Annotated in this window: 45 protein-coding genes and 4 pseudogenes (1 of these 49 running past the window's edge); 16 read left to right on the top strand and 33 right to left on the bottom strand. The window is 36.0% G+C overall.

Features of this window, described 5'->3' with window-relative positions; genetic code table 11:
• Positions 1-1616, top strand: partial view of a tetratricopeptide repeat protein gene (locus A9996_RS11095; RefSeq protein ID WP_146608958.1) — the 3' portion only. It extends 748 nt beyond the left edge of the window; 1616 of the gene's 2364 nt are visible here — the last part of the coding sequence; its start codon lies off the left edge, out of view; the stop codon is at positions 1614-1616.
• 158 nt (positions 1617-1774) lie between these two features.
• Here the strand turns inward: A9996_RS11095 and A9996_RS11090 are convergent, their stop codons facing one another.
• The gene (locus A9996_RS11090) at positions 1775-2026 is read right to left on the bottom strand and encodes a hypothetical protein (RefSeq protein ID WP_066434693.1); all 252 of its coding nucleotides are present in this window, start codon (positions 2024-2026) and stop codon (positions 1775-1777) included.
• A gap of 425 nt (positions 2027-2451) precedes the next feature.
• On the opposite strand from A9996_RS11090, the gene A9996_RS11085 reads away from it, so the two are divergent.
• On the top strand, positions 2452-4266 hold the full coding sequence (locus A9996_RS11085; protein WP_066434690.1) for an FAD/NAD(P)-binding protein: 1815 nt from the start codon (positions 2452-2454) through the stop codon (positions 4264-4266).
• Positions 4267-4399: 133 nt separating this feature from the next.
• Complete coding sequence (locus A9996_RS11080) at positions 4400-5809, top strand: DASH family cryptochrome (RefSeq protein WP_066434687.1); 1410 nt, start codon at positions 4400-4402, stop codon at positions 5807-5809.
• Positions 5810-5928: 119 nt separating this feature from the next.
• Here A9996_RS11080 and A9996_RS11075 read toward each other — a convergent pair whose 3' ends face one another.
• From A9996_RS11075 to A9996_RS11050, 6 genes are all read right to left on the bottom strand, one after another.
• Positions 5929-7263: a RagB/SusD family nutrient uptake outer membrane protein gene (locus A9996_RS11075; protein ID WP_083993923.1), complete on the bottom strand. Its 1335-nt coding sequence runs from the start codon at positions 7261-7263 to the stop codon at positions 5929-5931.
• An 11-nt stretch (positions 7264-7274) separates the two neighbouring features.
• Positions 7275-10316: a SusC/RagA family TonB-linked outer membrane protein gene (locus A9996_RS11070; protein ID WP_066434683.1), complete on the bottom strand. Its 3042-nt coding sequence runs from the start codon at positions 10314-10316 to the stop codon at positions 7275-7277.
• A gap of 102 nt (positions 10317-10418) precedes the next feature.
• The gene (locus tag A9996_RS11065; protein WP_157487212.1) at positions 10419-10565 is read right to left on the bottom strand and encodes a hypothetical protein; all 147 of its coding nucleotides are present in this window, start codon (positions 10563-10565) and stop codon (positions 10419-10421) included.
• Positions 10566-10621: 56 nt separating this feature from the next.
• The gene (locus tag A9996_RS11060) at positions 10622-12115 is read right to left on the bottom strand and encodes an aldehyde dehydrogenase family protein (protein WP_066434679.1); all 1494 of its coding nucleotides are present in this window, start codon (positions 12113-12115) and stop codon (positions 10622-10624) included.
• Between the two features lie 13 nt (positions 12116-12128).
• Entirely contained in the window at positions 12129-13376 is a 1248-nt protein-coding gene (locus A9996_RS11055; RefSeq protein WP_066434677.1) for a Zn-dependent hydrolase, read from the bottom strand.
• An 11-nt stretch (positions 13377-13387) separates the two neighbouring features.
• Positions 13388-13891, bottom strand: coding sequence for an Lrp/AsnC family transcriptional regulator (locus tag A9996_RS11050; RefSeq protein ID WP_066434674.1), 504 nt, complete (start codon positions 13889-13891; stop codon positions 13388-13390).
• Positions 13892-14071: 180 nt separating this feature from the next.
• On the opposite strand from A9996_RS11050, the gene A9996_RS20255 reads away from it, so the two are divergent.
• Genes A9996_RS20255 through A9996_RS11030 form a run of 5 tightly spaced genes read left to right on the top strand, consistent with a single transcriptional unit; the run spans position 14072 to position 19545 of the window.
• On the top strand, positions 14072-14662 hold the full coding sequence (locus A9996_RS20255; protein ID WP_211272653.1) for an aminotransferase class III-fold pyridoxal phosphate-dependent enzyme: 591 nt from the start codon (positions 14072-14074) through the stop codon (positions 14660-14662).
• A complete protein-coding gene (locus A9996_RS20250; RefSeq protein WP_211272652.1) occupies positions 14616-15473 on the top strand; it encodes an aminotransferase class III-fold pyridoxal phosphate-dependent enzyme in 858 nt (285 codons plus the stop codon). The genes A9996_RS20255 and A9996_RS20250 overlap by 47 nt, the downstream gene beginning before the upstream one ends.
• Positions 15470-16861 (top strand): agmatine deiminase family protein, encoded by a 1392-nt coding sequence (locus tag A9996_RS11040; RefSeq protein WP_066434671.1) that lies wholly within the window; start codon positions 15470-15472, stop codon positions 16859-16861. The genes A9996_RS20250 and A9996_RS11040 overlap by 4 nt, the downstream gene beginning before the upstream one ends.
• Before the next feature lie 9 nt (positions 16862-16870).
• On the top strand, positions 16871-18181 hold the full coding sequence (locus A9996_RS11035) for a serine hydrolase domain-containing protein (RefSeq protein ID WP_083993922.1): 1311 nt from the start codon (positions 16871-16873) through the stop codon (positions 18179-18181).
• A 5-nt stretch (positions 18182-18186) separates the two neighbouring features.
• Positions 18187-19545, top strand: a complete 1359-nt coding sequence (locus A9996_RS11030; protein ID WP_066434667.1) for a Na+/H+ antiporter NhaC family protein — start codon at positions 18187-18189, stop codon at positions 19543-19545.
• A gap of 449 nt (positions 19546-19994) precedes the next feature.
• Here A9996_RS11030 and A9996_RS11025 read toward each other — a convergent pair whose 3' ends face one another.
• The 6 genes from A9996_RS11025 to A9996_RS11000 form a co-directional block, all read right to left on the bottom strand.
• On the bottom strand, positions 19995-20942 hold the full coding sequence (locus A9996_RS11025; protein ID WP_066434664.1) for a HipA domain-containing protein: 948 nt from the start codon (positions 20940-20942) through the stop codon (positions 19995-19997).
• Positions 20926-21258, bottom strand: coding sequence for a HipA N-terminal domain-containing protein (locus tag A9996_RS11020; protein WP_083993925.1), 333 nt, complete (start codon positions 21256-21258; stop codon positions 20926-20928). Before A9996_RS11020 ends, A9996_RS11025 begins: the two co-directional genes overlap by 17 nt.
• Positions 21245-21466 carry a type II toxin-antitoxin system Y4mF family antitoxin gene (locus tag A9996_RS11015; RefSeq protein ID WP_066434662.1) on the bottom strand — a complete coding sequence of 74 codons (222 nt, stop codon included), beginning with the start codon at positions 21464-21466 and terminating at the stop codon, positions 21245-21247. Before A9996_RS11015 ends, A9996_RS11020 begins: the two co-directional genes overlap by 14 nt.
• Before the next feature lie 138 nt (positions 21467-21604).
• Positions 21605-22573: a site-specific integrase gene (locus A9996_RS11010; RefSeq protein ID WP_248912342.1), complete on the bottom strand. Its 969-nt coding sequence runs from the start codon at positions 22571-22573 to the stop codon at positions 21605-21607.
• 196 nt (positions 22574-22769) lie between these two features.
• Positions 22770-22961, bottom strand: coding sequence for an Arm DNA-binding domain-containing protein (locus A9996_RS20580; RefSeq protein ID WP_066434658.1), 192 nt, complete (start codon positions 22959-22961; stop codon positions 22770-22772).
• Positions 22962-23483: 522 nt separating this feature from the next.
• A complete protein-coding gene (locus tag A9996_RS11000; protein ID WP_066434655.1) occupies positions 23484-23849 on the bottom strand; it encodes a TetR/AcrR family transcriptional regulator in 366 nt (121 codons plus the stop codon).
• Between the two features lie 277 nt (positions 23850-24126).
• Here A9996_RS11000 and A9996_RS10995 point away from each other — a divergent pair, with 277 nt between their 5' ends.
• From A9996_RS10995 to A9996_RS10965, 7 genes are all read left to right on the top strand, one after another.
• On the top strand, positions 24127-25248 hold the full coding sequence (locus A9996_RS10995) for an alkaline phosphatase family protein (RefSeq protein WP_066434653.1): 1122 nt from the start codon (positions 24127-24129) through the stop codon (positions 25246-25248).
• A gap of 21 nt (positions 25249-25269) precedes the next feature.
• The gene (locus tag A9996_RS10990; protein WP_083993921.1) at positions 25270-28362 is read left to right on the top strand and encodes a SusC/RagA family TonB-linked outer membrane protein; all 3093 of its coding nucleotides are present in this window, start codon (positions 25270-25272) and stop codon (positions 28360-28362) included.
• Positions 28363-28380: 18 nt separating this feature from the next.
• On the top strand, positions 28381-29820 hold the full coding sequence (locus A9996_RS10985; RefSeq protein ID WP_211272651.1) for a SusD/RagB family nutrient-binding outer membrane lipoprotein: 1440 nt from the start codon (positions 28381-28383) through the stop codon (positions 29818-29820).
• A gap of 556 nt (positions 29821-30376) precedes the next feature.
• Positions 30377-30640, top strand: a complete 264-nt coding sequence (locus A9996_RS10980; RefSeq protein WP_066434648.1) for a hypothetical protein — start codon at positions 30377-30379, stop codon at positions 30638-30640.
• A 445-nt stretch (positions 30641-31085) separates the two neighbouring features.
• On the top strand, positions 31086-32642 hold the full coding sequence (locus A9996_RS10975) for a tetratricopeptide repeat protein (protein WP_146608990.1): 1557 nt from the start codon (positions 31086-31088) through the stop codon (positions 32640-32642).
• 157 nt (positions 32643-32799) lie between these two features.
• Positions 32800-35637 carry a TonB-dependent receptor gene (locus A9996_RS10970; RefSeq protein WP_066434636.1) on the top strand — a complete coding sequence of 946 codons (2838 nt, stop codon included), beginning with the start codon at positions 32800-32802 and terminating at the stop codon, positions 35635-35637.
• A 4-nt stretch (positions 35638-35641) separates the two neighbouring features.
• Positions 35642-36646, top strand: coding sequence for a phytase (locus A9996_RS10965; RefSeq protein WP_066434711.1), 1005 nt, complete (start codon positions 35642-35644; stop codon positions 36644-36646).
• 306 nt (positions 36647-36952) lie between these two features.
• Here the strand turns inward: A9996_RS10965 and A9996_RS21060 are convergent.
• From A9996_RS21060 to icd, 16 genes and pseudogenes are all read right to left on the bottom strand, one after another.
• Positions 36953-37334, bottom strand: a pseudogene (locus tag A9996_RS21060) (transposase); the annotation flags it as partial.
• 1679 nt (positions 37335-39013) lie between these two features.
• Positions 39014-39454: a MarC family protein gene (locus A9996_RS10950; RefSeq protein WP_083993919.1), complete on the bottom strand. Its 441-nt coding sequence runs from the start codon at positions 39452-39454 to the stop codon at positions 39014-39016.
• Positions 39455-39490: 36 nt separating this feature from the next.
• Complete coding sequence (locus A9996_RS10945; protein WP_066434632.1) at positions 39491-40288, bottom strand: haloacid dehalogenase type II; 798 nt, start codon at positions 40286-40288, stop codon at positions 39491-39493.
• Positions 40289-40331: 43 nt separating this feature from the next.
• Positions 40332-40979 carry a DsbA family oxidoreductase gene (locus A9996_RS10940; RefSeq protein WP_066434627.1) on the bottom strand — a complete coding sequence of 216 codons (648 nt, stop codon included), beginning with the start codon at positions 40977-40979 and terminating at the stop codon, positions 40332-40334.
• Positions 40980-41006: 27 nt separating this feature from the next.
• Positions 41007-41396 (bottom strand): EthD family reductase, encoded by a 390-nt coding sequence (locus A9996_RS10935; protein WP_245905360.1) that lies wholly within the window; start codon positions 41394-41396, stop codon positions 41007-41009.
• A 9-nt stretch (positions 41397-41405) separates the two neighbouring features.
• A complete protein-coding gene (locus A9996_RS10930) occupies positions 41406-41969 on the bottom strand; it encodes a carboxymuconolactone decarboxylase family protein (RefSeq protein ID WP_066434625.1) in 564 nt (187 codons plus the stop codon).
• A 74-nt stretch (positions 41970-42043) separates the two neighbouring features.
• Positions 42044-42607: a TetR/AcrR family transcriptional regulator gene (locus A9996_RS10925; protein ID WP_066434622.1), complete on the bottom strand. Its 564-nt coding sequence runs from the start codon at positions 42605-42607 to the stop codon at positions 42044-42046.
• A 74-nt stretch (positions 42608-42681) separates the two neighbouring features.
• Positions 42682-43734 carry a DUF2652 domain-containing protein gene (locus A9996_RS10920; RefSeq protein WP_066434613.1) on the bottom strand — a complete coding sequence of 351 codons (1053 nt, stop codon included), beginning with the start codon at positions 43732-43734 and terminating at the stop codon, positions 42682-42684.
• Positions 43735-43780: 46 nt separating this feature from the next.
• A complete protein-coding gene (locus tag A9996_RS10915) occupies positions 43781-44503 on the bottom strand; it encodes a DUF547 domain-containing protein (protein WP_066434604.1) in 723 nt (240 codons plus the stop codon).
• Between the two features lie 204 nt (positions 44504-44707).
• On the bottom strand, positions 44708-45331 hold the full coding sequence (locus tag A9996_RS10910; RefSeq protein WP_066434602.1) for a peroxiredoxin-like family protein: 624 nt from the start codon (positions 45329-45331) through the stop codon (positions 44708-44710).
• A gap of 122 nt (positions 45332-45453) precedes the next feature.
• The gene (locus tag A9996_RS10905; RefSeq protein ID WP_066434600.1) at positions 45454-46518 is read right to left on the bottom strand and encodes a DUF3179 domain-containing protein; all 1065 of its coding nucleotides are present in this window, start codon (positions 46516-46518) and stop codon (positions 45454-45456) included.
• 16 nt (positions 46519-46534) lie between these two features.
• Complete coding sequence (locus A9996_RS10900) at positions 46535-47497, bottom strand: transporter (RefSeq protein WP_157487211.1); 963 nt, start codon at positions 47495-47497, stop codon at positions 46535-46537.
• A gap of 1133 nt (positions 47498-48630) precedes the next feature.
• On the bottom strand, positions 48631-50280 hold the full coding sequence (locus tag A9996_RS10885) for a SulP family inorganic anion transporter (protein WP_066434592.1): 1650 nt from the start codon (positions 50278-50280) through the stop codon (positions 48631-48633).
• A gap of 36 nt (positions 50281-50316) precedes the next feature.
• A complete protein-coding gene (locus A9996_RS10880; protein WP_245905359.1) occupies positions 50317-50589 on the bottom strand; it encodes a hypothetical protein in 273 nt (90 codons plus the stop codon).
• A gap of 144 nt (positions 50590-50733) precedes the next feature.
• A pseudogene (gene maeA / locus A9996_RS10875) lies at positions 50734-52263 on the bottom strand (oxaloacetate-decarboxylating malate dehydrogenase); the annotation flags it as partial.
• 103 nt (positions 52264-52366) lie between these two features.
• Positions 52367-53586, bottom strand: a pseudogene (gene icd / locus A9996_RS10870) (NADP-dependent isocitrate dehydrogenase).
• Between the two features lie 101 nt (positions 53587-53687).
• Here icd and A9996_RS10865 point away from each other — a divergent pair.
• Positions 53688-54383, top strand: a complete 696-nt coding sequence (locus tag A9996_RS10865; protein WP_066434588.1) for a Crp/Fnr family transcriptional regulator — start codon at positions 53688-53690, stop codon at positions 54381-54383.
• Positions 54384-54463: 80 nt separating this feature from the next.
• Here A9996_RS10865 and A9996_RS10860 read toward each other — a convergent pair whose 3' ends face one another.
• From A9996_RS10860 to A9996_RS10850, 4 genes and pseudogenes are all read right to left on the bottom strand, one after another.
• The gene (locus A9996_RS10860; RefSeq protein ID WP_146608986.1) at positions 54464-55108 is read right to left on the bottom strand and encodes a hypothetical protein; all 645 of its coding nucleotides are present in this window, start codon (positions 55106-55108) and stop codon (positions 54464-54466) included.
• Positions 55109-55118: 10 nt separating this feature from the next.
• Entirely contained in the window at positions 55119-55331 is a 213-nt protein-coding gene (locus A9996_RS20575) for a GDCCVxC domain-containing (seleno)protein (RefSeq protein WP_083993917.1), read from the bottom strand.
• Positions 55332-55342: 11 nt separating this feature from the next.
• Positions 55343-56652: pseudogene (locus A9996_RS10855) on the bottom strand (dihydrolipoyl dehydrogenase family protein).
• A gap of 234 nt (positions 56653-56886) precedes the next feature.
• Positions 56887-57327, bottom strand: coding sequence for a hypothetical protein (locus A9996_RS10850; RefSeq protein WP_066434584.1), 441 nt, complete (start codon positions 57325-57327; stop codon positions 56887-56889).
• Positions 57328-57671: the final 344 nt, after the last annotated feature.

Genomic DNA, 57671 nt, shown 5'->3' with positions numbered 1-57671 from the left:
AAGAATTGCGGGGCGACCCCAAAAAAGCGGCTGACCATTATGTGGAGGCTTTTGAACAGGCTCCCAATCCGTTTACTGAAAACATGGCTAAAAATGTCAATGCAGAAAACCGTCTTGATAAAATTGATTTCAATAAATTGAAAAGCCGCATCAGCATCTATGAATATTTCAAAAAAGATTGGATAAAAATTCCGTTGCTGGTGGATGATGTGTCGGCTTATGAAAATAACCGGAGCATCCAAAATGGCTTTTCGGAGATGTTCACCAGTCTGGAGGATAAAATAGATGACATGATAGAAGCCAGCAACGCAGAAGTTGAAGCATTGGCAGATCAAGGCGAAACGGAGTTTGTCAAAGTTATGATGAAGGAAAGTCAGAAAGGTTATAGTATGATCAGTTTACCTGCAGTTTATATACAAAAGATTTTGATGTTTCACATGCTGAATTGGCAGCAAGATTATGTTACCGAATATAGGACTTTACTTGATGAAATTCAAAAGCAAAAACTGGTGATGACAACCTACGGCGAAAATGATAAATGCGCCGATTATGACAGAAAGAACAATGAGTTTTTAAGGTATGCCAACCCATTGATCAGACAGTTTCATGCAACAAAAATTGAAGAAGCCCGTGTTTGGTTGAATGCATTTTGCACCTGGGGCTGGTATATTGCAGGAAATCCCAAAAATATGGTGCTGACACAATGTATTAGTTGGACATCATTTCTTACCAAAATGTATGAGAATGCTGTACATGATCAGTATGCCATTGCGCAAACCTGTGTCAATCAAAATGGTGATGGTATCACTTATATGGAGGTGCCAGCCATTCCAAATTTTACATGTCCCGCTGTGGTAAGCATTCCATTTGGTTTGGATGAATTGCGGCTGAGTGCTGACGCCGCGACCTTTAATGACAATAGTTGGGGCATTCAAAAAGCGGTAGGCTCGAGGCATCGAAATTTGACCCTAGGTTATGGCACCGATAAAAATTACATCACCGAACCAGGTAAATATGGAAACCCATTTACAAAAACCGGCAATGGGAGCATCACGCCACCAGGTATGGGTATCAATGATTTAGTACCGCTTTCAAAGGTATTGGATGACCTGAATCCACTTGACCCAGCCCTTCTGGATACCAATAAGAAATCATCTTCAAAAAGGATACGCGATGCCGCCATGGCAAGGCAACTTTTAAATGAGATGATTGATACAAAATGCCCGGGAAAACTGCCACCAAAAAAAACGAGAAAACAAAAGTTTGAGTTTGGTGTTGGAAAAATTGAATTGTTAGAATGGAGTGATGACTTTAATGCCTGGGTTGACGATAAAGGCGAACTGATGTATGATAAAGATTTTAAACCCTTTGGAAAGCTTGAATTAACTTTGGGTGAACTGCAGCTATTGGAATGGAACGAAGACTATGAAGCATGGGTCAACGATAAAGGGGAACTGATGTATGATAAAAACGGTAAAACCTTTGGAAAGTTTGAAATAGGCCTAGGTGAACTTGAATTTGAGGAAATACAAACAAGCGGACTACAAACGGTCATCAACAATGGGATGGAGGCCCTAGGAACAGTTACAGATTTTATTAAAGGCTTATTCGATTGATAGCCTATTAAAATTAAAACTACGCTCTGCATCTTCATCCTGACGTCAATTGCTCTATTAGAACAAGATTGCAGCAAAGAATTGTGGTAGCAATAACCGATAAGAAAAAGAGTCTAAGCTGAAAAGCTTAGACTCTAATTTTTAATGATCAGATATACTTAACTAGGATCTTTATCATCCTGATCGTGCCCTTCCAATTTGACAAGCTTGTTGTAAACACCTAGCAACAAAAATGGTGAGGCCCATTGCCCAACAAATAGAGCTGTGTTTTTTTTGTTAAGTAATTTTAGCGTTAAGGAAGCACCCATTGCTCCAATAGCCGCCCACAGGAATAAATCAGATGGTAATTTTGAGGTTTCTTTTTCGATAGTTTTTGCAACTTTCCCTTCTTTGTGGTTATTCGTTTCCATAGTCTTTAATTTATAATTTATAGCTGTAATTTACTTCTGAATACCAATTAAATAGGACTCAATAAATTAAATTTTTAAGCCCAAATGATTAAAAAATGGTCATAACCTTTACTTATATCTAACAAGAGCACAACTTCTCCACCAGTTCATAACATTGACTTTTAGTGCTTAGTAAATTGAGCCACGATAAATTGCATTTCAATTAGAACATTAAATTGTTGAAAAAATTAGCCTTAATTCAATACCTAAATTATTACCTAATACACAGGTACCGCAATAGCGTTAATTAATTTTGCTATACCGTTACTCATTATATGCTGAAAACATGGGAATTGATCGTTTTCTAAATATATTTAATCCTCAACGCAGAACATTGATTTTTGTCAACAAAAGAATAATTCTGCTACTATTTGTAAATAATTTTTATGGGAAAACATATTGCTATCATCGGATCAGGGCCATCGGCCATTTATGTTTTGAAGCATCTTCATGAACATGCATCTGAATTTAGGGATTATATTAAATCGATTACAATCTTCGAAAAGTCACCTATTGGTGGTATGGGTATGCCCTATCACCCGGAGATGACTGACATTTACAACTTGTCCAATATTTCGTCTGAAGAGATTCCGATGTTAGAAGAAAGTTTTGCGAGTTGGCTAACATCTCAGCCATGTAAAGTTCTGGAAAGTTTCAATATCGAAGAATTTCCAATAAGCAAATCAAAAGTGTACAGCCGAATAGCTTTGGGCTTTTATTTCAAAAGTCAGTATGACAAAATTATAGCAAACTTAAGAAACGCAGGCTTTGTGCTGAATGAATATTTTGGAGTTAAAATTATTGATATCCTTCCGCAAGCAAGCAACAAAGTAAATGTGCTGACCTCAAACTCTCAAATTCTCGAAAATTTTAGCAATGTCATTATAGCTACAGGACATATTTGGTCTGAAAAAGACCATCCTGAAAACAAATATTACGGTTCCCCTTGGCCTATACATAAGTTACTACCTGACAAAAACACCTATTTCAATTTTACTATAGGTATCCTTGGGGCATCTTTAAGTGCATTTGATGTGGTCACCTCTTTGGCACATAGGCACGGAACTTTTCATAAAACTGCTGGTGGATTATCATTCAAATTGGATCCGCTTGCGAAAAAATTTAAAATCGTGTTACATTCTGCTGAGGGTTGGCTGCCACACCTCCAATATGAACAGGAAAAACCCATGAGAGAAATTTATAGACACACTGATCGTCAGGAAATTTTGTCATTAATTGATACTTCGGGATTCTTACCGTTGGATAGTTTTTTCGACAAAATTTGCCGTCCTGCCTTAATTGAAGCATTTATAAAAGACAAAAATGATAAACTAATAGTTTTGCTGTCACAACCTAGCACCGGGATTTTAGAATTCGTAGAACACATGGAACACACCCATGAGTACGTCAATTGTTTTGAAGGCATGCGCAAAGAATTTGAGCAGGCAAAGGAATATATGGATCAAAATAAGCCTACACACTGGATGGAAACGCTTGATGATTTGATGTACTGCCTCAATTTTCACGCCGAGTTATTAGCTGCTGAAGATCATCTGTTTTTCAGAAAACAGATCATGCCATTTTTAATGAACGTCATTGCAGCATTGCCATTACCTTCAGCTACTATTTTGCTCGCACTTTATGATGCAGGTTGTATTGAATTAGTAAAAGGAAAGGTAGAAATTTTAGAAGCCTCAACTGAGGTTGGTAAAACAACTATTCAAGTTTCAAACAGTGATGAAGCTACAAGAGCAGTTGATTATGCGATGTTTATTAATTGTGCAGGTCAGGGTAAAATCGCATTCGAAGATTATCCATTCCCTACATTGATAACAAATGGCAACGTACGGAAGGCTAGAGCGAAGTTCAAAACTCCGTCGGTGCCCATGAGAAATAAATCCTCAATGTCAAATACACATTTGTTTATAGATAATGAAGCCTATGTATATACTGGAGGTATTGACGTGGACTCCGGATACAGCGTCATAGATTCTAAAGGTAATTCTGATACAAGAATTCACGATGTTTCTTTTATCCATACCGCTGGCTGCCGACCATACTCTTATGGACTTCAAGCTTGTAACGCTACAAGTTTGATTCTGGTAGAGCAACTTAAAAGAAATTGCACTTTGAACGCGCCCATTCAACAAGAATCAATTGAAACCACAACCAGAATTTATGAAAACAACCCGGAGCTATAAGGATCCATCTTAATGTTCAAACCTGCATTAAAATCTAATTTAAATTGAGATTCAGTAAACTTATCCAACGCTACCAAGTATTTTGATGAGTGTATTGGAATGTAGTTTTAGGGCATCAAAAATATTATAATGTATGCAAAAAATAAAATCGACCATAGGTCTTGTCTGGTTTAAAAATGATTTAAGACTACATGACAACGAAGCTCTTTGCCAAGCCATTGCAACATGTGACGTTGTAGTATGCGTATATGCTATAGAGTCTTCGCTTTTTACGACACGACACTATGGTTTTAGAAAAGCAGATGTGCTTCGTTTCAAATTTCTGGAGCAATCACTAATGGATTTGCAACAAAATCTCAAAAAAATCAATGGTCAACTTATTATTACCATTGATTCTGCCCTTGTCGATGTTCCAAAACTGGTTCAGGAATATAGTATTACTGAAATTTTTGCCGAAACAGAATATGCTTTTGAAGAGTTGCAGCTCATCGACCGATTAAAAGAAAAACTTCCAGATATAGCTTTTAATTTTTATTGGGGCAAAACCCTCTATCACAAGGACGATATTCCTTTTACTATTGCTGATATTCCACTCACTAGTAAGGCCTATCGCATTCCGACCTCAAAACAAAGTGAACCGAGAATTCCGTTCAAATCACCATCAAAAATCAACGCGCATCTCAAAGCCAAAAACACACCATTTCCTTCATATACAATCTATGGGTTTACAAAAGAGGACTATGACCAATCAACGCCTTATGTCATGGGTGGAGAATCTGCGGCATTGGAACGCCTGAATTACTATACGTTTCAATCAGAGCATTTGACGGCTTATAGATGGACACGAAATAAATCATTAGGAATGGATTACAGTTCAAAATTTTCGCCTTATCTCGCATTGGGTTGTATATCACCTCGAGAGATTTATAAGGTTGTGAAAGCATATGAACTGCAGATCAAAAAAAACCAAAGTACATGGTGGATTATTTTTGAATTGGTATGGCGAGATTATTTCACTTTTAAGGGCATGAAATTCGGGAATTCCATTTTTGGGACCTCTGGGTTTAAGAATAAGACAACAAATTTCGATAACAATCAGATCCTTTTTGATAAGTGGAAAGAAGGAACCACAGGTATTCCCTTTGTTGATGCACACATGAGACAACTTAACCAAACTGGATATATGAGCAACAGAGGCCGGGTAAATTGTGCTAGTTTTTTTGTGAAAGATTTGAATATTGATTGGACTTGGGGGGCTTCGTATTTTGAAAGTAAGCTGATTGATTATGATGTCAGCGCTAACTGGATGAATTGGCACATGCAAGCTTTTGAAATATATTATACCAACCCCGTCAATCAAGCCATTAAATATGATGCCAAAGCTTTTATCCAGACTTACATTTCTGAGTTGAGTGACGTTAACGATCATCGCATTTACGCACCATGGGAATACGATATTCCCAATTATCCAGCGCCCACAACTGTTTTTGACAAATGGCAACGCGCCATCAATAGAATTAAAAAATCTGTTGAGGAAAGTTAGCCATCTAATTTTAAATGAAAAAGCACTCGAAGAAAGTAAAAGTTTTTAATGCTTCTACTTTCTCCTAGTGCTAATTAAGCTTAGCTAAAAATTTAAACCTGAGTTGATCCCAAGGTTTATCAATTACTAGGATACCCAGGGTTTTGAACTAAAGCATCAGAAACTTGAAGTTCTGTTCGTGGAATAGGCAACACTTTCCTAAATGCTTCCAAACCGAGAACACTCTCAGCCTTCCCCAAACGGACTAGATCAAAAAACCGATGCCCCTCAAAGTTAAGCTCAGCTCTTCTTTCGTATAATAACGCATCGACATATTGAGAGGTGGTCAAAATTGGAGCAAGATCATCTAACCCTGCTCTGTTTCTTATCGTGTTTAGATCTTCGGTACCCGCATCAGGATCATTAGTTGCAAAGACTGCAGCTTCTGAACGGATAAGATATAATTCTGCCAATCGGAAGATTTTGAAATTATTTGAATTTGTATTGTCAGAATATTTAGTAGTACGATTGCGCCCTCTAAGTCTCGTAAAATAATTTTTTCTCAAATCTCCTGTCTCAAATGAACTGAGTAAAGTAGGATCAACGTTATATTCATCCCTTCTATAAAGATAAGTGTTAAAGGCACTCTGGTCTTGTTCATTAAACTCCAACTCAAAGATCGATTCAGCTGATGCATCTGTAGTGTAGAACACATCGTCCAAATTTTCTTCCAAGCTGAAACCACCCTCAGTAATCACTTTTTTGGCATCTATAAAGGCTTGACCATATTCGCCTCTATAAAGATTTACTCGTGCACGCAAGCTAAGGGCGGCCCAATAGTTCATGGTTGAAGTATCACTACTTCCTTCGGTCAAGGCAATGGCTTGATCTAAATCACTAATGATTTGATCATAAACATCTTCGACAGAACTGCGGGCCAAATCTGGTATTTGATTGAAATCATTATCTGGGATTGGCTCCAAAAGCAACGGAATACCAAATTGCGACGAATTGTCAAAATGTTCTCCAAAAACCCTAAGCAAGTCAAAATTGGCCAGCGCTCTTAGAGCATAGGCTTCTCCTTTTATAGCATCTTTGTCAAGTGCTGGATCGTCTATATCATCAACCCCAGCTATCAAAAGATTTGCAGAATTGACAACTATATAAATATCAGGCCAAATGGTCGTAATCCATAAATTAGTGATAGGCACTAATTTCTGGTCTAATTCTGATTGTGACTGATAAAATCCTTGAAAAATCGCGTTGTCGGCAAGAAGTTCAGAATTCAATGGATATTCCGAGCCATAATAATCTGCATCCTGCAAAAGTGTATAGGCTCCCGCCAAAATTCCTTTTGCAGACCCGGCATCTGCAAGAGCGGTGCTAGAATCTAACGACTGTAATGGTTCTGGTTCGAGAATGTCACAGGACAGCATGAACAAAAATGCGAAAAGTGTTATATATATATTTTTCATTTTAAAAGTTTTTAAAGTCCGATGTTAATCCCTAATGTATAGCTTTTGCTCTGTGGCAAAGTCCCAAAGTCTGATCCGGCAATTCTTGGATCCCGTGCATTTTGGCTGACCTCTGGATCAAATCCAGTATATTTGGTAAATGTCAAAAGATTTTGTCCTTGGACGTATACCCTTAAGTTCGATAAATTTAATTTAGAAAGAATTTGATCTGGGAAGTTATAACCTAGGTTCACGGTTTTAAGTCGAACAAAAGATCCGTCCTCTAGCCAGCGTGATGAATATTCCTTCCAGTTACCATCTTCTAATGAAGCCCTCGGAATATCAGTAATATCTCCTGGCTCCTGCCAACGGTCCCGTGCCAACACATGGTTATTGCCATCAGGCAACGGAAATCCAGTTCCTATGCGGCTCCATCCCAAACCTTCGTAAATTGCTCTACTATGGTTAAAAATTTCGTTCCCCACTGAAAATTGGAAGAGAAAACTAAGATCGAGGCCTTTATAGCTAAAAGCATTATTAAAACCTCCAAAGAAGTCCGGCTGCACACTCCCAACGATTTGGCGATCATCAGCATTTATAATACCATCTCCATTGAAATCATCCCATATTATGTTTCCTGTTTGAGGATCTACTCCTTTTTGATCAATCAAGAAAAATGTTCCAATAGGATAGCCTTCCTTAAGAATGTGAGAATCGCTAATTATTTGATCATCAACCACAAGGTTTTTAACTTCATTACGAATAAATGATATGTTGAATGAAGAATTCCAGTTGAAATCGCCTCTTAGAACATCTCCGCTTATGGACAGCTCAAATCCTTTATTTGTTACCGCACCTATATTATCAAGAACGCTAGGAAATCCTGAAATCCCTGGTATTAATCTGCTCGACAATAAATCATCTGTGTCTTTTATAAAGTAATCTGTGGTTAATGTCAACCTATTGTTAAATAGCCCTAAATCCATTCCAAAATTATATTGGGTTGTTCTTTCCCAACTCAAATTTCGGTTGCTTAATTGAGATGGAACCAAAGTTGCACCAGAACGGTAATTTCCTATGCCATACAAGCCTCGCGATGCAAAGTTGCCTATACCATCCTGATTACCAGTGACGCCATAACTAACTCTCAACTTCAAATCAGAAATAGTCTCGGATTCTTTGAGGAAATCTTCTTGGCTTATGCGCCATGCTACAGAACCAGATGGGAAAATTCCAAATCGGTTATTTTGCCCGAAGCGAGAAGATCCATCAGCACGTCCGGAAAAAGTCAGCAAATATTTATTATCATACCCATAATTAGCTCTAAAATAGTAAGAAGCAAGACCCCATTCTGTTCCTGCGGTGGAAGCTGCAGTAATCTCGGCGGCGGTGGCTAATTTTACAAACTGATCACTTGGAAATTGTTGTGCGCTAATACTTGCAAAATTTCTATTTGAAGCTTGGTATGAGATGCCGACGATAGCGTCCAGATTATGCTTATCTCCAAAATTCTTATTGTAGGAGAAGTAATTTTCAGTAATCCATGTAAAATCTTCAGTAGAACCATAGGTTCCAAGACCATTAGCTCCTGAGTTGACCGATTCCCTCGAAATAATCGGGGTGTAGGACTCATCTACCAAACTCGTATAATCAATTGACGTAGAATGTCTAAAAGAGAGCGCATCAGTTAAAGAAATTTCTGCGAAAATAGTCCCTAAGCCTCTAACCGTTTTGGTAGTTCTTTTATATTCCTCAGCTACAAGCACTGGATTGTCGAGCATCCACCAACCAAAATAGTTGAATGGATCAGCATAGCTGCCATCTTCTTCTCTTACGGGCATTAAGGGATCACCTGCCAAGGTGTTTATAACAACACCATAAAGTGAGTTGTCATTAATAGTACGCTGCTGATTGGTTCGGCTTACGGAAATGGTTGTGCCTATCTTAAGCCACGTATTAATTTCACTATCTAAATTAGCTCTTGCACTGAGACGCTCGAATCCTGTCCCCAGTTGGGTGCCTTCTTGTTCAAAGTAGGCAAGTGATGTGTAATATTTGATCTTATCAGTACCCCCAGAAATTGAAAAATCTTGATTTTGAATGGCTGCTGTTCTAAAAATAGCATCGTACCAATCTGTGTTTTGTAAATCAGGATCGTTAGGATCATAGCCCCAAAGATCAGACACGTAATTATCAGGATAGTTAGTACCCAAATCTCTATTATCTTGACGTGCAGCCTCATCCATAAGTTCCAGTTGTTCTTTTGAACTTAACATATCAATTTGATTGGTGATGGTTTGAAAACCGTAATAACTATTGAAATTAATTTTTGGAGCCCCTGTTTGACCTCTTTTAGTGGTGATGATAATAACACCATTAGCACCTCTTGAACCATATATGGCCGTTGCGGAGGCATCCTTAAGAATTTCAATCGCTTTAATGTCATTCGGATTGATATCAGCAATTGAATTGGTTTTTTGTCCCCCAGAAAACAATCCAGAGAGATCTTCGGAAATCATTGGAACGCCGTCGATGACATATAAGGGTTCACTACTGGCAGACAAGGAGGTACTCCCTCTAATTTGTATGCTCATACCAGCCCCAGGCGTTCCTGAAGGAGAACTGATATAAGCACCTGCAGCCCTCCCTTGGAGGGCTTTGTCCAAACTTGACACTGGCAGTCTGGCAATATCTTCACCATTAACACTAGCCACAGATCCAGTAAGATCGCTTTTCTTCTGGCTACCATAACCGATAACTACAATTTCTTCCAATTGCGCAGCGTCTTCTTCCATTTGCACATTAATGGTTGTGTTATTTTCTACGTTGCGCTCTACCGTTTTTTGGCCTATAAAAGAAAACACCAGCACATCTGACGTGCGTGCTTCTATGGAATATTTTCCGTCAAAATCAGTCTGAGTTCCATTAAAAGTTCCTTTGACCAGAACATTTACGCCTATTAATGGAAGACCAGATGGATCTGTTACCGTACCTGAAATACTTTGCCCATACGTCATAGCAACAACCGAAGCCATGATAAAGAACAATAAGAAACTAATTGATTTTTTTTCCATAATTATTTAAGATTCAAGTTAATATTTGATTATTGTTGCGTGTTAATATTTGATATATGTGATCATATTTAAATGAACTACATAATTTTAAAAATTTTTTAATTACTTAATTAGGCATGGTGTTTCAGGGTAATACTGTTTTGATACTCCCTTTTCAAAATTTCCAAAGCCTGCTTTATCTGCTCTTTGAATACCTGTATTTGCAACTCCAAGGCTTGAGATAAAATTTAAGTATTGGTTATCATTCATGTCGTGTGGATATATTCCCTCTCCACGCACTGACTGTAAAGTGGAAAGCTGGCTTCTCAAAGTACAATCCATACGGCTTTTTCTTTGGTAAACTGATCAATTGCATTAACTCCCATTTCTTTTCCATTTCCACTTTGTTTAAAACCTCCAAAGGGAACGGCAGCATCAAAAAGATCATAGCCATTCACCCATACGGTGCCAGCGTCAACCTTATTTGCAAAATTGTGGGCCTTTGATAAATCCTGGGTCCAAACGGCAGCTGCAAGTCCATATGAAGAATTATTGGCCTTTAGTATCGCATCATCGAAGTCATTAAAAGGCAAGATGACCACAACAGGCCCAAAAATTTCTTCCTTGACAATTCTTAAACCGTCACTTTGACTGGTAAATATTGTTGGTTCTAAAAAATAACCATCTCTAAGATTTGCAAAGATGCGCTTACCGCCACATACCAATACAGCGCCTTCCTTTTTACCTGAATCAATATAATCCATGACGTTTGACAACTGTTTTTCACTGATCATAGGGCCAAGATCATGGTCGTCAAAACCGTTACCCATAGTCATCTTTTCAGCTTTTTCCTTCAAATTTGCGACCGTCTTGTCAAAAATTGATTGCTGTACATAAATTCTAGATCCCAAAGTACATTCCTGACCAGTATTGTAAAAGCTGCTCCATTGCAGATTTTCAAACACTTTTTCTAAATCAGCATCATCAAATATTACATTGGGTGATTTGCCTCCCAGTTCCAAACTGATCTTTTTCAAATTGCTTTGAGCGGCAGCTTCCATTATTTTTCTTCCTACCACTGTAGATCCTGTAAAACTAACCATATCGACATCCATATGATGGCAAATTGCTTCTCCGGCAGGACTTCCTTCTCCTGTAACAATATTGACTACACCCGCCGGAAAACCCGCTTCAATAATAAGATGACCCAGATAAAGCGCTGAGAGTGGTGTCAGTTCTGAGGGTTTGAGTATGCAACAATTTCCGCAAGCTAAAGCAGGGGCAAGTTTCCACATGGAAATCATAAGTGGAAAATTCCATGGAACAATTAGACCCACGACCCCCAAAGCTTCTTTTTTTGTATAGACCAATTTATTTGATCCAACCGGAACTGTGCTTCCATTTATTTTGGTCACCCACCCCGCGTAATATTTTAAATGGTTGATTGCACCCAGTACATCATATTTAGATTTAGACAAGGGTTTTCCATTATCAAGCGTTTCAAGTTCCATAAATACCTGCAAATCTCTCTCCATAAGCCGGGCAAGATCCCATAAGAGCTCTGCTCTTTGTGTGGGACTTACCCCATCTTTCCATGTGGTTTTAAAAGCATGTCTGGCTGCCACTACCGCTGCATCAATATCGCGTTTGTCAGCTAAGGGTATTTGAAGGATGACTTTACCATCGGCGGGGTTTACTGTATCAAAGGTTTTATTGGATAGACTTTTAACCCATTCATTTCCAATTAACATCCGTGGAGGTGTGTCCAAAAATTGTTTGGTTTTGGGAGACAATTCTGCATGTTGGATTTTTGCTTTCATGATACGTTAATGTTTAGTTTCTAAATTCCAAATCACAGTCATTTGCCATTTCTAGTACCGCTGCCAATAATACATTAGTACCGTTAATAATATCTACCTTTTCCGCATGTTCCAATTCGTTATGACTCAGGCCATCGGTACAGGGAATAAAAATCATACTAGTAGGTGCTACTTTGGAAATATACACGGCATCATGTCCAGCACCACTAACAATTTCCATTGAGGGGATAGCTAGTTTCTCCGTTGCTTTTTTGACAGCTTCAATACATCCGGTATCAAACATTACTGGAGGGGAATACCAGACAAGTTCAAGATGGCCAACGTCTTGATCAATATGTTTTTCAACATTGACTATTGCTGTCAAATCTTGATGCATTTTGAAAAGAATTTCTTCACATGGATGTCTCATGTCCACGGAAATATCCAAGTATCCCGGAACTGTATTTCTAACCCCAGGAAAGGCGTTGATATACCCGACAGTCACTTTGGCGTCTGGACCATGTATTTTGGTAAGTTCGAAAATTCTTGGTAAAAGTCTCGATAGCGTTAGCATAGGATCTTTTCTAAAGCTCATAGGGGAAGGTCCTGCATGGGTCTCTTTTCCATTGAGAAGGAGATTATACCAGCGAATACCTTGAACACCTGTTACAATACCTACTGATTTTTTCGCAGCTTCTAAAATTGGACCTTGCTCTATGTGAAGTTCAAAAGTGGCTTTATATTTTCTATTTCCCACTTCACTCTTCCCTTTATAACCAATTTCCACTAACGCATCAAGTAGCTTCGTGCCCACTTTATCTTCTCTATTGTATGCGAAGTCCAAACTGAATTCACCAGCAAATACCCCAGAAGCAACCATTGCGGGAGAAAATCTTGCACCTTCTTCATTGGTCCAAGACACAATTTCTAGTGGTACATCGGTGACAATATTGGCATCATGCAGCGTATGAAGTACTTCCAGGCCAGCCAACACCCCTAAAACACCATCATATTTGCCTCCAGTTGGCTGAGAGTCCAAATGGCTTCCAATCATAACGGCCGGAGCGGCATTGTTCCTTCCCAAGCGTCTCGCAAAGATGTTTCCCAGTTGATCAATATCAACTACACAATCAATTTCCAAACACCATTTTATAAATAAGTCTCGTCCTAACTTGTCTTGTTCTGTTAAAGCAACACGGCACACTCCGCCTTTAGTGGTCGCTCCAATCTTAGCCATCTCAAAAAGTTTTTCGCATAATCTGTTGCCGTTTATTCTAAGCATTTAGATGAGATTTATGTTTTTTTAGAGTCCAATGGAGATGCTGGTAATTCAATATTCATTTCGTGATCAGCCCATTTATAAACATTATAGTATATTGTTGATTGTGTGTTTTTTACTCCTGGAATAGTAAAGATGTTTTTTTTCATTACATCCAAAAGATGTCTATTATCCCTACAAATTAAATTAATCTCTATATCTGAAGGTCCAGATGTAAGCGCTAGGAAGGATATTTCCTTAATTTTCATCAATTCGTCTGCCACGGAATCAATCAAGTTGGACGGGCTAACTTCAATGGTTACTCTGTTGTATGAATTAAAGCCTGTTTTGGTGGGATCCACCCAGCCCAGAATATGAAGAACTCCTTCTTCCACAAGCTTATTATATCGGTTTCTTACCGTAGATACCGACAATTTAAGTTCAGATGCGATATCAGTAAAAGACATCCTTCCATCTCTTTTAAAAAATTGCAATAAGGCCTTATCGGTGACACTAAATTCAAATTTGCTCTCTTTCACAATTCAAGAATCATTTTATTTGTAACACGTTCCATTTATCAATATTATGCAAAATATACAATTAAACAATATAATTATGCATTTTTTTCTTATTTTTAGTTACTAAATTGCATTTTATTGCTTTACTTGCATTCTGACAATTACTTTCTTGTGAGATCAACAATTTAAAATCCTTGTAGCATGCATAAAAGTTTAAATCCTAATCAAGATTTAGAATTAACTTGGAGAAATGATAAAAACCATGTCATTCACCCCTATGCCAATTTCGAAAACTTTTCAAAAGAAGGATCTACTGTATATGCCAAAGGACACAGACACTTTATTTATGACCAACAAGGGCAAAAATATTTAGATGGAATTGCTGGACTCTGGTGTGTAAACATAGGACACGGTAATGAAGAGTTGGCTGCACATATTGGAGAACAGGCTAGAAACTTGGCCTACTATAATACCTTTGAGGACTCCACCTCCCCTTCAGCCGCAAATTTAGCGGCAAAATTGGCCTCTCTATGTCCAGGAACACTTAATCATGTTTTTTTTGGAACAGGGGGCTCTATGGCAAATGATACAGCGATTAAAATGGTTCATTATTATTTTAACATGTTGGGGAAACCTAAAAAAAAGAAAATCCTTTCACGCAATTTAGGGTATCACGGCAGTACGTATTTAGCACACGCACTTACTGGAATAGCTTCTACACATATCGGCTTTGATCTGCCAAAGGATGATATCACTTACCTATCCTACCCCCTATCCTTACCGAAAACCTGAAGGGATTGATAGTCATTCATATTGTGATTATCTAATTGATGAGATGGAAACTAAAATTATCGAGATTGGTGCTGATAACATTGCCTGTTTCATTGCAGAACCCATCATGGGTGCTGGTGGTGTAATTGTTGCCCCAGAAGGATATCTTGGAAAAGCCTACGCATTGTGTAAAAAATATGAAATTCTAACCATAGCCGACGAAGTAGTTACCGCTTTTGGGCGTTTGGGAAAAATGATTACTTCCAAAGAAATGTTTAAGGTTCAGCCTGATATAATGGTATTAGCCAAGGGACTTTCATCGGGTTACGTTCCTTTAGGAGCTACCGTAATTTCTTCAGCAATGCATGAGGTAATTTCACGACCCAAAGCCGACAATCCTTATTTTTCTCATGGCTTTACTTACTCCGGCCATGCTCTTGCATGTGCAACAGGGCTTAAAAATATTGAAATCCTGGAGCGCGATGGCTTCTGTGAGCATGTCAATAAATGGGGTCCTTATTTTAAGGAACAACTTACAACCTTAGAAGATTTACCGATTGTAGGTGAGGTGCGTGGAAGTCATTTTATGTTGGCTCTGGAATATGTGACCGATAAAAAAACCAAGACCTCCTTTCCAATGGAAGTTAATATTGGTAAAAGAATATACACTGCATCGAAAAAGAGAGGTTTGATTATTAGGCCCATTGGCCCATTAAATGTACTTTCTCCTCCATTGACTTATGATAAAGATGCTATAGATGAGACCATCGGTATTTTAAAAGACAGTATATTGGAAACTGTAACCACGTTGCATAAGGAGGGTCACCTATGAAAAAAAGCTGCTTTTTATCTTGGATTTCAAAACACTTTTCCAGAAGATTACTTTTGGGCACTAAAGGCTATTTGGAAAGACTAGGCGTTATTGCCAGTTGTCTCGTGATTTTTTTAACAATTAGCAATTGTAAACCAGGACCTTCTAATAAATTCTCTGTAGACGCTGATGTAACAGTCCTGAGACAACCTGCGGAATATGAAGCACAGGAAAATATTTGGCTCATCTGGCCTCCAAACGATCATCTTAATGGTAAATCTAATGAAAAGGTAACTTTAGAAATTATAAATGCTTTAGTCAATAAAGAACACATTATGGTCTCTGTTGCAAATGACACTCTTTTTAGGAGGGCTCAAGATGTTATACCTAAGGCATATTTGGATAATGGCTGGGTGAAATTGGTTAAAATTCCTTCTGAGGAATTCTGGATTAGAGATATGGGTCCCAATTTTGTGGAACTGACCAACGGTAAAAAGGCAATAGTTGATTTTGGATTTAATGCTTGGGGCTATACGGATAGCAATGCCATGGATGACTATACCATCCGTATGGAAAAATACGATGAAGAGGTAGCAAAATTACTAAATATCCCTGTTATTTATTCTGACATGGTTAGCGAAGGTGGAAATAGAGAGCTCAACGGCAGAGGTGTTCTCATGCTGACCGAAATTGTGGAAAAAGGTCGAAATCCTTATATGGATTTGGCGGCTATGGAGCTGGAATTTAAAAGAGTTTTGGGCGTCAAAAAGATTATTTGGTTAAAGAAAGGATTAATGGAAGACGATCATACTTTTAAGGGAACCATTCAACTTGAGAATGGCAATCAAGCATACACAGCTGTGACCACCAATGGCCATACTGATGAATTTGCACGGTTTGTCAACGATTCCACCATTCTGTTAGGCGTTGTAAAGCCAGAAGATATGAACGATCCCGTAGCGGCTGAAAACCATAAGCGCATGGAAGAGAACTATCAAATACTTAAAAAAGCCAGTGATCAAAACGGAAAACCTTTCCACATCGTGCGTATGCCTTTACCTAAACTTATTCTGGGTCAAATGAAACCTGGAGATTTAGTTTACGATTTTATAAGTAGTTTAAATTTTGAGGACGGGTCTGTTTTTCCAAAGGGTGAAGAAATCACTGTAATCGCCGCTGCCAGCTATTTAAATTTTTTGATTACAGATAAGGTCGTGATTGGTCAAAAATATTTTTCAGAGGGGATGGATGAAATTGTGGCTCAAAGAGATCAAGAAGTGCGAGACATATTACAAAAATTATTTCCCGAACGTGAAATCGTCATGATTAATGCATTAGCTGTCAACTTTGGAGGTGGAGGTATTCATTGCATTACAATGAACGAACCTTTATTAAAATCGAAAAATTAATCAGTAAAAATGAAAAGATTTCGTTTAACTTTTACCATTTTCTTAATGTCGCTCATAATGGTTGTTTCTTGTAAGGAAAAATCTGATTTGAAAGCTCTACTAAATGAAAAGGATTCTATAGCCTTGAAAAATAAATTAGAGGAGGTTTTTATTAAAAATGAGCTTGTTGGTATGTCAGTACTAGTTCTATCAGATGGTAAAATTGCTTGGCATAGTGCATTCGGAAAAGCAAATATGTCTCAACATATTCCTATTACTGAAAATACAATATATCGGGTGGCTTCTATCTCAAAAACAATAATTGCAATCGCCATAATGCAACTTTGGGAAGATGGTAAAGTAGATCTCGATACTGATATAAGCAACTATTTGGGATGGTCTTTAAGAAACCCTAAATTTCCAGATATCCCCATTACCTTAAAACAATTATTGAGTCACCAAAGTGGCATCAGGGATGGTGAAGGGTACCAACGTTTTTCGAACGATATGATATCTGAAAAATTAGACATTAGGGAGCTTTTTTTGAGCAATGAAAGTTATTTTACGGACGATCAGTTTGCAGATCATTCACCAGGTGACTATTTCTCATACGCCAATTGTTCTTGGGGTATTATAGCATCAGTCATAGAGAACGTAAGTCAGCAACGCTTAGATAATTACTGTCGAAAAGAAATCTTTAAACCTATGGCCCTCAAGGCCGATTTCAACGTGGCCAATTTGACGCATCTGGATTCTTTAGCTGTCTTATATACCTATGATGATGAAAAATGGATATCACAGGCTGATGATTATAGTGACAAATTGCCCCAAAACCGTGCATTTGAAGGTTATGAGCTAGGACAAAATGGATTGCTTTTTGGGCCACAAGGTAGCCTCCGAAGTTCTGCAAAAGACTTGTCTGCGATCGCAATAATGTTAATGAATGATGGCACATATAATAACAATCAAATTTTAGAAAAAGCAACTGTAGATTTTATGTTGAAAAGTCAATGGGAATATAATGGTAAAAACGGAGACACCTGGGAGAACTTCTTTTTGTCTTACGGAATTGGCATACATCAAACAACAAATACACCTAACGGAGACATCATTTTTCCGGACAGGAAAATGGTAGGCCATCCTGGAATTGCCTATGGATTACTGAGCGATATGTATTTGGAAAAAGATAAAAGGAGTGGTATCATTTTTATAACCAACGGGAGTAAAAACAAATTTGAGTATGGAGAAAAGAGTACCTTTTATCAAGTCGAGGAAGATATTTTTCAAACGGTTTTTCCTTATCTCAAAACAATAGAGCAGAACGCAATTCCTAAAAATTAAAAGATATGCAAAATTGGGGCATTATCAGTTTGGTACCCGCGGTTACTGTAATAATTTTAGCATTGATCACAAGAAAAACCTTTGAGGCCCTAGTAGGAGGATCGTTTATAGGTTTTGTAATTATTTCCTATAAAAGTTCATTTTCTGATTTTACCAATTCTCTTCTGCTGGTAATGCAAGACGCCGCTATTGGTTGGGTTATTTTGGTTTGTGGACTTTTTGGATCTTTAATCTATCTATTGGCACAATCAGGTGGGACAAACGCTTTTTCTGGGTATCTATTAAAATTTGTCAAAACCCGGAAAGAGGCGTTGCTTGCAACATGGTTATTGGGACTTTGTATCTTTATAGATGATTACCTCAATGCTTTGACAGTAGGTAGTTCTATGAAAAAAGTTACTGATCGTTTTAATGTACCTAGAGAGATGCTAGCATATATAGTTGACTCCACTGCTGCCCCTGTTTGTGTGCTTATACCCTTATCCACTTGGGCGATATTTATTTCTGGACTTTTGGAAAGTGAAGGCGTGGTGGCACAAGGTGAGGGTTTAGCTGGTTACCTTCAAGCTATTCCATATATAACCTACGGCTGGGTGGCAGCCTTTTTAGTTCCGCTAGTGGCAATCAATCTGATACCACCTTTAGGGGCTATGAAAAAGGCTGAGGAAAGGGCAAAAAAAGGAATACTTAAACCACCAGATTCAGATACTATAAGTCTGGAAATACCAGAATATTTATCGGATAAAGAACCAAAACTCTCATATTTTGTAATTCCTATCTTAGTACTTATCTGTGCTACCGTTTATTTTGATATTGATGCCTTGAGAGGGGTCATCACTGCAATAGCGTTTACTGTAGCCTACTTTGCAATGAGTAAGGTAATGTCATTTGCACAGGCTATGGATGGTGTTTTCAAGGGTTTTAAAACCATGCTTTATGCCCTAGCCATCGTGACTATGTCTTTTGTTCTCAAAGATGTAAACGATCAAATGGGACTCACACCTTATGTTATTGAGAGTGTATCCCCATGGTTAAACAAAGAATATCTACCGGTAATTGCATTTGTTTCTCTAGCGCTTATAACCTTTGCAACAGGTTCTTTTTGGGGTGTTTATGCCATATCACTACCTGTTATAATTCCATTGGCACAAAGCATGGGAGTAGATATTTGGTTGGCGATTGGATCAGTTATAAGTGCAGGAGCTTTTGGCTCTCATGCCTGTTTCTACGGAGATGCCACCATATTATCCGCTTCTGCCACTGAGTGCAACAATGTGGCCCATGTGGTGACCCAATTACCATATACGCTGATTGCGGGAGGAATTACGTGTATCATCTATCTCATATTAGGACACACTATTTGAAGGTATTCCGACTATTAAATCATAATCACTAGTTTCCAATTAATTCCTCTAATAAAAAAAAGGATTATTAATTTTCTTCATAGACAACCAAAGCTTTAAATAACAAGGTGGATATATTTAGGGACTGTCACTATTAAACCCGTTGAAAACTTTAAGTAAATGTTGAGAATGTTGAGAGTTCCAAAAAAACAAAATATCGAGTATGATCAATAAAAAGCACCTAATTCAAACAATGGATACCACTATTTAGGAACTTCCTGGCTTAACAAAAGAGGTTTTTATATCAACTCGATATGAGGATAAAAAAAAACAAGAAATAGCCAACGAGTTGGATTTTCAGTCAAAACCGTTGAAGCATACCTGACTAATGAATGTGTTCAATTTTTCTTAATTTTCACTGTGACTGAACATATTTAATTAATGAACACATAAAATCAAATCAGATAAAATCACATTTCTGAATTGAATAATTCATATCGACTTAATAAAGTTTTTCTGTATCCGACTTGTATCTCCTCACTCAAAAAGGACGCTTCAATTAAGCTCAAAGCACTCGGTTGTAACTCTTTGAAACGTCTTAAAACGCCATTGATCTGTTTCTTAGAAAGCTGCAAACCCTCAGCAAAATCAAGAAAATTTTGAAGTGTTATTCTTTTCTTTCTTCCTGCAATTGTTAATGCTAATTCCTCGGTATCTTCTGGATTTACAATTTTCACATTTAATAAATCATATGCTGGCGATAATGCCCAACCATAAGAAGTTTTTATCATCGAAAAGTTTTTTAAATGCATATCGTTATTTCCGGTCAGATATGAAAAAACACCAAGTTCAAAAAAACGTAGCTTATCTAAAAGCGTATTTGCTGCATGTGCTTCAATAGCTTTTCCAATACGTTCCATCGAACCTCGGTACTTGTCGAAAGCTTCCAATACCTGAAACATATCAATCATATGTATTTTAGCGCCGTCTTCTGCTCTGTCTATGCGCTTAGTGATATAAGACAATTCCCCAGAAGCCAACTTAATAAGCGAATTTGGGACAACATCAATACTAAATAGAGCTGCCATTTTCATCGTCAAGTGCTCATTTGCTGGCATCTCTTTAAAGTCCGTTGATGGTGGCTTAAAAATGTAATTCCCACCTAAAGCACCAACCACCGTTAATCTACTGTGAGTTCTATCATCTATTAATACCGACATTGACAATTTTGGTTGTACCCCTGGAACTGAAACACTTCTCTCAATTACCTGTTTTGCCAATTCATACATTTCATCTAATTCGTATTCAATTTTTGGTGGTATTTCTGTACCAAAAAAAGATAAGCTACACGCCTCATGAAAGTCACCATCGGAATCAACTTCTTTATAACAATACAAACATTTACTCATGATTTTCATTTACAGGTTCAACACTTACTGCTCCAATACAGTTCTTACAACATGCGAGCAGTAATCCCATACGGTCGTTTCTATTAATCTTCCAATTCCTTGCTGCAATATCCAACAACCATCCTTCTGGGATTAAGCCTTCAAAAAAAGGAAATAACCGCTTATCTTTATATTCTGCATTATTTACTGGCATTGAAAATGTTATAAACTGCTCAGGATATTGATTTATATAATCGCCATCGTATCTGAATGTAAAATCGCCGTCATTTGTCTCAGTTAAAAGACCGCAAAACACCTTGTCATAATATATTTTAGCTTGTCTCATTATCATTCACTTCTTTTAAACTTACGGGTACAAGTTTGTGTCCAAACATTTTTAAAACTTGATTCACTTTTTCAAGATTTAAATTTGTTTTGTTCTGCTCTATTTTTCTGATTACAGTAAGTGCAACTCCTGCCCTATCTGCAAACTCTTCTTGGGTTAGACCGACTTCTTTTCTACGCTCTTTTACAAACTCTGATAACTCTTTCATTATATGCAATTAAATATAACTGTATGCAAATATATCCAATTATATGTTATTACGTATAATCCCAGAGACATTCTTATTTATATATGCAATTACATATAACGTGATTTGGTATGATTAGAAACATCGGTCACAATAGGATTATTCTTTAAGCACATTATTCAACTTCTTAAGAAGCTCTTCTTTTGTCATAAGGGAATAATTTTTCTTTTCAGCGGCAATAATTTTTTCACGTAAATGCATAAGTTCCTTTTCCTCTTCAAGTTGCCTCGCCTTTTCGTTAAGCCTTTTTTGAATGGCATCCATATCGGACTTTACTTTATGATCCATTACACGGGCATAGATTTGAGTGGTTGTGATTTTTGAATGTCCCAATATTTTAGAAACAGTTTCAATAGGCATTCCGTTACTTAGAGCGACCGTTGTTGCAAAAGTGTGACGTGCCATGTGAAAAGTCAGATTTTTTTCAATTCCAACTTCGATGGCGATTTCTTTCAGATAAAGATTTGCCTTCTCATTGGTTATGGAAGGTAAAAGAGTACCTGATACTTGAGTAACCGGATGACTTTCATATTTATTCAGAACCTCTTCAGCACGGAACAATAAGGGAATCTTAATCTTAGTATTTGTTTTTTGTCTAACAGTGGTTATCCATTTATTGCCTTCATCATCGCCTATCCAAACATTTTTATTTGTCAAATTCTTAATGTCAACAAACGAAATACCCGTGTAGCAGCCGAAAACAAAAAGATCCCGTACACGGTCCAAGCGGTCAATATTAAAATGATGGCTTGCCAATTTCGAAAGTTCGTTGTCAGACAAAAACTCTCTATCTACTTTGTCAAACGATGATTTCCATCTACGGAAGGGATCATCTTTCATCCATTCAAGATTGTATGCAAGTGTTACTATTTTTCGGAATCTTTGAACGTGTTTGGTCACCGTATTATGACTCATTGCCTTTGGATGGCCTTTTGGGTAGTAGGAATTGAGAAAGTTTTCAAAATCACACAGAAACTCAAAATTCAAACCTGATAAAGAAATATCCATAAGTCGTTTCTTCTTTAAAAAACGATCAATATAACCTTCAGTTACTTTGAAGTTTCTAATAGACCCAATCGCATGGGTATTTTCAAGTTTGTTTGAATGATAATCTATAAGCTCTTGAAGTGTATGGCCATTTGAGCTTTCATTTAAAAAGAGATTCTTGATGGCTTTGCTGGTTACTTCCTCTCCGTTGTCACGCAGCTCTTGATAACACCTAAAGAGCTTGGATTTGGATAAATCTAAATAGCGATTAAACTCTTTAGCGGTCCGTGAAGTGCCTTGATGTTTTTTGGGTTTTGAAATCCCATTGCTCCATGGCCAACTTTCTTTTGAGACTAATGCTCAATCTTTTTTGATCTACATTAATTCTGGCATAAATGAGACCCTCTCCATTCTTGGATTTCTTTGTATCCATCCAAAATTGAATGGAAAATGTTTTTGAAGTACGCATAACTTTGGTTTTAAATTAAACTTGAATCATCGCGAAAGTCAAATCAAACTTAAAATAATAACCAATATTCAACCTTATGTTGAATCCCTTCGTGGTAGCTAAAGCTACCATTTATAATCGGAACTTACCGAATAGCTACCATAAGCTACCATAAAACATCAAATTATATGAATTCCCAAAAATGAAGAAACCGCGCAAATCCTAGGATTTGCGCGGTTTTGATGCTTTTTGATAAAGCCTTGAGTGACCTCGGTAAGCTTTAAACACTCGTTGAAGGGGCACTAAGAACTTTGAGTATCATGACAGATAAAAACGAACATCCCCATTTTAAACTCTACCGGCGAGGAACTGCCTTCTTGCCTTGACGTAACCACTGGCTGGCATCCGCAATGACTTATGTGATATTGAAGTGGTAATGATAACTCTAGAAAGGCAGATACACTCAGAAATGAGTATAAGTAATAAGTCTCCAAGTTATTTTATACACTACCTGATGCAGTTCCTTTAAATAGGATTTGAAACTTATCTGAATTCCGCAACTCTATAAATTAAAGCATAGCAACTGTAAAGAAATCCGTCATCAAAATAGACGATCGAGGCTCTGCCAAAAAGGTCTTCAATAAATCGGATAACATCAACTTTACAATCCATAACATCACTTCTTTCAGAAATCATAACCCGTAAATAATGTTCTAGGATATATTCAATTAAACCTAAAAGTAGTTCCTCTCTGTCTTTGAAGTAATGCAATACAGGCCCTTTATTAATTTCCATATGCTGGGCAAGCATAGCAATATAAGCATTTTCAAGACCTAAGTCACGTGCCACTTCGTGAAAAGAAACGACAATTTCCTTACATCTTTGTGTACTCAGATGCTTTCTAAACATTCTAAAAATTATCAAAAATAGGGTTTGCAAAATACTATGCAGGAGCATTTGCCAAATAATATAAAGACAACATTTATGTAAACATTATATAACTGAACGATAGGTCTATCTATTTTTCAATCCCTGTACATTTGGATCAAACAAAAAATCCACTTATGTGCCTCCTAAAACATGTTCTATTTTCCGTGATAATCTGCTGTTCATTCACCTTGAACGCACAACAAAAAAACCTTAAAAAAAGGTAGTTTTTATAATTGTAGATGGCATTGCAGCAGACATGCTTAAAAGCAATCCTTCTCCCCGTCTTGACGAAATCGCAAAAGCAGGCGCGTACAGCGATGCTTATGTAGGTGGTTTAAAAGACGGCTATTCTGAAACTCCTACCATTTCGGCTGTAGGTTACAACAGCTTACTTACCGGTGTATGGGCTAACAAACACAATGTGTGGGGTAACAGTATAAAAGACCCCAACTACAACTATCCTACTATTTTTAAACTTTATAAAGACGCAAACCCCAATGGAAAAACAGCAGTTTTCTCTACCTGGTTAGATAACCGCACCAAACTCATAGGCGAAGGTTTACCACAGACTCAAAATGTAAAAATAGATTATGCCTTTGATGGTTTTGAGTTAGACACTGTTCGTTTTCCACACGATCAAAATCGAGAATACATAAAAAATATAGATGCCTTAGTCGCTACCGAAGCTGCAAAGTATATAGAAACCGAGGCACCTGATCTTTCCTGGGTTTATCTGCAATACTCAGATGATATTGGTCACGTATATGGCGATAGTCCACAACTTACCGCAGCTATTAAATACGAAGACAGTTTAATCGGTAAAATTTATGATGCTGTTAAGCTGCGCGAAAAAGATCACGATGAAGACTGGTTATTTCTGGTAACTACAGATCACGGGCGCTCTGCCAAAGACGGTAAAGGCCACGGCGGTCAGTCTGACCGAGAACGCAGTACATGGATTGTTACCAACAGTACCGAAACAAACGCCTACTTCAAAACGGAAACCCCGGCCATTGTTGATTTACTTCCTACAATGACTAGTTTTTTACAATTATCGGTTCCAAAAAATATCAAAAATGAATGGGATGGCGTGTCCCTTCTAGAACCGGTAGCTATTACACAACCCAAAGCCATTCTAAAAGATCAATTGCTAACGATTAGTTGGAAAAATCTAACCTCAAAAAAGATTCCTGTTATCCTTTCGGCCAGTACTACTAATGATTTTAAAACAGGAAGTAACGATACCTATACCCAACTTGGTACTGCAGAAAGCGGAACAGAATTCTTTAAAATTACACTAAAAGAAGGCCAACCTATACCTACTAAAATTTTATTTGAAACCACAAACACCACTCTAAATACCTGGGTAATACAATAAACCATCTTAAAAAAATTCAAAATGAAGAAGATTCTACCCTTATTAATTGTTCTGCTCTCCTTTGCAGGCTTTGCTCAGCAACAAGTTAGCGGAACTGTTAAAGATCCAAACGGCGTTCCTTTAGGCGGCGTAACAGTCATGGTACCTGATACCTCCAGAGGTACGGTCACCGATTTTGACGGTAAGTTCTCTATTGAGGTTACATCAGGAGAAGTACTTCAATTCTCTTACATCGGCTTCACAAAACAGAACGTGACTATTACCAATCAAACAAATCTGGAAATACTACTAAGCGAGAATGCTGAATCACTTAATACAGTAGTTGTAACAGCTCTGGGCATTAAAAAAGAGGTGAAAGCATTAGGTTATGCCGTTCAGGAAGTGGAAGGTACTACTCTGGAAAAAGCTAAAGAACCTAACTTTATCAATCAGCTTTCTGGTCGTGTGGCAGGTTTGAATATTAAGAACTCTACAGACCTGTTTCAGAATCCTACGATACAACTGCGCGGTGCAACACCACTTTTAGTCATAGATGGTATTCCTGATCGCACGCTTGATATCTGGAAGGTTAACTCTGATGATATTGAAACTATAAGCGTTCTTAAAGGTGCGACCGCTTCAGCATTATACGGTTCTGTAGGCCGTAATGGTGCTATTATGATCACTACCAAAAGAGGCAAAGAAGGGAAACTAAGTGTAAGTGTTAACAATTCGACTTTATTTCAAACAGATTTTATTAGAGTTCCAGATGTACAAACCACTTATGGTAATGGAAACCGTGGCGTTTATGCCTACAAAAACGGTAGCGGTTCTGGCACTGAAGGTGGCGGCTGGATCTGGGGACCACGTCTGGACCAGGCAGATCCTACAACGGCAAGCGGTTTTTTTGAGACTACACAATACAACAGCCCCATAGATCCTGCATCAGGTGAATTGCTCTCCATTCCTTATATCTCAAGAGGGAAAGACAATATTAAAAACTTCTTTGAGACGGGACTTGTTCAGTCTAACAACGTAAGCGTAAGCTGGGGAAATGATAAAGCAGATGTGCGCATGTCTATTTCTAATAACTATCAAAAAGGGATTGTACCCAATACCGATCTAAAAAATACCTCTTTTAATATAGCCGGTACTATAAGACCCTCAGATAATTTAACCATTAACGGAACACTTACCTATAATAAACAGTTTACCAGCAACTTCCCCGAAGTAGGTTACGGACCAACGAATTATCTGTACAACCTTATTTTATGGACAGGTACAGATGTTGATGTTCGGGATTTAAAAAATTATTGGAGACCTGGTCAGGAAGGTATTCAGCAGCAACATTTTAATATATCCTATTACAACAATCCTTATTTTCAAGCCTACGAGTATTTAAGAGGCTATAATAAAACCAATGTGTATGGTAATGCGTCCTTCAATTATGATATCACAGAAGGTTTAAGTCTTAAGGGAAGAACCGGTATTAATGAATATAGCTTATACCGCGATTACAAAGAGCCGAAAAGTTATATTGGCTATGGAAGTAAATCCCGCGGAAACTTTTCTATTGCTCAAACAGAATATTTTGACATCACCTCAGATATGGGATTGCACTACGAGAAAAAGCTTTCTGATAATTTTGGCCTGACAGCGGAAGTTGCTTATGTAAATTACTACCGAAATTCTAAGAATACCTCCCAGTCTACTGATGGTTTGAACGTTCCGGGGTTTTACAATTTAGCTAATAATGCAGGTGCAACTTTATTCGGTTCTAACCGTGAAGAAAAAGAAACCATCAATAGTTTTTATGGCTTTGTTGATCTTGAGTTCTACAACGCATTTTATCTGTCACTTACCGGTCGTAACGATAAGGTTTCTACACTTCCTGACGGAAACAATTCATTCTTCTACCCTTCTGCTTCTGCTTCCATAGTTTTAAGCAGTCTTTTTGATTTACCGGATTGGGTAAGCTTTGCAAAATTAAGAGGTTCATGGTCCCGTGTTTCCGAAGGGAAAATAGGTGATGATCCTTACAATTATATTTTAGCCTATGAAAAAGGAACTACCTGGAATGGGACACCGTCAACCTATTTTGGAAGCAATTTACTATCCCCTAATCTGAAGCCAGAAACATCAGATACCTGGGAAGTAGGCGCCAACTTTAGAATTTTCCAAAACCGACTAGGGGTTGACCTTGCCTATTATCAAGCTCGTGATTATAACAACCTTATTTACAGTCCTATCTCTGATGCTTCGGGTTACAACAGTATTCTTTTAAATGGAAATCAATTTAAACGAAAAGGTATCGAAATTACATTAGATGCCACACCAATTAAAACTGAAAATTTTAAGTGGACTGCCCAGGTAAACCTAAGCCATTACCGCAGATATCAAGAAGAAATTTATGGAGACCGAGAGCACACCGAAGGCTACATTCGTGTAGGCGATCGTACAGATAAAATCTATTATAGCGTCTATCAAACCAATGCAGACGGACAAGTAATTTTTGAAAACGGCTTACCAGTATCAGACCCCTATGACCGTTTTTTAGGATATGATGAACCAGATCTTACCTATGGTATTTCAAACACGTTAAACTTTAAAAATCTCTCTCTTTCTTTCTTGTTAGATGGCCGCCTTGGAGGTTTAATGTATTCTACTACAAATCAGAAAATGTGGTGGGGTGGTACTTCGAAAGGGACGGTTAATCAGTTTAGAGAAGATGCTGTAAATGGTGAAAACACCTATGTAGGCGAAGGTGTGGTTGTTACTGGTGGCTCTGTAAGTTATGATGTAAACGGTACCATCACCGAAGATACCCGCACCTATGCGCCCAACGACGTTGCTGTTAATTACATCAGCTTTATGCAGACCACGAGTAATTACCAGAATAAAAATTACCATTTCTACAAAGAAAGCTTTATCAAATTGAGGGAAGTCACTTTAACCTACCAGTTTAAGGATTCATTTTTAAAACGCACTCCATTTAACGCTCTTGATGTATCTCTGGTAGGTCGTAATCTTTGGCTGGCTTCAAAAATATCGAATGTTGATCCAGACTCAGGGGTAGATAACCTTCAGGCACCTGCCACCCGAAATATTGGTTTTAACATCAATGCAAAATTCTAATTTCTAAAAATAAAGAAGATGAAAAAGTACATACTCATTCTTTCCCTCCTGATTTTAGCAAGTTGCTCTCAGGTAGGAGATTTACAGGACGATCCCAACCGCGCGACACAAGTAAGTCCAGATCTATTGCTAACTAACATTGAAACTTCGGCTTTTAATAACGTCAGCCTAAATGCTGCACTAGCAAGCCGACAATTAACCTATACAGACGGTACAGACTCTTATCAATATTATAATTGGCAACGGGCTGGCTTTGACAACTATGATATCCTGAAACAGGTGCAAAAAATGATTCAAGAATCTAAACGCACAGAGACCGAAGTGTATCAAATTTTAGCAAAATTTTTCAACGCATATTTCACCGTAGAACTCACCCGTGTTTTTGGTGATGTTCCCTTTACGGAAGCTGTACAGGCAGAAGACGGTTTATATATGCCCGTTTATGACAGTCAGGAATCTATTTATAAATCGGTATTAGATTCTTTAAAAACAGCATCTTTAGAACTGGCTCAAAATGACGAAGCCATTCGAGGTGATATAATTTATAACGGTGATAAAACAAAGTGGCGTAAGCTCATCAACAGCTATAGTTTGAGAGTATTGATGAGTCTTTCCAAAAAAACCAACAATTCAAATCTAGAAGTTGTTACCCGATTTAACGAGATCGTAAATAACCCTACACAGTATCCTATTTTTGAATCCAACACTGATAATGCTGCTTTAGTCTATGTAGATATCCAAGATAATAGATATCCATTATTCAATAGCAACTCCTTACAAACGGCTTACTATATGGAACAGTCATTTGTTGAACGTCTACAAAATCTGGAAGACCCGAGACTATTTGCCTTTGCTGATAAAAAACCAAATGCCTCGGCAGCAGCTGTGACAGATTTTACAGCCTATGGAGGTTTATATGGCAGTGCTCCCTTAAGTGATAATGGTGCCAAGGCGGTAAGCGGTGAAGCATCCCGAATAAAGCCGCGCTATTATAATGACCCTATCAATGAACCTTCTCTTTTAATGGGATATCCTGAGTTACAATTTACCCTTGCAGAAGCTGCCGCACGAGGATGGATTACCACAGCTACTGATTCATATTATAAAACGGGAATAGCTGCTTCTATGAATTTTTATGGAATCACTGATACGGCTGATTATCTAGCAAATCCAAAAGTTCAATTACAGAATCCTGCAGATATTGCCACTATTCTAGCCCAAAAGCACATTGCCTTATTTCTAAATACCGGCTGGCAGATTTTTTACGATCAGCGCAGAACCGGCTTCCCAGAATTTAATGTAGATGGTGGTGGTATTCTCAACAATGGGCTTATCCCAAAACGCTTTATGTATCCTCAAAATGAAACCGTGAACAATCCTGAGAATCTGAATGACGCTATTACCCGTCAATTTCCAGAAGGAGACAACATCAACGGAGTGATGTGGCTGATAAACTAAAAATTTAAGTGATTGATTAATTGTAAAGGTTGTGCTCATTTGAGTACAGCCTTTCTTTTTGAAATTCATTTATATAAACCCTTCAAAACCTATTAAAAACTCAACAACAGTGTAGCTTGATTTCGTTTTAATTATTTACTAATTGATCACAAGCAGCAGCGTATAACACCACTAAATTTCTCAAATCTGGTTTGAATATATACTACGTCTTGATTGTATTAAACGTCATAATAAAAAAGCTAATAACAAACTGTGTAAACTAAATCTTTTGAAAATGTATCAAAGGTAAAGCTATAGTTAAGAATTTTAGTAAATCGTTTTAATACTTATTGGCATCTTCCTATATGTGATAGGGATATAACTGGTTAATTACATAGCACCAAATTAAGCTAGGTATAGTATGTTTTCTACAATCTCGGTAAGCGTTACACACTCCTTGAAGGGGCACTAAGAACTTTGAGTATCATGACAGATAAAAACGAACATCCCGATTTTAAACTTTATCGGCGAGGAACTGACTTCTTGCCTTGCCGGAACCAATGGCTGGGCATCCACAATGACTTATATTATATTGAAGCGGAACGACGACTCTAGAAAGGCAGATATGTTTTTGGATGATCAATGGACAAATGTGGAAGCAGATTTGACCCCATGGAATTCAGGGAAACAAGACCCGAAAAGTAAATCAATGCATGCCCATCTGCTTCACCTATCCCGTCTCAAAGCAGATAGGAATGCTGGTTTGTTAATCAATTATATGTTCCCTGAGTTACCACAGACCCAACCCCTGCTTGAACAAACAGTTTACGTTGTACGTTAACCCGAATTGAGACAATTGCATAACATTGGAAAGGCTTAATTTAATTGGAATTTGTGATTACATCACTTCAAAAAATCAAGAAAGAGGTTGAGAAAATTTGAGTTGCGAAACTCAAATAACCAAATTAGAACCCTCTATGCCTTTATTACTGAACAATTAATGATATTATTGGAAATTCTCCCATCAAGCCTTAAAGCTAACATAATATTTCGGTAACCCTAGGCTGAATCTAAATCAGTTAATTTGTAAAAATTTTAAATTTAAACCTAAGACTATAAGATTAGAAACCTATTTTGAGTTAGTCCTCTACATTAAAATCGGTTACTGCTAAGTCAGAAACGGGTTTTTTTATTTAATAACATTAAAATCATACAAACAGAAAGTTTAGATAACATATGTTACGTTTATTTACAGGTTAATAAGCAATGTATTTATTTTGACCTTTTTGAAACGGCTTCTTTTAATTATAGGAATCTCGACGACCTTTTGTTTAAATGCGCAAACAGGTTCCAACGAGCTCGATTTAAAGTTACCCACCTTAAAGGACCAATTGGAATTAGCCAAAAACAATTCGGATTCCTCACAAACAGCTCAAGTATATTTGAGGATAGGCAATTTTTTCAATCGTTTGGAACTGTATAGCGAGGCCATTAAAAATTATCAAAATTATCTTGATATCCATAGGAAGAAAGACTCAAGTCTGGTTAATGTTAAAAACATAATCGCAACCATACACCTTGAGTTAAAGAACTATGAGGAGGCAAAAATAATTTCTTTAAGCACCTTAAGAATTTCCGAACATCTTAATTACCAGAAAGGAAAAGCTATATCTATTGCTTTATTAGGAAGCGTGGCCGAAAAGCAGGGTAATTACAAAAAAGCACTTGAACATCAAAATATTAGCCTTTCAATTTTTCAATCGTTAAATGACAGTACTGGACTTGCCAGTACATATGAAAATATTGGAAGCATATACGAAGATCTTGATCAATTTGATTTTGCCTACCAATATTTCAAGAAGGCGCAAACTTTTGCAAAAAACAGTGACACCAATTTGCAAATAAATATTCTCAATAACCTAGGCGATGTCAATCGTAAAACAGGTAATTATTATAAAGCGGTGAATTACACTGAAAAAGCTTTTCAATTGGCAGAACAAACAGGCAACACATCACAAGTGGGGAGTGCTTTAAAAGATTTCGCAAGAACCCATGCTGCTTTAGGTGATTTTGCCAAAGCGTATGAATTTCTTAACAGACAGAGTCTTGTAAATGAAGTGGAGTTGAAACGCAACAATTCTGAAATCGTAAGTGCCCTACAAGTGCTGTATGAGGTCAAAGAAAAGGAAGCTGAAGTTCAGCTTCTCAACAAACAGAATCAAATTAATAAAGTTAGACAGTATATAATTCTGATTGTTTCTGGTGCAATTATTCTGTCGTTGGCATTAGGACTGTTATACTGGAAAAAGAGAAGATGGCATGAAAAACAAATATTAGAGTATCAACAACAACTTTTACAGGCAGATCTCGATAAGAAAATGGCAGAAGAAGTAGCTCTGAAACGTGAAATAGATATTAAGGTGTCTTCACTTACTAGTTACAGCCTTAATATTGCACATAAAAACAAAATGCTTTTTGATGTTTCTCGAACTCTTTCGAACCTAAAAGACAGAAATAGCGAGCTGGTCAAAACTAAATTACAGGAATTGGTGGAGGAGATAGAATCAGATTTGAGCAACAATAACGAATGGATTGAACTTATGGGTTATTTTGGTCAAATCCACCCAACTTTTTTCGAAAATATAAAAAATGTTGCTTCAGAAAAATTGTCATCTTCTGAAATGCGATTGTGTATGTTGCTTCGATTGAATTTATCTTCAAAGGAAATTGCAGAAATTCTTCATATTACTTCAGACAGTGTTAGAATTGCACGTTATAGAGTTCGTAAAAAATTACCTATAAATTCTAAAGAAGATTTGCAAGCCTATTTGCTACACTTATAGCATATGTTTTGTTGACCTTAATTTCAAGTTAAGTAAATGTTAATGTTGCTATGTTATATAGTAGGTTTTTAAATGTGAGTTACGATTTGTTAATATATTCTAAAGCTTTTAAAAGATGTTTCGATTTAGTTTTGCCTCATAACAAAATCGACCGAAAATGAAACATTATTTTACTTTTCTATTCCTTACTTTTTTATCCTTTTCCGGCTCTTCACAGTCAGGAAACATTCAAGGAATCATTACAGATGAAAATGGCATTACTGTTCCTGGAGCTACAATTACAATCGAAAAACTCAATAAAGGAGTCGTTTCTGATTTCGATGGTAAATTTACAATGGTAGGTGTTCCTGAAGGAACCCATACGCTTTCAATAAAATATTTAGGTTATGCAAACTTTGAAGAAGAAGTTACTGTAACAGCCGCAAAAACGACCAATGTAAACATCACTTTAACCTCAGAAAGCACCGAGTTAAATGAGGTACAAGTTGTAGGATATGCTTTAAGTGGACAGGCGAGAGCTTTGAATACTCAAAAAAACAAGCCTAACATCACCAATATTGTGTCAACTGACCAGATAGGTAAATTTCCTGATGCAAATATTGGAGATGCCGTAAAACGAATTCCTGGCATTACCATGCAAGTTGACCAAGGAGAAGCGCGGAATATTATCATTCGTGGTTTGTCCCCTCAATTAAATTCTGTGACGTTGAACGGCAGTCGTATACCATCAGCTGAAGGAGATAATAGAAATGTACAAATGGATTTAATTCCGGCCGACATGATACAAACCATCGAAGTCAACAAGGCGGTGACACCGGATATGGAAGCAGATGCTCTTGGTGGTTCGGTTAATTTAATCACCAGAACATCGCCCCAAGGATTTCGATTATCGGCGACTGCTGGTTCTGGAATTAATTTCATAACCGATAAAAGAATTATTAATGGTTCCTTCCTTTTAGGTGACCGTTCTGCTAACCAAAAATTTGGATGGATGGTTGCCGCTTCCATAAATGACAATGATTTTGGGAGTGATAATATTGAAGCGGAATGGGACGATGAATTTGAATACAATGCGGGAGACGAAGATAATTTAGAAGGGGTAGATGTCAATCCGTATGCAAACGTTTTTGAAATAAGAGAATACCTGGTGCAACGTGTGAGACGTAGTTTTTCAGCCAATTTAGATTATAAGTGGAATTCAAATAATAATCTTTATTTCAAATCTATCTATAACTGGAGAGATGATAGAGAGAATAGGTTTCGTTTGGAACATGAAATTTTAGATGGTGAAGATATCGGAATCGACGATTTCACAGTAGACGCAAATGGTAACTTAACATCGTTTCCCGTAGAGGCAAAAAGGCAAACTAAAGGCGGTATTGCTGGGGGACGTAAGAAAAATACGCGGTTGGAAGACCAACGCATGCAAAATTACAGTATCGGAGGTGAACATTTAGCCAATTCTTTACAAATTGACTGGATGGCATCATTTTCCAAAGCGTCCGAAGAACGTTTAAATGAACGCTATTTGGAATATGAGAGTGAATATGGAATTTCTTTCAATAATGATGAAGACAAGCCTTTCTTTTCTCCTCTCGATACTAACGATGCGCTTTATAATGATTTTGAATTTGACGAGTTGACAGAAGAAAATCAGTACACGGAAGAAACCGACTATAATGCGTTTGTTAATTTTCAATTACCATTGAATATTTTTGATAAAGAAAATGGATTTTTAAAATTTGGAGCAAGAGCACGTTTTAAAAATAAAAATAGGGACAATGATTTTACGGAATACAGTCCTATTGGAGCCGAATTTGAATTTTTGGGAGGAATTCCGACTCGTGATTATTCCGACTCCGATTTTAATGCAGGAAGCAATTATCTAATTGGTAGTTTTGCCAATCCAGTATTTTTGGGCGGTTTGGATTTAAACAATTCCGACCTGTTTGAAGGAGAGAATTTACCAGATGAATATTTGACCGCTAATTTTGATGTTGATGAGAATGTGTACGCAGCTTATGCCATGACCAATCAAAAATTATCTCCAAAATTAAGTGTTCTAGCTGGTTTAAGAGTTGAGCACACCAACATCAAAAGTACTGGAAATGAAATCATTTTTAACGAAGAAGGTGATTTCGATGGAACCAATCAAATTAAAACTGAAAACGCCTATACTAATATTTTACCAGGCGTTCATTTCAAATATGATTGGACCAAAAACACAGTAGTCCGATTTGCATGGACCAATACCCTTGCAAGACCAAATTATGTAGACCTTGTTCCTTTTAGGGAAATTAATAATGAAGACGAAGAAATTATTCTAGGAAATTCTGATTTGGACCCAACAACATCTATGAATTTTGATTTAATGGGCGAACATTATTTTAAATCTGTTGGTATCGTTTCTGCTGGCGTATTTTACAAGGATATTAAGGATTTTACCTATATTTTTCAATTTGAGAATGAAGGCGGATTTGAAGTATTTCAGCCATTTAACGGAGATGATGCATCTATTTTAGGTTTTGAATTTGCTTTGCAACGACAATTGGATTTCTTACCAGGTTTTGCTAAAAATTTCAGTATTTACCTCAACTACACCCACTTGTCATCGGATGCCAATGGTATCAGAAACGAAGATGGAGATGAGCGTAATGATTTAGACCTACCCAATACAGCACCAAATATGTTCAATGCATCTTTGGGTTATGCAACAAAGAAAATGAGTTTCAGACTATCAAGTAATTATTCCGATGCTTATGTTGATGAAATTGGTGGTCGTGCATTCGAGGACAGATACTACGATGAGCAATTCTTTTTGGATTTTAATGCGAATGTTGCCATTACAAACAACTTAAGGTTTTATTTGGATATCAATAATATCACAAATCAACCATTACGTTATTATCAAGGTGTTAGCAGCAGAACAATGCAACTGGAATATTATCAAACACGGCTTACGTTTGGTTTGAAATATGATTTGTTTAAAAAATAAGGAAATGAAATATTTGATTTATTGTTTTTTTGCATTGATAATAGTATCATGTAAAGAAAAATTACCAGAAATTAAACCAACAGTGGTGACCGAAAAAATGCCTCATGATAGTGATGATCCCGCTATTTGGGTAAACAAACAAAATCCAGAATTAAGCATCATTTTCGGTACCGATAAAGATGAGGTCAATGGAGGTGTGTATGCATTCAATTTGGACGGAAAAATAATTCATGAAAAAAGTCTTACTAATATTAGCTATCCAAACAACGTAGACATTGAGTATGATTTTGCAGTAACTGATTCTACGAAAACAGATATTATGGTCTTTACAGAACGAGAAAAAAATCAAATAAGAGTATATTCTGTTCCAGATATGGTTCCGCTAGGAGAGTTTAAGGTTTTTGAAGATGAAACCGATATCGCTTTGAAGCGACCAATGGGAGTTTCATTATACAAGAATCCCGAAAGCGGAGATATTTCAATCATATTGAGTAGAAAATTTGGGCCAACAAAAGGTTACTTGTATCAGTATGACCTCTTTTCAGATTCATTAGGTATCAAAATCAATCTTTTGAGAAAATTCGGAACGTTTAGCGGTCAAAAGGAAATTGAAGCTATTGCTGTAGATGATGCTTTAGGATACGTTTATTATGCTGATGAAGGTGTTGGTATCAGAAAATATTATGCCAATCCGAAGAAAGGCGATGAGGAACTAGCACTATTCGGAGCTGAAGATTTTGGTCGGGATATTGAAGGTATTGCAATTGCAGCTTATGAAGGGGATAAGGGGTATATTATTGTGTCAGACCAGCAGGACCATACATTTAATTTTTACAAACGTAGCGATAATACATTCGTTAAAAAACTAAACTTAGGCACGCTGGAAACAGACGGTTGTGATGTTACAACCAAAGCTTTAGGAAGCAAATTTCCCAATGGACTATTTGTGTCTATGAATGATGAACAGAATTTTATGTTCCATTCACTGGATTCTCTAAAACTAAAATAACAGCTAGTTTATAAGTGTTTTTTATTTAACCCTTTCTGTAAAAAGAGAGGGTTTTTTTGTGTGCGTAAAATCGAGGCCGCAAGAACTATTAAAATTTAATGTAAAGGGAGGTCTCGATTTCGCAATAATCAATACCATCTTCTTAAACAATCTCCATCTTATTCAACAGAAAACTAGCGGTCATATTCTTGCAAATTCCAGTTTTAAGGTATAATCAAAGTGTAGTTCAATGTTAATGACTTCGGCATCGAAATAGTAATTTTTTACTTCAATTATTTTTTTTTAAACTGAGTTCGACATAAGGATTTAACAGAAAAGGGTCAATTGGGCTATATTTTTTATTTCAAACTTAATACTTGGTTATTTTCTTGAAAGGAATAAGCAATAAGACTGGCGACAAAATTTGTAATAAAATTACCAAAACTCCTATGTCTGGATTGTTTAGCTTGGGCAATGTTCATTGATTGATCGTTAATGGTTTCTATGACTGAAAGTTTTCTGAGCAATATCTTATCTCTCATGGTTATCATTACATTTTTCATGTTGTTCCTGATACCAGTTACAAGGTGCAGTGTTTGGTCGCACAATAGGGCCGCAAGTTCCTTTGAGACAGCCTTTGTCGCCATATAGACTACCAAATATTTTCTTTAAAAAAATTGTCTTTTTTTAAGGGTGTCCTGTCGTCAATGCAGGGCCAAAAACAAGGCAAAAATAATCGATAGCACACAAATTTCAATAATTTTATCTTTAGAAATTGTAAGCATAATCTTAATATACTAAATATTGCTATTTCTATTTTAAAAAATCTTTTTTCTTACGTCGAACTCAGATTATAAGATAAATACCTTTTTGATTTAGTCCAAAATATTTAAAGTCCCTTTTCTGTTTAAAAAAGAACTACAATACAAATCCAAAGTTAAATTCTGATGCTTAAAAAATACTTCAATTTTCAGTCTATTGGCATCTTCCTATATGTGATAGGGATATAACTGGTTAATTACATAGCACCAAATTAAGCTAGGTATAGTATGTTTTCTACAATCTCGGTAAGCGTTACACACTCGTTGAAGGGGCACTAAGAACTTTGAGTATCATGACAGATAAAAACAAACATCCCGATTTTAAACTTTATCGGCGAGGAACTGACTTCTTGCCTTGCCGGAACCAATGGCTGGGCATCCACAATGACTTATATTATATTGAAGCGGTAATGATAACTCTAGAAAGGCAGATATATTTTTGGATGGTCTGTTTCTAAATATAGATGCAGATTTGGCCCCATGGAATTCAGGGAAACAAGACCCGAAAAGTAAATCAATGCATGCCCATCTGCTTCACCTATCCCGTCTCAAAGCAGATAGGAATGCTGGTTTGTTAATCAATTATATGTTCCCTGAGTTACCACAGACCCAACCCCTGCTTGAACAAACAGTTTACGTTGTACGTTAACCCGAATTGAGACAATTGCATATCATTGGAAAGGCTCAATTTAATTGGAATTTGTGATTACAGCACTTCAAAAAATCAAGAAAGAGGTTGAGAAAATTTGAGTTGCGAAACTCAAATAACCAAATTAGAACCCTCTATGCCTTTATTACTGAACAATTAATGATATTATTGGAAATTCTCCCATCAAACCTTAAAGCTAACATAATATTTCGGTAACCCTAGGCTGAATCTAAATCAGTTAATTTGTAAAAATTTTAAATTTAAACCTAAGACTATAAGATTAGAAACCTATTTTGAGTTAGTCCTCTACATTAAAACCCGTTACTGCTACCTCAGAAACGGGTTTTTTTATTTAATACTACAGTATTAATGCATAGTTAAGTAATGATGACTTGCAACTTAAGAATGTTGATAGTAAATTTTAGAGTTCAATTTGCTGATAGAATTTGGCCAAAATAAAAATGACCAGAAATGAAATTTAAAAGTTAAATTTAGGTTGGAGTGAAAAGTGGCCACGGATCAATAAGATATTGTGTAGAAAATTACAATTCGAATGAAATAATCCAATTATGTTTTTCGAAACCTAAAATATTTAATGGAGTTCGTAAGATCGAGATAAAGGAGTTAACTGACAAGCAAACAGAGGTCAAGCACGTAGTTGTTACGAATACAAAAAGCAAAGGAGTACTATATTGGTCTTTTGCTATACGTGCCTTACACAATGTATTAATTGAAGACAGCTCTGACCTGCTTGAAAACAATTTTTTAGAGAAACAAATATCGAGCAAATGGAGTAATTAAGTAAGATTTTAAGGAAAACAAGTGACTAAAAAATGAGGAAACTAACAATTAGATATTCATAGGAAGAAAAAAAACGTGCAGGATAATATGATATAAAACCTGTGACTTATCTCAACATCAAGCAATATTCAATATACTTACCAAAGAAGAAGAAATAAACTCAACGCCTATTGCGATAACAATGAATCCAATGATTCTTGATAATGCATTTATACCTGATGCACCAAGCGCTTTGACAATATAAAATGAACTTTTTAATATGAAATATATTAAAATTGTAGATACTATAATTGCGCCAAGAATAATTAAGATATTGTTGATCCCTTTAAATTCTTGATTATAAGCTATTAACAAGGATATTGATCCTGGACCAGCAATCATAGGTATAGCCAAAGGCGTTAATGAGATTTCTGAACGGCTATTTATATCCTTTTGCACCTTGTCTTTTTTCATTCCTTTATGCTTGCTAAATTCTCCTGTTAATAAAGCAAAACCTGATGAGGCAATTATTAATCCGCCAGCAATTTTTAAAGCGTTTAATGAAATACCAAAAAACATCAAGATAAACTTTGAAGGTTTAGAAGAATAATTTCTTTATCTATATGTCACAAGTAAATCCGCTACTTTTTTTAAGTCAGACTCTACAATTTCGGTTTTTGGTGCCAATGGAAATAATTGTTGTCCTGGTCTACTAATAAATGCGGCACGCCAACCTGCCCAAAGTGCGCCTGCTACATCCCATCCATGTGCTGCAACAAGCATTGCTTCGTTTGGCTTGACTCCCATTTTCCGTGCTGCCCAATCATAGACATCTCTAGAAGGTTTGAATTTACCAATGTCCTCTACACTTAATCGTTCGTCAAAATAGTCCGTTAAGCCAGCACTTTCGAACTGTTTTTTAACTCCCTCATTGGATGAGTTTGTAAAAGAAACTAATTTGTACCCATCTGCTTTGAGCTGTGCCAAGGCGGCTTTGACTTCTGGATGTGCAGGTAAGCCTCGTAACGCATTTACAATGGTTTTACGGGCTTTCTCTTCTGTGATGTTAATGTTGTTATTTGCTGCTACCATTTGCAGAGCTGCTGCACCTATGTTTCCGAAATGTTCGTATTGTCCACTCGTGGTCATCACTAAAGAATACTGAAGCATGGTGGTGAACCATAATGCTAATAAATCGTCTCTGCCTTGTAAAGTTTCAGCCACTTGCTTTTTCATTTGGGTAAGGTCTAGCAGTGTTTCGTTTACGTCAAAAAACAACACTTTCGGTCGAATATTCGTAAAATTCATCGCTTCTTTTTCTTCCGAGTTGCCTAACATCATGTTTGGCAAAAGTATTCCTGTTGTTCCCATAATTCCCACGTTTTTTATAAAGTTTCTTCTGTTGTATTCCATTCGTTTGATTTCTTGTTTCAGGATACATTTAACTTAATAAATGCTATGCTTCCTTTAAAAGTTTGGTTAAAACCTCGTTAAAAACGTTGACGGGTTGCGCACCTGTCAAGGCACTTTTCCTATTGAACACGATGGTTGGCACAGAGTTAATACCTAGATTTTTCCAATAAGTTTGTTGGCTTCTTACGTCGTCACGTGCTTCTTTACTGTCTAATCTTGCCAGCGCTTCTTCTGCATCTAAACCTACATCCAGTACAGCTTGTTTTAAGATGGCTCTATCGGAAACGTCTTTGCGTTCGCAAAAGAATGCCCTTGTTAAGCGCATTTTCATCTCGGTTTGTTTTCCAAATGCCTTCGCATATTCCAGTAAGACATGTGCTTCAAAGGTGTTGACCATTCTCATAGCATCAAAATAATCAAAGGTAAAACCAAGTTCTTTACCAATATCTGCCATTCGCTGTTGCGATTCTTTTTGCTGTTCTAGGGTAGAGCCATATTTTTCTGTGATATGTTCTTGTACATTTTGACCTTCCGCAGGCATGTTTGGGTTTAGCTCAAAAGGGTGCCATTCTATATCAACTTTGTCTTGAATGCCCAGTTCTGAAATAGCTTTCTCCAATCGTTTGTAACCGATGGTACACCAAGGACAAACGACATCGGAAACGATATCTATTTTCATTTTTTCTTTCATTAAATTTTTTTTAGTACGAAACGTATTTTATATTACTTCGCTGATTTGTACGTCAGGTTTTACGTTTGTAAAGTTCTGAAGGTCTGCTAAAATTTTTTCTGCATTGGCTCCAAAAGATTGTTGAAAAGACTCCATTGATTTAAAAACTAAATTCGCAATTACCACATAAGGGGCAGGTTGATCTGGGCTTGCACCAGAAATTCCCATATTAATATCAGATGACATGATAGCATCACCTAATAAATCTTTAAGTAATTGACTATGCTGATTTGTGTAATAGTCTTTGTCGAATTTTACATCAGCACTATTTGGATACATTACTGTTAATTTAATCATGTTTTCTTTTTTGATTTTTGTTTTTAAGATAATTAATAAACCTTCCGCACTTACGACGGAAGGTTTAAAGCTATCAATCAATCTGTGGTTTTAGGATACCACATTTTCTTTTGACCAAGCAAATTTTTGAAATGCTTCATCAACAGGTGTGTTAGCAATATGGTTTGCATAATTACTTATCGTTTTTTGAGACAATCCTAAAATAATTTCCAATACTTGTCTTTCTTCATATCCAGCTGCGTAAAATACATTTAAATCTTCTTGTGTTACATGTCCACGATTACGAACAATAGTTAAGGTCATAGTCCGCAATGCCTCTAATTTTGAGTTTTCAAGAGGTGTTTCGTTACGTAATGCTTCTGTTATAGCATCGTCTACTTTCATCATTTTTGCAATACCGGTGTGTGCAGGTACACAATAGTGACAGGCGTGTTCTACGTTTATGGTTTGCCATACTACAGTTAATTCCTCATTGTTGAATGATGAGTTAACAAATAACTCGTGTAATGTTTGGTATGCTTCAAGTACTTCTGGTGCTCCAGCTAGCATACCATGCAAGCCAGGAATCATACCATAAGCTTTTTGTGATTTTTCTAATAATGGTTTGCTGCCTTCTGGTGCAGATTCGATGTTGTGAACTTTTAAATTTGTCATAGTTTCTGTTTTTAAATTTATTATTTATGCTACTTATATCTAAACAATCGTTTGGTTTTAAGCTAAAAAAAATGTCATACGTTTTTGAATATGTTGTCAATATAATTATCTAATTGTGTTTGATTAAATATTCTAGTAGCAGATGACAACCCGAACATTGCTATGAGTAGATAATCTGCTTGGTGTTCAATGACGTCCCTATTTTTAGTTTTATCTTGCTTTAGTATGTCGGAAAATACATTTCTTACATTATCGGTAAAATTTGTCAAAACATCCTTTATTTTTTGGTCAGCACCTTCTCCTATTTCATTGGCTGTGTTGGTTATTAAACAGCCTTTGGCAATTTCAGTTTCTTTTGAAAATTCAATAAAATCGTAGAAGTATTCCTTGATCCCACTAATGCCATTTGAAGAGGCTTTCAACTTACTCATAAGCTGGTTGAGCTTTTGATTATAGCATTTTAAACTTTCAATAAAAACGCCATTTTTATTGCCAAAGCTCGCATATATGGAAAACTTGTTGATACCCATTTCTTTTTCAAGCATTTGCATGGATGTCGTTTGGTAGCCATTTCGCCAGAACAAATTCATGGCTTTTTCTATGACTTCTTCTTCAATATATTCTTTTTTTCTTGCCATTGCTATTTTAATAAAGTACAAAACTAAACAATCAGTTAGAAATAAAAAAGTATTTTAACATTGTATTAAGTTTGTTACTTTTTACATAAATTTTGAAGGTTTTCCAGTTTATTTTTCCATGATTTTTTCATCATTCGAGTGAGGTTAGATTTCATAAAGGCACCGACAGTTGTAAATTCCACGTACAGTTCGGTAGTAACCTTTGTACTATTTTCAGATTCCTTATCTAACTTGATAAGATATGAAAAACGCCTTGTCAGTATTAAATCTTCTGTAGTTTCTCCATAAGCCAACTGATCCGTATCTTTGGATGAAATAGTTTCAAAATTAAGATTTCCAATATTTAGCACACAATTGTGCTGCGTGCCGACTCTATTTAATTTATTTTCTTCAAATTCTATCCGTTTAGCATCTTTATCCCATAGATGCCGATATTTTAACTCACTTATATATTTGTACACTTTATCTTTATTGGCAATAAATACATGCTCAAACTTCAAAAAGGGTGTGTTGTAATAATCATCTCTTTTATCAGAATGTTCTTTAATATTACTTATAGTGTCTTTTACATATCCAAAGTTTTTGTAGAAATAGTCCAGTTGTGCCAAATCGTATGTGTCACTAGACTTTGTCCAGGTTTCATCTAATTTATTATCGTACAGCTCGTTAACGCTTTCTGTTAATAAAATATATTCTTTTAAAGGTACTTTATTTTTAAGTAGTCTGTGAATTGTAATCACTTCTCTACCATAGGGTTTTTTAATATTTTTAACTTTTAAAAAATTCAATTCGCCATAATGCACCAAAAACTTTAACTCTAAATTTGTAGTTGTTCTGCAAGAGCCACAATCGCAAATACGTTTTGTTTCGTACATTTTTGTATGCTCATGAAATTTTTCGAGCATTGTGGTTGTTTGTTGAAGTAACCTTTTATAATCTGGAATTTTGGTTGTAAAAAGAAACAGGGCGTCTCCTTCAATTTCTGCGAGTTCAAAATCCACCGCAGCGATATCCAATAATATTTCGAGTAATTCTGAAATGATATGAATACTGTGCTCAACTTCAGTATGATTAACAAAGTTTGTAAAACCACTTATATCTGGCATAAAATAGAGTGCTTTTTGCATCACATAAGTGTTTTTTTTATGAGGTTTTAATTAATATACAATTAAATTATTCATTTAAATTCCAATTATAGCTTTTATATTTAACCTTGGCATTTATATCAATTTTAATGGTACTGTAAGTATTCAGAAAATCGATAATGGTGCCCTGTTTTTTGAAATCGCCAGAAAACCAGTCAAAAATCTTTGAAATTTCAACCGAGTCTTTAGAAATGGAATTCTTTGAAGTATCATTCACAAAATGCTTTGCCGCCGCATCTAATTGCTGTTCCATGTTCTCTGCCGTAAAGGCCTGATTTGATAAATTAGGACATGAAAAAGAGGCACAATTAATGGCAAAATGGATTCTAGGCTCGTTCATTTTTCGCAAAATTTCGTGTTCAATTTCTTCTAAACTATATTTTTTGTTGCCAAGTGTAAAAAACTTTTTGCCCCAAGGGTCTTTGATCTCTTTAATACTTTTCACAGGATAATTATCTAAAATCAATTTTACAGTATAGACATTGTAGGCATTAATCCAATATGCCAAAACAGCATTTTTAGACCACGTTTTTTGTGGTAAATTTTCGGCTAAATCGTTCAAATAAGATTGTAGTGCTCCTTCATCTTTTTTAAAGCCTTTATAATCTACATGCCCTTTATCAGAAACATGTTTTTGCACTAAATCATTCCATTGTTTATGGTCTATTGTTTTTCCTTCAGCTGACATTTCAGCTTTCGTACTGTAAGCAATTGATGGAATTCCATTAGCGTTGTTTCCGCAAGAAATCATCGGCAAAAAAAAGTAAAGCTAAAAAGTATTTTTTCATGGTATATAATCTTTTAATTTAAATATCTTTTTTAGTGCTAGGTTCTAGAAGCGTTGTTTATTATAATCTATGTTGTTTTTGGCAAAATATTCTTTGGTTCTTCTGTAATTAGCGCACCGTTATGCACCGGATATTTTAATTTATTAGTTCATTATTTCAAAAGGATTTTAGAAAACTACTGTTGGGGTTTTAGCTGATTGTTTTAAAACTGCCAAAAGCATGTCTCCTGAAATTCTTTGTTCGTAGTTAGGATTTATATATTCAAACAAAATATCTCCTTTTGTGTTTACTATCATTACTGTTGGTACAGGTATTACCTCTGATGTTTTCCCTTTTTGATTTTTGGTAGCTATATAGCCTTTGATAATTAAAGAAGTTTTGAATGCGATACCAATTTCTTGTATTAACTTTCCATCTTGGTCTGAATATAGCTGATAATTAATAGTGTCTTTTTCTTCCGTGCTCTTAAGGTTTTGATAATCGTCAGGGCTAATGGCTACAATTTGGTATCCCAACGCTAATATGTCCTTTTCAATGGAAGCCAATCCAGATAGTTGAAGATTGCAATATGGGCACCATCCACCTCTATAAAAAACTAAAACGGTAGGCTTGGTTTTCAAAATATCGTTTAACTCAAAGGCGTTGCCTTTTGAATCTTGTAATTTTGCTTTAGGCAATGTTTCACCAATTAACAATGGACTTATGTCTTCTGCATTAGCAGGGATGCTTTGCGCTTTGATATTGTTACTAAATAAGGCCATAAAAAGAAGTGGTACAGTTAATGGTTTCATGTTATTCAATTATTAGTGCTAGATTAATCAATAGGGTTATCAATAATTTTTTTTGAACCATCAAGATACTAAAATGGCAATGTTTTGGAATGCATTTTCTTTTATTAATATCATTTCTTTAATCAATTTTCATAAACTTCTGTTAGATAAAATGCCGGAATAGAAAACCAAAATGCCATAAGGGATGATGAATTACCTATAAAGAATCCCTGTCTTGGGCCAGAAACTGCTTCTCCAAAAATATTCCATTGGTTTCCTTCATTGTCAATTAATAATATTTCTGAACCATTATGAATATATTCAAAATTCAGCATTGATAAATCCCCACTCAATTTGAATGATACCATAAAATTAGGATTACCGACTACCAAATAATTTTCACCTTTAAAGGAATCCCGTATAATATTATTTGATTGAAAATCAGAAAACCTGTAAACTTTAGCATCAGTTCCATTAATAATAGCATGTACTCTTTCCTTTAAAGGAAGTCTTGGATCTTTAGGAACAGGAAACAAAAATCTATTGTTATTAGTATTGTAATCTCCGTAAGGGGATATTCCATATGTTCGGGAAAATCCTGTATTACTGCTTAATACTTGTGTATTAGGGTACATGCTTCTCCATGTTTGCCAGTCGGTTTCAAAAAGGCCTATCAAGTCTGCTTTTTCTCCAATCAATGATCCATTAACGCTTTCATTTAAAATTTGAGACCAATTACTATCTGTAGCCCTATCGAAAGGAATGAGGTTGGTGTTATACAATAAACCTGAAACACCAAATGTGGTTTCTACCCCATTAATAATTCTATTCCAACCAATTCCTGTCCCTGTAAGCGGGCAATATGTCACTGCAACGGAAACATCATTTATAGTGTCATTTACAATTTCGTGCCAATCTAAAATGGCATGAGGATAAGCTCTAACATCATTACCATTTTTAAAACCAATGACCAGATCTGTGTCATTTAAATAATTTGCTCCTTGAGCATTTGTAAAGGTTGGATTTACCAATGCAGGGATACCATCTTTTCCAGGACCTCCATCTAAAACTTCAGATATAGGAATACTCCATTCTGGGTTATTGTCATTTCCGTTTTGTCCTTCAATAGGACTATTTGCATCATTTGTGTTTGAAGTGCTGCACGAATACAATAAAACGACGCAGGCTAATAATATGACCTTTTTCATAATTAATTATTTAATATTAATACTTCTTTTTTGTTTCCAATTTGAAAGATATGCCAGTAGTAAATCTTGATGTTGGGGTCAGTTGGGTTCCTTCAACAACGCTATATATAGGTAATTCATATCTGGTATTGATACTTATATTTTGAGATAATTTAACTGTTATTTCGGGACGAATAAAGACCCATTCTCCACCCGTATTTGGAATACCTTGGCTATCTATTTTATCTTCAAATGCTTTTCTATATTTAAAAATCAGCCCTGGATTGAAAAGGGTATTAAAAAGCAAAACCTGGTCTGTGTAACCAATGTTTGCTTGTATTTCATCTCCAAATTCATAAGTTGCAGCATTGTTTAAATAAGAATTGTTTACTCCTGTTAATCTATGTGTTAAGCTACCAGAAATAGTAGCTGAAGGTCTAATTTTTAAACCTTTCGAAATTGACAGCCATCCTAAACCATCCCAAGCCCCGCTGCCAGGCTGTAAATCTGCAGTAAGTTGAATACCTTGTTCAGATTTGATATCTGATTTTCCAAAAGGTGCTTTAGTACCCAATCCAAAATTAAATACAGTGTTTTTACCTAAAACATTCGGCAATGAATACTTCACTAGAAATACAGCATCACCAATACCAGAGGTGCCGGTAAATTCTTCATTACCAAACTGTGTAATAGTTCTAGTTTGATTCACCCAAGATAAAAGAGCTTCTACAGCGAGTTTATCGGTAATGGAATACCCTAAATTGAGTAAAATTGAATTAGTAATTCGTTGCCTGGAATTATCATCCAATTTGGACGATTCGGCATTAAGAGTATTTAAATTATTATAGTCATAATTTAAACCCATAATAATTATTCCTTTACCTTCGTTTGGTAGCCCAAGATTACTAGATAAAGGAACCCCACCTGAACAACATGTTTGTGCCATACTTTTATATACTATCGTAAAAGAAAGCAAGAATAAAAAAAATAAGTCTCTCATAAACAATGGTTTGACTAATTGACGTCAAAAATTATAATCCTGACACCTTCTTCACTAAAAAGAATGTTAAATTTTTAGTTTGCTTTTTCTGGGTTATTAAGCGTATTACTAAAAAATATCGTTATTACACTTATAGGGAGCATGACCAATAACCAACCACTTATTCCACATATCAATTCGAAAAGCAAACGTCTTATGGTATCGAAAAAGGATACATCAAAAGCATTTTTAATTTCTTGCACTGTTAGTAAAGTGTGTTTGGTATTCATAATGGTTTCTCCTAAATGCATGAATGGTAGGAAGCCAAATAGCTTATCACAATCATAATTGGTAAATTCAGTTTGAACTTAATTGCAATAAACGTGATTAAAATTGTTGTGACTCCAAAAACGGGAAAAACTGTGAATAACAAACTAATAATAATGGCTTTAATTACCTCTTTCCAGCTTAATCCTTGCTGGAATGGTTTTTTTATTTTTTGAAAGATATTTTGAACGCTTAATTGCATTTGGCTTGAAACACTACTAGTTTTGTAAAGTGACGCTAGAAATGTGTATCCCTGACATTATTCAGATAAATTAGCGCTTCTTTTATACAGTGGGTGTGTACGCAAAATTTCAATTATCTTACTCGGGTTCGTATAATGTTCACTTTTTTTGTTAACATTTAAATTAACTGCGCCTAAACAATTTTGTCTTTTAAGACTTTCTGTCACACCAATGCACACACACCACATCTACCGGTCCTCGAGGTTTATCAGGAAACTAAAACCAATGAAACGCTTTTTAAGAGCTTATAGAAAGATTTAGTATTAGTGGCTCAAAGTTTGTCACCTGGCATATTTTGCGAGGTATTGTAGCAATTGAATAAGCAACTACTTGTTTATCAATACACAAAGATTTGATTCCACCAATAATTAATTCGAAAGTAATTGATTAAGCAATTTCTACTGATTTGAATGTGACACTTGGAAAAAAACAACCAAAACAGTTGATTATTCATACATCAACAATTTTGGGTTTGGTGGTCATTGTGCAGCTGTAGTATTCAAAATATGAAATGGATAGGTAAGACACGAAGTCCATGAAATTGATTTCATAGTCTTCCCGCTCCTTTCGTTTTTGGGAGTCATATTATAAATTTTCTTTGGCTCTCGTAATGGCGGTCTGAATATCCTCCACAACTAAATCACTTTCTATAAATGAAAACAGTTCATTTTTTTCAAAATCGTTCCTCAAAGTTTTGCTAATCCCTGAAAAGATTACTTTTATTTTTCTTGCCTTATAGGTTCTTATTATTTCCTTGATACTCTGATAGCCTGTAGCATCGATCAAGGGCACATAACGCATTCTAATAATAATAACCTTGGGTTCTACATGTGTATTGATAATGGTTTCCTGAAATTGTCTGGCCGCCCCAAAAAATAAAGGCCCATTAATTTCATATAAAATAACGCCTTCGGGTATATCCAATAGTTCGTCATCAAAAAGGTGTTCTCCATGTTCAGTATCTGATGAGAAATCTTGAATATTTACAGATTGGCTCATTCGTTTCATAAACATAAAACTAGCGAGTACGATCCCAATTTCTATGGCAATGACCAAATCAAAGATAACGGTAAGAAAAAATGTTGTTAGCATAATGATAATATCCATTCTATTGCCTTTTAAAATGGATTTGAATTGCCTCCACTCACTCATGTTAAACGCAACCACAATCAAAATTCCAGCCAAACAAGGCATGGGTATAAGTTTGGCATAGGGAGCAAATAATAGCATGATTGCTAATAAAACGAAAGCATGTACAATACCGGCAATTGGAGTTCGTCCCCCATTTTTTACATTGGTGGCAGTGCGTGCAATCGCACCTGTCGCAGGTATCCCTCCAAACATGGAAGATACGATGTTAGCGCCTCCCATCGCAATCAACTCCATATTGGAACGATGCTTTCCTCCTATCATTGAATCTGATACGACTGCCGAAAGTAGGGACTCAATTGAACCTAAAACAGCAATGGCAAATGCTGGCTGTATGAGTGCTTGGATGGTATTAAAACTTACGTTCGGGATATGAGGTAAACCAATCTGGTTCGGTATAGCACCAAAATTACTTTCAATGGTATCTACAGGAATATTAAAAACAGTGACCACAATGGTTGATAGGATAATGGCAATGATAGATCCTGGTATTTTTTTTACCAATTTTTGAAAATAGATGGTAAGAAGTATGGAGACTAATGCAATGACTAAAGCAAACCAATTGATGTGATTGAAGTATTCAAAATAGACCACCCACTTATCTATAAAATTTGCAGGAACTTTGGTAATATGGAGCCCGAAGAAATCATTAACCTGTGATGAAAAGATAATTAAAGCGATTCCGCTGGTAAAACCAACAATAAGGGAATAAGGTATAAATTTCAGCAAGTTTCCAAGACGTAACAGCCCCATTCCAATCATTAGAAACCCTGCCATAAAGGTTGCGATGATTAAGCCATCAATTCCATAAAGCTGTATAATACCATAAACAATGACGATGAAAGCACCAGTGGGCCCTCCAATTTGAACTCTGCTTCCACCAAAGGCCGAAATAATGAGTCCTGCAATAATGGCGGTTATGATCCCTTTTTCAGGAGAGACTCCAGATGCTATTGCAAAAGCAATGGCCAATGGTAAAGCTACAATCCCTACAATCAATCCTGAAAGAATATCTTTTATCAAAGTTTCCTTTGATATCCCTTGCTTTAAAAGAGAAAATAATTTTGGTACAAATTCTTTGTGCATTGGCTAACTGATTTAATATTGAATTTTAAACGTTTATTATGTTCGCCATTCTGTCGTATAATCGATGGTCATATTCAGTAAAATAGCTCTCGAAATCCGCATTAACGGAATCTGTAGCATAAAACTAAAGAGAATGATGAATGGGTAAAGCAATTTGAAAAAGCCATTAATCGTATCCAATGAAAATCCTAAAATGATTAATGGGATAAAAATGATAAGTACCATCGGATAACTAATCCATAAAGCAGCGGTATAAAATCCTGGTTCTAGCTTAAAATCTTGCTTACAATGAGGGCATTTATCAGGCATTTTCAAGATTCTTGAAAACACAAATAATCCTGGATTGCTGAATAAATTTCCAATTTGACAGCGTGGACATTTTAATTTTAATATACTATATAGCTTTGTTCCCTTTTTCATAAAATATCATAACAAATAGTCTTTAATAAATAGTTAATAATTCGGATCGTACATATAATCTAAAATAGTTTGTCTTAAATTTTTTGGTTTTTTGATTCTCGCAATGCCTAAATCAAACGCCTTTTCAGAAACGGCCAGAGCAACTTCCAATGAAATAGTCCGGATTTCGGTTAACCGTGGATAAATGGCTCCTTCTTCTATGTTTTTATCACTTACCGTTTCAGAAAGGGTTTTAGCTGCAGTTAAGAATAGTTCGTCTGGAATTATGCTTGCATGAGCAACAATAGCCCCTAATCCTATTCCTGGAAAAATATAAGCATTGTTACCTTGCCCTGGATGATATTCTTTTCCATTAAATTGAACCATATCAAATGGGCTGCCACTGGCAAAAACAGCCTTACCATAACTCCACGTATAGGCTTGTTCTGCGGTACACTCTGCCTTTGAAGTTGGGTTGGACAAAGCAAAAATTACGGGGCGTTCATTAAGGTCACTCATAATGGCAATGACTTCTTTTGAAAAAGCTCCAAAGGCACCAGTTGCACCGATTAATACATGGGGTTTTATTGTTTTAATCGATTCAATAAAATTTGATGGAAGATGATTGTGGGCATAAGGCAGATTGTGTGGCATTAAATCAGTTCTACTAGACACAACTAATCCGTTTATATCAACAAACCATAAGCGATCCAAGGCTTCTTGTTTGGTCAATCCTTCTTTTACCAATGCCAAAACCAAAAGATCTGCTATACCAGTTGCCGCAGACCCAGCTCCTAAAAACATGATTTTCAAATCTGGAAAAGGAATTTTTGTAATTCGAGTGGTGGCATACAAACCTGCCAACGCAACAGCTGCAGTACCCTGAATGTCGTCATTAAAGCAGAGGACTTTATCCTTATAAATATTCAATAAAGCATAAGCATTGGGAGTCAAAAAATCTTCAAATTGGATGAGTGCATTTGGATATTTTTCTTGAACGGCCATTACGAATTCATGGACCAACTCGAAATATGCCTTTCCTTTAATCCGTTCTTTTGGATAGCCTAAATACAATATATCTTCCCGTATTTCCTTATTATTTGTGCCTACATCCAGCATTACGGGTAAACATTGATTGGGATGAATTCCGGCGCATGCGGTATACAAGGCTAACTTGCCTATAGGTATTCCCATGCCGTTTGCTCCTAAATCTCCCAATCCCAAGATGCGCTGTCCATCGGTTATAACAATAACCCGTATGTCTTTTTCTGGCCAATTGTCAAGAATTTTCAGTAGATCACCTTTATCATCGGGAGTTATATAAAACCCTTTAGCGCGTCTAAAAATATGTGAAAATTCTATACATGCTTCGCCAACTATCGGCGTATAAATTATGGGCATAATTTCTTCTATATAGTCGCTGGCTATTCTGTAATAGAGCTTTTCATTGCGGTCTTGAAGTGCCGATAGCATAATATATCGTTCAATATTTGAATCTTTTCGGCGCAAACCCTCCATCACACGTTTTACTTGAATATCTTGGCCCACAATGGAATAAGGCAACAAACCGCGCAAACCTAATTGTTCCCTCTCTTTTTATGAAAAAGCCAACGATTTACTTATGGTACCGTCGTATAAAACATCGAAATTCCTTTTTTTTGTCACCATGATATAAACTATATTTTCGTTACATATTACTAACGATCGCTTGTCCAAATTCAGAACATTTAAGAAGGGTCGCTCCCTCCATTAAGCGCTCAAAATCATACGTTACCGTTTTTTTTCGAATGGCACCTTTTAATCCTTTTAAGATAAGGTCAGCCGCTTCTTGCCAACCTAAATATTCCAACATCATGACACCAGAAAGTATTTCGGACGAAGGGTTCACTTTATCTTGGTCTTTATATTTGGGTGCCGTACCGTGTGTGGCCTCAAATATGGAAACACCCGTGTTATAATTTATGTTTGCACCAGGCGCAATGCCGATTCCGCCAACAATGGCGGCCAAAGCATCTGATATATAATCACCATTTAAGTTTAACGTTGCAATAACATCATATTGATCGGGTCTCAAAATAATCTGCTGCAAAAAGGCATCGGCAATGACATCTTTGATAATTAGTTGATGTCCATTTTTTGTAATCATCTGCCAAGGTCCTCCTTCATAATCTTTTGCGGCGAATTCGTCTTTGGCAAGCTGATAACCCCATTCTTTGAATTTTCCTTCAGTAAATTTCATGATATTGCCTTTATGAACAATGGTGACAGAGTCTTTTTTGTTTTCAATAGCATATCTAATGGCAGCCCTAACCAAACGTTCCGTACCTTCTTTTGAAACCGGTTTGATTCCAATGGATACCGTATCAGGGAAGCGAATTGCAGTGACACCCATCTCATTGATGAGGAAATTTTTTACTTTTTCAAGTTCGGGAGTGCCATTTAGCCATTCTATTCCGGCATAAATATCTTCTGTGTTTTCCCTAAAAATAACCATATCCACTTTTTCCGGCGCTTTAACAGGAGAAGGTACCCCTTCATACCATTTTACGGGTCTTACACAAGCAAATAAATCAAGTTGTTGACGTAAAGCCACATTTAGCGATCGCATACCGCCACCTATCGGAGTTGTTAATGGGCCTTTAATGGCCACAAGGTATTTCTCAATACTTTTTATAGTGTCTTCGGGCAACCACTCGCCTGTTTTTCAAAGGCCTTTTCACCTGCATACACTTCTTTCCATTGTATTTTTCTATGATCGCCATAAGCTTTGTGAACAGCAGCTTCAATTACTGATTTAGTGGCTTTCCAAATATCGGAACCTATACCATCCCCCTCAATAAACGGGATTATGGGTTGATTTGGGACGTGTAACTTTCCCTTAACAAAACTAATTTTGCTTTCGTTCATAATTTGAATTAATTTAAATTGAATACAAATATACAATAAATGTTATTTATAAATATAACATATGTTATATATTTATAGGTTATTTAGTATATCTTTGACTTATGAAAAACTTCTATCCGAAATTTGATTTTCAAAGTGATCGACTTTTTGAAGCATTGGCTACTGAGGAAAAAAAATTGGTTGATGCTGCCATGGAGCCGTTAATCATAAAAAAAGGAAGTCTTCTATTTTATGAGGATGGTGTGCCTACGGGTATATTTCAAATTAAAAAAGGGAAGGCAAAAAAATTTAAGCGCAGTTTTTCTGGATCAGAACAAATTTTTTATATCTACACACCTAACGATGTTTTAGGGTATCATGCTTTATTTGGAGAAGAGCGTTATCAAGATTCTTGTGAGGCATTGGAAGACTTGGAAGTGAATTTTATAGCTAAAGATGTTTTTTTTCAATTATTAAAGGACATTCCTACTTTGCAACGCACTTTTATAAAAAATATTGGTCATGAGTTCGGAGTTCTTGCCAATATCATTGCGGTACTGGCCCAAAAAAATCTAAATGCACGATTGGCGATTAATTTGCTCATTTTAGAAAATCGATTCCAAAAACATTATAAAGCAGGTGGTATTGATTTAACACGAGAAGATTTGGCTAATATTATTGGCACTTCACCAGAAAGTTTGGGAAGGAGCCTCAAACAGTTTAAGGAAGAAGGGATTATCGAAGTGGATAAAAGACTTATTTATATAAAAAACAAGGAACAGATACTTCAATTGTTAAATATTGATTTGAGCTTTTGAAGGCCTACATTATTCGGGAAGATATATACTTTCTTTATATAGCGGGTGTGTACGCAAAATTTCAATTATCGTATTTGGATTCATATAACGTTCTCTTTTTTCATTGGCATTTGAGTTAACGGCTCCAAGCCAATTTGGATTTTCAAGATTTTCTCGCACATTAATACTCCAATCGAGCAGTTGAAACCCCAAACCGTGATTAATGCGGTATTAAATTCTAATGCATCGATTCTCTTTTTTGAGAAAATAATATCTAAACCAATGCTGTTCATTTTTAAGAAACCTCGATTCAAATAATCGGAAATATGGCTCAATTCGTGGCCAATTACTCCAATTTGTGCATTAAATTTCAAATTTTTTAAAGCAATGGTATCTAATTCCGCATTGCTTTGTTTACTAACAGTAATGATATATGTTCGATTTTTTGCAGAACGGAGCAGGCTAAAAAAAGAGGGTCTTGTTGCTAAAGGTGTGGTTCTATTTTTTAGCCTGAATTTTATTTTAATGTCTTTAAGTTCTGGGAAATAGGAGAGTGCCTTTAAGGTTTGGGTTTCAAAATCCTTTAGAATGGTTTTGTTATTTCCATAGGACGATTTTAAATTGGATATTTCCTTTTTGGTGATGCTTTCTTTATAAAACGTATGTACTACTTTTTGAGCGTATAAGTCATTGAAAAACATAAATGCTGTAAAAAAGATTAGGGTAAATTTATAAAGGGCTAACATATACCTATATTTAACTACAGCAACCTTTATTATTTTCTTGTATTGAAGGACATGATTCATCGCCATAGCTACAATATACACAACAATCGCCTTCGTTTGGTTTTAGAACAATTTTACAATTATCGCACTCGTAAAAGAATTGACAAGCGTTTGTTGGCATATCTTCTACTTTTCTATGTCCACAGTTTGGACAGGTAATTTCTGATTTTAATATAGTTTCCATTCTATTTTTTATTAAAGCATATGTGGTATGTCCGAAGCCAATGTTGGATATGAGAAAATCATTGTTCTAATATCATTAACCTTCATCTTTGTTTTTATGGCCATCGCAAAGAGATTTATGGTTTCTTCTGTATGAGGTCCGATTAAATGCGCTCCCAAAATTGTTTGAGTTTCTTCGTCAATTATAGTTTTGAATGCATATTCGGGTACGTTCAATCGTTTGGCATTAAACCAATCACCAACCTCTTTATAATTTATCCGAATATTGTAGTTCAGTTCTTTCGCTTTAGATTCAGTATAGCCTACAGAAGCCATAGTAGGTAACGTAAAAACTACCGTGGGCATTGGCGGGTAACTTATTTTTTTATGATTGCCTTTGATAATATTTGAAGCAACTGTATGACCTTCTAAAACTGCAACAGGCGTTAAAGGCAAACCTTCCGAATCTGCTGCATCTCCTGCTGCATAAATAATTGGGTTTGATGTATTTTGTAGGTGTTCGTTCACTGAAATACCTTTTTTTGTAAAAGCAATATTTGCTTTTTCTAAATCCAAATCAAATATTGCAGGTGGTCGACCGGCAGAATTAAAAACAGCATTGGCTTCAAAATATTCTGTTTTCTCCGCGGATTTACCTTTAACTCGATACTTGTTATCCAATTTTTCAATGGCCGTTACATCTGTATTTAGAATAAGTTTTACACCTAATTGTTTTGTGGCAGAAACAAGGTGTTTTACAATATCCTGTTCAAAATTTTCCAAGGGATTATTTCCACGATGTACTATAGTTACCTCTGCTCCACATCTGGCTGCAATATGTGCGAATTCAAACGCAATATATCCACCACCGATGAATAATAAAGATTTGGGCAATTCTTCTAAATTCAAGAAATCGGTACTGGTTTTGGCAAAATGACCACCTTCAAATTCTAAAACCCTTGGCTTTGAACCCGATGCAATAACAATTTTTTTCGCTTTGATTTTGTCATTCCCAACTTTTAGTGTGTTTTCTGACAGAAATTTTGCCGAACTATGGTACGTATCTATTCCATTTTTTTATAACCTTTTTCTAATTTGGGTGGCATTTCATCCACAAAGGTTTGTTTAAAGGCCATTATATCTTTCCAATTGACTTTGGGTATTGTATCGATACCGCTCCCTTTAAACCTTTTAGCAAATTCTTGAACTTCCGTAGCGCCAATAATTACTTTCTTCGGGTCGCAACCTCTCAATGCACAAGTACCACCGTAAGGTAATTCGTCTGTAATCCCAACTGTTAGCCCTTTGGAGGCACATTTATTGGCGATGGTCATTCCTGCCATTCCTGAACCAATTATAAAAACATGACTTTGTTTTTATGTAAAACTCTAAACGATCGCCAACAACATTGCATTTACCGTCTTCTTGTAAATAAAATTGTCCTAACCAAATTTATGCGTCTCAATTAGTTTGATTATAATCAACTTCAAAAAAACTATTTTGATTGTCTAAAACAACTATTTCTATAGCTAGCATCACACCTGGTTTTAACAAAAAAAATAAATAACAATATGTATTTAATTAACCTCATTATTATCCTTTATCCAATTATCCAAAACATTAATATCATTAAAATAAAACTCACTAGTTGAGTATAATTTCTTATAGGTATCTATTACTTCAGTTAATCGCTCTTCGTTCTCTAAATACGAAGCAATGATCGCGCATAAAACTTCTTCTTTTTGGAAAGATTTCATAACCTTTCTATCTTTCAATTCTTCGTCAGTCAACGCAAGTAATCTATTATTAAAATAATCACTTATTCCTTTAACTGTGCTTAATTTTTCAAAATATGGAAACGTCACTTTTTCCATAAATTGAATATGGTCTTTTATGATTGGTTGCAAATCGGTATCAATACCTATTTTGTATGAATAGTTTGAGTACTCAATTCCATTATCGCTTAAGTCAACAAATATTGAACAATCAAAATCGCAAACACCAAATAATTTTGCCATTTGAAGATCTTGCGATTTGTTAGAAACGACGTTAGATTTGTCAGGAAAAACTATAGATAAGTTATTTTTAATCTTAGAATTTAATATTTGAAAATTCGGTCGAAAGCTTAACCAATCTCCAAAATCTGAAGCGTCCTACCCCAAAATACAAGTAAAACAATCATTTGTATAAATAAATAGTTTTTCATCAAGTTGATATTCCTTTTTTTAAAATAAAAAGGATTTAAGTTTTTCTTGTTATTTTTTTATCAAGAGCAATACGGTCTTTTTTATTCATTTCAATAAAATTACACTTTTAATCGTTTGTTCATTGGCATTACTTCCAAATATTGACAGAGAAGTAT

It is taken from the genome of Gelidibacter algens (assembly GCF_001678675.1).
Classification (GTDB): domain Bacteria; phylum Bacteroidota; class Bacteroidia; order Flavobacteriales; family Flavobacteriaceae; genus Gelidibacter; species Gelidibacter algens.
Note: the sequence above shows the minus strand (reverse complement) of the source record. Positions and strands in the feature narration are given on the sequence as shown.

Excerpts from the sequence above, each read along its gene's own strand:
- A9996_RS20580 (WP_066434658.1), bottom strand. The coding sequence starts at position 22,961 with ATGCGTACTTCAAAAACATTTTCCATTCAATTTTGGATGGATACAAAG.
- A9996_RS10905 (WP_066434600.1), bottom strand. The coding sequence starts at position 46,518 with ATGAAAAAGGTCATATTATTAGCCTGCGTCGTTTTATTGTATTCGTGC.
- A9996_RS10950 (WP_083993919.1), bottom strand. The coding sequence starts at position 39,454 with ATGTTTTTTGGTATTTCATTAAACGCTTTAAAAATTGCTGGCGGATTA.
- A9996_RS11025 (WP_066434664.1), bottom strand. The coding sequence starts at position 20,942 with ATGAAAATCATGAGTAAATGTTTGTATTGTTATAAAGAAGTTGATTCC.
- A9996_RS10885 (WP_066434592.1), bottom strand. The coding sequence starts at position 50,280 with ATGCACAAAGAATTTGTACCAAAATTATTTTCTCTTTTAAAGCAAGGG.
- A9996_RS20255 (WP_211272653.1), top strand. The coding sequence starts at position 14,072 with ATGCATAAAAGTTTAAATCCTAATCAAGATTTAGAATTAACTTGGAGA.
- A9996_RS10990 (WP_083993921.1), top strand. The coding sequence starts at position 25,270 with ATGAAGAAGATTCTACCCTTATTAATTGTTCTGCTCTCCTTTGCAGGC.
- A9996_RS10980 (WP_066434648.1), top strand. The coding sequence starts at position 30,377 with ATGACTTATATTATATTGAAGCGGAACGACGACTCTAGAAAGGCAGAT.
- A9996_RS10880 (WP_245905359.1), bottom strand. The coding sequence starts at position 50,589 with ATGCCTGATAAATGCCCTCATTGTAAGCAAGATTTTAAGCTAGAACCA.
- A9996_RS11070 (WP_066434683.1), bottom strand. The coding sequence starts at position 10,316 with ATGGAAAAAAAATCAATTAGTTTCTTATTGTTCTTTATCATGGCTTCG.
- A9996_RS20250 (WP_211272652.1), top strand. The coding sequence starts at position 14,616 with ATGATATCACTTACCTATCCTACCCCCTATCCTTACCGAAAACCTGAA.
- A9996_RS10970 (WP_066434636.1), top strand. The coding sequence starts at position 32,800 with ATGAAACATTATTTTACTTTTCTATTCCTTACTTTTTTATCCTTTTCC.
- A9996_RS11020 (WP_083993925.1), bottom strand. The coding sequence starts at position 21,258 with ATGAGACAAGCTAAAATATATTATGACAAGGTGTTTTGCGGTCTTTTA.
- A9996_RS11000 (WP_066434655.1), bottom strand. The coding sequence starts at position 23,849 with ATGTTTAGAAAGCATCTGAGTACACAAAGATGTAAGGAAATTGTCGTT.
- A9996_RS11080 (WP_066434687.1), top strand. The coding sequence starts at position 4,400 with ATGCAAAAAATAAAATCGACCATAGGTCTTGTCTGGTTTAAAAATGAT.
- A9996_RS11055 (WP_066434677.1), bottom strand. The coding sequence starts at position 13,376 with ATGCTTAGAATAAACGGCAACAGATTATGCGAAAAACTTTTTGAGATG.
- A9996_RS11015 (WP_066434662.1), bottom strand. The coding sequence starts at position 21,466 with ATGAAAGAGTTATCAGAGTTTGTAAAAGAGCGTAGAAAAGAAGTCGGT.
- A9996_RS10925 (WP_066434622.1), bottom strand. The coding sequence starts at position 42,607 with ATGGCAAGAAAAAAAGAATATATTGAAGAAGAAGTCATAGAAAAAGCC.
- A9996_RS10965 (WP_066434711.1), top strand. The coding sequence starts at position 35,642 with ATGAAATATTTGATTTATTGTTTTTTTGCATTGATAATAGTATCATGT.
- A9996_RS10920 (WP_066434613.1), bottom strand. The coding sequence starts at position 43,734 with ATGCAAAAAGCACTCTATTTTATGCCAGATATAAGTGGTTTTACAAAC.
- A9996_RS10910 (WP_066434602.1), bottom strand. The coding sequence starts at position 45,331 with ATGAAACCATTAACTGTACCACTTCTTTTTATGGCCTTATTTAGTAAC.
- A9996_RS11085 (WP_066434690.1), top strand. The coding sequence starts at position 2,452 with ATGGGAAAACATATTGCTATCATCGGATCAGGGCCATCGGCCATTTAT.
- A9996_RS10930 (WP_066434625.1), bottom strand. The coding sequence starts at position 41,969 with ATGACAAATTTAAAAGTTCACAACATCGAATCTGCACCAGAAGGCAGC.
- A9996_RS11030 (WP_066434667.1), top strand. The coding sequence starts at position 18,187 with ATGCAAAATTGGGGCATTATCAGTTTGGTACCCGCGGTTACTGTAATA.
- A9996_RS10850 (WP_066434584.1), bottom strand. The coding sequence starts at position 57,327 with ATGGCAAAATTATTTGGTGTTTGCGATTTTGATTGTTCAATATTTGTT.
- A9996_RS10865 (WP_066434588.1), top strand. The coding sequence starts at position 53,688 with ATGAAAAACTTCTATCCGAAATTTGATTTTCAAAGTGATCGACTTTTT.
- A9996_RS10940 (WP_066434627.1), bottom strand. The coding sequence starts at position 40,979 with ATGAAAGAAAAAATGAAAATAGATATCGTTTCCGATGTCGTTTGTCCT.
- A9996_RS10995 (WP_066434653.1), top strand. The coding sequence starts at position 24,127 with ATGCTTAAAAGCAATCCTTCTCCCCGTCTTGACGAAATCGCAAAAGCA.
- A9996_RS11075 (WP_083993923.1), bottom strand. The coding sequence starts at position 7,263 with ATGAAAAATATATATATAACACTTTTCGCATTTTTGTTCATGCTGTCC.
- A9996_RS11035 (WP_083993922.1), top strand. The coding sequence starts at position 16,871 with ATGAAAAGATTTCGTTTAACTTTTACCATTTTCTTAATGTCGCTCATA.
- A9996_RS10900 (WP_157487211.1), bottom strand. The coding sequence starts at position 47,497 with ATGAGAGACTTATTTTTTTTATTCTTGCTTTCTTTTACGATAGTATAT.
- A9996_RS11065 (WP_157487212.1), bottom strand. The coding sequence starts at position 10,565 with ATGAATGATAACCAATACTTAAATTTTATCTCAAGCCTTGGAGTTGCA.
- A9996_RS10915 (WP_066434604.1), bottom strand. The coding sequence starts at position 44,503 with ATGATTTCTTGCGGAAACAACGCTAATGGAATTCCATCAATTGCTTAC.
- A9996_RS10860 (WP_146608986.1), bottom strand. The coding sequence starts at position 55,108 with ATGTTAGCCCTTTATAAATTTACCCTAATCTTTTTTACAGCATTTATG.
- A9996_RS10945 (WP_066434632.1), bottom strand. The coding sequence starts at position 40,288 with ATGGAATACAACAGAAGAAACTTTATAAAAAACGTGGGAATTATGGGA.
- A9996_RS20575 (WP_083993917.1), bottom strand. The coding sequence starts at position 55,331 with ATGGAAACTATATTAAAATCAGAAATTACCTGTCCAAACTGTGGACAT.
- A9996_RS11090 (WP_066434693.1), bottom strand. The coding sequence starts at position 2,026 with ATGGAAACGAATAACCACAAAGAAGGGAAAGTTGCAAAAACTATCGAA.
- A9996_RS11060 (WP_066434679.1), bottom strand. The coding sequence starts at position 12,115 with ATGAAAGCAAAAATCCAACATGCAGAATTGTCTCCCAAAACCAAACAA.
- A9996_RS10985 (WP_211272651.1), top strand. The coding sequence starts at position 28,381 with ATGAAAAAGTACATACTCATTCTTTCCCTCCTGATTTTAGCAAGTTGC.
- A9996_RS11040 (WP_066434671.1), top strand. The coding sequence starts at position 15,470 with ATGAAAAAAAGCTGCTTTTTATCTTGGATTTCAAAACACTTTTCCAGA.